The sequence below is a fragment of the Tindallia texcoconensis genome, assembly GCF_055383815.1.
Genome location: NZ_AP042431.1, coordinates 2545172 through 2602842 on the forward strand (window position 1 = coordinate 2545172; position 57671 = coordinate 2602842).

Annotated in this window: 50 protein-coding genes, 1 pseudogene and 1 riboswitch (2 of these 52 running past the window's edge); of the genes and pseudogenes, 38 read left to right on the forward strand and 13 right to left on the reverse strand. The window is 39.1% G+C overall.

The genetic code is table 11. The annotated features are described in order from the left end of the window. Positions 1-72, forward strand: partial view of a hypothetical protein gene (locus tag ACZ47N_RS11550; RefSeq protein WP_464886694.1) — the end only. 84 nt of this gene lie to the left of the window's left edge; the window shows 72 of its 156 coding nt (coding positions 85-156); the start codon falls outside the window, past its left edge; the stop codon is at positions 70-72. Between the two features lie 47 nt (positions 73-119). After that, entirely contained in the window at positions 120-779 is a 660-nt protein-coding gene (locus tag ACZ47N_RS11555) for a hypothetical protein (RefSeq protein ID WP_464886695.1), read from the forward strand. An 88-nt stretch (positions 780-867) separates the two neighbouring features. On the opposite strand, the gene ACZ47N_RS11560 is transcribed toward ACZ47N_RS11555, so the two are convergent. After that, complete coding sequence (locus tag ACZ47N_RS11560; protein ID WP_464888439.1) at positions 868-1413, reverse strand: methyl-accepting chemotaxis protein; 546 nt, start codon at positions 1411-1413, stop codon at positions 868-870. A gap of 300 nt (positions 1414-1713) precedes the next feature. Continuing rightward, positions 1714-2058, reverse strand: a pseudogene (locus tag ACZ47N_RS11565) (PAS domain S-box protein); the annotation flags it as partial. A gap of 449 nt (positions 2059-2507) precedes the next feature. On the opposite strand from ACZ47N_RS11565, the gene ACZ47N_RS11570 reads away from it, so the two are divergent. Next, positions 2508-3677, forward strand: a complete 1170-nt coding sequence (locus ACZ47N_RS11570; RefSeq protein ID WP_464886696.1) for a stalk domain-containing protein — start codon at positions 2508-2510, stop codon at positions 3675-3677. 62 nt (positions 3678-3739) lie between these two features. On the opposite strand, the gene ACZ47N_RS11575 is transcribed toward ACZ47N_RS11570, so the two are convergent. Next, positions 3740-4630, reverse strand: a complete 891-nt coding sequence (locus tag ACZ47N_RS11575; protein ID WP_464886697.1) for a DNA-3-methyladenine glycosylase family protein — start codon at positions 4628-4630, stop codon at positions 3740-3742. A gap of 345 nt (positions 4631-4975) precedes the next feature. On the opposite strand from ACZ47N_RS11575, the gene rnhA reads away from it, so the two are divergent. Both rnhA and ACZ47N_RS11585 read left to right on the forward strand, forming a co-directional pair. Further along, positions 4976-5443, forward strand: a complete 468-nt coding sequence (rnhA, locus tag ACZ47N_RS11580) for a ribonuclease HI (protein WP_464886698.1) — start codon at positions 4976-4978, stop codon at positions 5441-5443. Positions 5444-5534: 91 nt separating this feature from the next. Further along, a complete protein-coding gene (locus ACZ47N_RS11585) occupies positions 5535-8015 on the forward strand; it encodes an outer membrane protein assembly factor BamB family protein (protein ID WP_464886699.1) in 2481 nt (826 codons plus the stop codon). Positions 8016-8047: 32 nt separating this feature from the next. Here ACZ47N_RS11585 and htpG read toward each other — a convergent pair whose 3' ends face one another. Together htpG and ACZ47N_RS11595 are read right to left on the reverse strand one after the other, a co-directional pair. Then, complete coding sequence (gene htpG / locus ACZ47N_RS11590; protein ID WP_464886700.1) at positions 8048-9925, reverse strand: molecular chaperone HtpG; 1878 nt, start codon at positions 9923-9925, stop codon at positions 8048-8050. A 61-nt stretch (positions 9926-9986) separates the two neighbouring features. Further along, positions 9987-10292 (reverse strand): MTH1187 family thiamine-binding protein, encoded by a 306-nt coding sequence (locus tag ACZ47N_RS11595; RefSeq protein WP_464886701.1) that lies wholly within the window; start codon positions 10290-10292, stop codon positions 9987-9989. A gap of 234 nt (positions 10293-10526) precedes the next feature. Between ACZ47N_RS11595 and ACZ47N_RS11600 the strand changes: the two genes are divergently transcribed. Further along, the gene (locus ACZ47N_RS11600) at positions 10527-11369 is read left to right on the forward strand and encodes a methyl-accepting chemotaxis protein (protein WP_464886702.1); all 843 of its coding nucleotides are present in this window, start codon (positions 10527-10529) and stop codon (positions 11367-11369) included. A 47-nt stretch (positions 11370-11416) separates the two neighbouring features. On the opposite strand, the gene ACZ47N_RS11605 is transcribed toward ACZ47N_RS11600, so the two are convergent. After that, a complete protein-coding gene (locus ACZ47N_RS11605) occupies positions 11417-11917 on the reverse strand; it encodes a QueT transporter family protein (RefSeq protein WP_464886703.1) in 501 nt (166 codons plus the stop codon). Positions 11918-12114: 197 nt separating this feature from the next. On the opposite strand from ACZ47N_RS11605, the gene ACZ47N_RS11610 reads away from it, so the two are divergent. From ACZ47N_RS11610 to ACZ47N_RS11675, 14 genes are all read left to right on the forward strand, one after another. Further along, entirely contained in the window at positions 12115-12927 is an 813-nt protein-coding gene (locus tag ACZ47N_RS11610) for a phosphotransferase family protein (RefSeq protein WP_464886704.1), read from the forward strand. Then, positions 12905-13210 carry a hypothetical protein gene (locus ACZ47N_RS11615; RefSeq protein WP_464886705.1) on the forward strand — a complete coding sequence of 102 codons (306 nt, stop codon included), beginning with the start codon at positions 12905-12907 and terminating at the stop codon, positions 13208-13210. The genes ACZ47N_RS11610 and ACZ47N_RS11615 overlap by 23 nt, the downstream gene beginning before the upstream one ends. Before the next feature lie 184 nt (positions 13211-13394). Then, positions 13395-14780 carry a tryptophanase gene (locus ACZ47N_RS11620; protein ID WP_464886706.1) on the forward strand — a complete coding sequence of 462 codons (1386 nt, stop codon included), beginning with the start codon at positions 13395-13397 and terminating at the stop codon, positions 14778-14780. Positions 14781-14843: 63 nt separating this feature from the next. Beyond that, complete coding sequence (locus ACZ47N_RS11625; RefSeq protein WP_464886707.1) at positions 14844-15590, forward strand: IclR family transcriptional regulator; 747 nt, start codon at positions 14844-14846, stop codon at positions 15588-15590. A gap of 154 nt (positions 15591-15744) precedes the next feature. Continuing rightward, on the forward strand, positions 15745-18318 hold the full coding sequence (locus tag ACZ47N_RS11630; RefSeq protein WP_464886708.1) for a molybdopterin-dependent oxidoreductase: 2574 nt from the start codon (positions 15745-15747) through the stop codon (positions 18316-18318). A gap of 25 nt (positions 18319-18343) precedes the next feature. Then, positions 18344-19030, forward strand: coding sequence for a 4Fe-4S dicluster domain-containing protein (locus ACZ47N_RS11635; protein ID WP_464886709.1), 687 nt, complete (start codon positions 18344-18346; stop codon positions 19028-19030). A gap of 28 nt (positions 19031-19058) precedes the next feature. Further along, positions 19059-19730: a TorD/DmsD family molecular chaperone gene (locus ACZ47N_RS11640; protein WP_464886710.1), complete on the forward strand. Its 672-nt coding sequence runs from the start codon at positions 19059-19061 to the stop codon at positions 19728-19730. Positions 19731-19749: 19 nt separating this feature from the next. Continuing rightward, positions 19750-20856 (forward strand): 4Fe-4S binding protein, encoded by a 1107-nt coding sequence (locus ACZ47N_RS11645; RefSeq protein ID WP_464886711.1) that lies wholly within the window; start codon positions 19750-19752, stop codon positions 20854-20856. Positions 20857-20881: 25 nt separating this feature from the next. After that, entirely contained in the window at positions 20882-22117 is a 1236-nt protein-coding gene (locus ACZ47N_RS11650; protein ID WP_464886712.1) for a molybdopterin molybdotransferase MoeA, read from the forward strand. Continuing rightward, a complete protein-coding gene (mobB, locus tag ACZ47N_RS11655; RefSeq protein ID WP_093315192.1) occupies positions 22114-22602 on the forward strand; it encodes a molybdopterin-guanine dinucleotide biosynthesis protein B in 489 nt (162 codons plus the stop codon). The genes ACZ47N_RS11650 and mobB overlap by 4 nt, the downstream gene beginning before the upstream one ends. Before the next feature lie 209 nt (positions 22603-22811). Then, positions 22812-24836, forward strand: coding sequence for an alpha-amylase family glycosyl hydrolase (locus tag ACZ47N_RS11660; protein ID WP_464886713.1), 2025 nt, complete (start codon positions 22812-22814; stop codon positions 24834-24836). 160 nt (positions 24837-24996) lie between these two features. After that, a complete protein-coding gene (locus ACZ47N_RS11665; protein WP_464886714.1) occupies positions 24997-26922 on the forward strand; it encodes a DUF2207 family protein in 1926 nt (641 codons plus the stop codon). Positions 26923-26974: 52 nt separating this feature from the next. Beyond that, positions 26975-27529 carry a LemA family protein gene (locus ACZ47N_RS11670; RefSeq protein ID WP_464886715.1) on the forward strand — a complete coding sequence of 185 codons (555 nt, stop codon included), beginning with the start codon at positions 26975-26977 and terminating at the stop codon, positions 27527-27529. Positions 27530-27715: 186 nt separating this feature from the next. Further along, a complete protein-coding gene (locus ACZ47N_RS11675; RefSeq protein WP_464886716.1) occupies positions 27716-29686 on the forward strand; it encodes a BCCT family transporter in 1971 nt (656 codons plus the stop codon). Between the two features lie 9 nt (positions 29687-29695). On the opposite strand, the gene ACZ47N_RS11680 is transcribed toward ACZ47N_RS11675, so the two are convergent. From ACZ47N_RS11680 to ACZ47N_RS11690, 3 genes are all read right to left on the reverse strand, one after another. Next, entirely contained in the window at positions 29696-30394 is a 699-nt protein-coding gene (locus ACZ47N_RS11680; protein ID WP_464886717.1) for a type 1 glutamine amidotransferase, read from the reverse strand. Between the two features lie 233 nt (positions 30395-30627). Continuing rightward, positions 30628-31380, reverse strand: a complete 753-nt coding sequence (locus tag ACZ47N_RS11685) for an esterase family protein (protein WP_464886718.1) — start codon at positions 31378-31380, stop codon at positions 30628-30630. 20 nt (positions 31381-31400) lie between these two features. Beyond that, the gene (locus ACZ47N_RS11690) at positions 31401-32567 is read right to left on the reverse strand and encodes an ATP-grasp domain-containing protein (RefSeq protein ID WP_464886719.1); all 1167 of its coding nucleotides are present in this window, start codon (positions 32565-32567) and stop codon (positions 31401-31403) included. 154 nt (positions 32568-32721) lie between these two features. Here ACZ47N_RS11690 and ACZ47N_RS11695 point away from each other — a divergent pair, with 154 nt between their 5' ends. Continuing rightward, positions 32722-33900 carry an amidohydrolase gene (locus ACZ47N_RS11695; RefSeq protein ID WP_464886720.1) on the forward strand — a complete coding sequence of 393 codons (1179 nt, stop codon included), beginning with the start codon at positions 32722-32724 and terminating at the stop codon, positions 33898-33900. Here ACZ47N_RS11695 and ACZ47N_RS11700 read toward each other — a convergent pair. Then, positions 33897-34625 carry a rhomboid family intramembrane serine protease gene (locus ACZ47N_RS11700; RefSeq protein WP_464886721.1) on the reverse strand — a complete coding sequence of 243 codons (729 nt, stop codon included), beginning with the start codon at positions 34623-34625 and terminating at the stop codon, positions 33897-33899. The genes ACZ47N_RS11695 and ACZ47N_RS11700 overlap by 4 nt on opposite strands. A gap of 131 nt (positions 34626-34756) precedes the next feature. On the opposite strand from ACZ47N_RS11700, the gene ACZ47N_RS11705 reads away from it, so the two are divergent. Next, positions 34757-36136 (forward strand): aldehyde dehydrogenase, encoded by a 1380-nt coding sequence (locus ACZ47N_RS11705; RefSeq protein ID WP_464886722.1) that lies wholly within the window; start codon positions 34757-34759, stop codon positions 36134-36136. 56 nt (positions 36137-36192) lie between these two features. Here ACZ47N_RS11705 and ACZ47N_RS11710 read toward each other — a convergent pair whose 3' ends face one another. After that, positions 36193-36648, reverse strand: coding sequence for a universal stress protein (locus ACZ47N_RS11710; protein ID WP_464886723.1), 456 nt, complete (start codon positions 36646-36648; stop codon positions 36193-36195). Between the two features lie 140 nt (positions 36649-36788). On the opposite strand from ACZ47N_RS11710, the gene ACZ47N_RS11715 reads away from it, so the two are divergent. The 5 genes from ACZ47N_RS11715 to ACZ47N_RS11735 all read left to right on the forward strand — a co-directional run bounded on the left by ACZ47N_RS11715 (position 36789) and on the right by ACZ47N_RS11735 (position 43730). Then, on the forward strand, positions 36789-37745 hold the full coding sequence (locus ACZ47N_RS11715; RefSeq protein WP_464886724.1) for a nucleoside recognition family protein: 957 nt from the start codon (positions 36789-36791) through the stop codon (positions 37743-37745). Positions 37746-37986: 241 nt separating this feature from the next. Further along, a complete protein-coding gene (locus ACZ47N_RS11720; RefSeq protein WP_464886725.1) occupies positions 37987-38811 on the forward strand; it encodes a DegV family protein in 825 nt (274 codons plus the stop codon). Positions 38812-38939: 128 nt separating this feature from the next. Continuing rightward, a complete protein-coding gene (locus ACZ47N_RS11725) occupies positions 38940-40202 on the forward strand; it encodes a Glu/Leu/Phe/Val family dehydrogenase (protein WP_464886726.1) in 1263 nt (420 codons plus the stop codon). A gap of 111 nt (positions 40203-40313) precedes the next feature. Next, positions 40314-41960, forward strand: a complete 1647-nt coding sequence (locus ACZ47N_RS11730; protein WP_464886727.1) for an amidohydrolase — start codon at positions 40314-40316, stop codon at positions 41958-41960. A 69-nt stretch (positions 41961-42029) separates the two neighbouring features. Beyond that, complete coding sequence (locus ACZ47N_RS11735; protein WP_464886728.1) at positions 42030-43730, forward strand: phosphoenolpyruvate carboxykinase (ATP); 1701 nt, start codon at positions 42030-42032, stop codon at positions 43728-43730. A gap of 49 nt (positions 43731-43779) precedes the next feature. On the opposite strand, the gene ACZ47N_RS11740 is transcribed toward ACZ47N_RS11735, so the two are convergent. Then, positions 43780-45393 carry a putative manganese-dependent inorganic diphosphatase gene (locus tag ACZ47N_RS11740; RefSeq protein ID WP_464886729.1) on the reverse strand — a complete coding sequence of 538 codons (1614 nt, stop codon included), beginning with the start codon at positions 45391-45393 and terminating at the stop codon, positions 43780-43782. Between the two features lie 209 nt (positions 45394-45602). On the opposite strand from ACZ47N_RS11740, the gene ACZ47N_RS11745 reads away from it, so the two are divergent. The 7 genes from ACZ47N_RS11745 (at position 45603) to ACZ47N_RS11775 (ending at position 54051) form a co-directional block, all read left to right on the forward strand. Further along, positions 45603-46832, forward strand: coding sequence for a GGDEF domain-containing protein (locus ACZ47N_RS11745; RefSeq protein ID WP_464886730.1), 1230 nt, complete (start codon positions 45603-45605; stop codon positions 46830-46832). Positions 46833-46906: 74 nt separating this feature from the next. Next, positions 46907-49099, forward strand: coding sequence for a TIM-barrel domain-containing protein (locus tag ACZ47N_RS11750; RefSeq protein ID WP_464886731.1), 2193 nt, complete (start codon positions 46907-46909; stop codon positions 49097-49099). Positions 49100-49149: 50 nt separating this feature from the next. Beyond that, complete coding sequence (locus tag ACZ47N_RS11755) at positions 49150-50088, forward strand: diguanylate cyclase (protein ID WP_464886732.1); 939 nt, start codon at positions 49150-49152, stop codon at positions 50086-50088. A 46-nt stretch (positions 50089-50134) separates the two neighbouring features. Further along, complete coding sequence (locus tag ACZ47N_RS11760) at positions 50135-50560, forward strand: peptidylprolyl isomerase (RefSeq protein ID WP_464886733.1); 426 nt, start codon at positions 50135-50137, stop codon at positions 50558-50560. Positions 50561-50658: 98 nt separating this feature from the next. Beyond that, a complete protein-coding gene (locus ACZ47N_RS11765; protein WP_464886734.1) occupies positions 50659-51018 on the forward strand; it encodes an ArsR/SmtB family transcription factor in 360 nt (119 codons plus the stop codon). Between the two features lie 12 nt (positions 51019-51030). Further along, positions 51031-53160, forward strand: a complete 2130-nt coding sequence (locus ACZ47N_RS11770; RefSeq protein ID WP_464886735.1) for a heavy metal translocating P-type ATPase — start codon at positions 51031-51033, stop codon at positions 53158-53160. Positions 53161-53250: 90 nt separating this feature from the next. Further along, positions 53251-54051, forward strand: coding sequence for a mechanosensitive ion channel family protein (locus ACZ47N_RS11775; RefSeq protein ID WP_464886736.1), 801 nt, complete (start codon positions 53251-53253; stop codon positions 54049-54051). Positions 54052-54138: 87 nt separating this feature from the next. On the opposite strand, the gene ACZ47N_RS11780 is transcribed toward ACZ47N_RS11775, so the two are convergent. Then, positions 54139-54459 carry a hypothetical protein gene (locus tag ACZ47N_RS11780; RefSeq protein WP_464886737.1) on the reverse strand — a complete coding sequence of 107 codons (321 nt, stop codon included), beginning with the start codon at positions 54457-54459 and terminating at the stop codon, positions 54139-54141. Positions 54460-54730: 271 nt separating this feature from the next. Continuing rightward, positions 54731-54833, forward strand: a riboswitch (TPP riboswitch). Between the two features lie 85 nt (positions 54834-54918). On the opposite strand from ACZ47N_RS11780, the gene ACZ47N_RS11785 reads away from it, so the two are divergent. From ACZ47N_RS11785 to ACZ47N_RS11800, 4 genes are all read left to right on the forward strand, one after another. After that, positions 54919-55938, forward strand: a complete 1020-nt coding sequence (locus ACZ47N_RS11785) for an ABC transporter substrate-binding protein (RefSeq protein ID WP_464886738.1) — start codon at positions 54919-54921, stop codon at positions 55936-55938. A gap of 141 nt (positions 55939-56079) precedes the next feature. Continuing rightward, positions 56080-56907, forward strand: coding sequence for a peptidoglycan editing factor PgeF (gene pgeF, locus ACZ47N_RS11790; RefSeq protein ID WP_464886739.1), 828 nt, complete (start codon positions 56080-56082; stop codon positions 56905-56907). Positions 56908-56938: 31 nt separating this feature from the next. Then, complete coding sequence (locus ACZ47N_RS11795) at positions 56939-57439, forward strand: prolyl-tRNA synthetase associated domain-containing protein (protein WP_464886740.1); 501 nt, start codon at positions 56939-56941, stop codon at positions 57437-57439. 123 nt (positions 57440-57562) lie between these two features. Continuing rightward, positions 57563-57671: the 5' portion of an HDOD domain-containing protein gene (locus ACZ47N_RS11800; protein WP_464886741.1), read on the forward strand. Its footprint extends 740 nt past the window's final position; the window shows 109 of its 849 coding nt (coding positions 1-109); its start codon is at positions 57563-57565; its stop codon lies off the right edge, out of view.

Here is a 57671-nt window from a genome sequence, read left to right on the forward strand (position 1 = left end):
GCAGCGGGAATTGGTGCAATGGCGTCTCTGTTATCCGGAATCGGATTCTGGAAAGTTCATAAAGGGCTGTAGGTTTTAGTTCCGATATCTTAACAAGAATGATGGGAAGGAGTGTAGCAATGTCCAAGATCATTACCTTTTTATTGGCTCTCATGTTGTTAAGTGCTTGTGGAGCAGCGCCTGCAGAAGATGCAATCGCAACAAATTCCAAACCCCCAGCGGAATCAGTCACCACACCATCAGAAGAAACACCTGTCATAGAAGAGACGGTGGAACCAGACTCAGATTGGATTGGCAACGGAACCTATCTGGTAGGGAAGGACATTGAACCGGGTCTTTATAAAGTTGAAGTAACAGACACCATAATGAATATGGGGTATGTGGAGCGAGCCAAAGGCATCTCCATGGCTTTTGAAGACATTCTTGCCAACATCATCTTAACCGGAGACGGTTATGTAGAAATAAAAGATACTGACCTTGCAGTAAAATTCCAGGGCGTACGAGCACTGCCCATCAACCTGGCGGAAATTCAGCCAGACATAAAGGAAGTTGTGGAAGATGGCATTCACCTGGTAGGATACGATATTGCTCCTGGCACCTATCAGGTGGAGGTTACCGATACCACCATGGAGAAGGGATACGTAGAGCGAACCAGAAAGGTAGCGATGGATTTAAATGACATCATTTCAAACGAAGTATTTCAGGGTCCTGGCTACGTGGAGGTGAAAGAAAGCGACTTTGCGATTCGGGTGCAGGGAGCGGTACTAAGGTTGCAGTAAGCAAAGATAAAAATGATTAAACACTTAAGTTAATTAGAACAGTGAAAACAACAGTATATAATGAAATAGGAAGGAGAATTTTAGGGGTTTACATGTCAATTTTTTCCAGCTTCTTTATTTCTGACTGAAGTTCCTGAGCGATCCCTGCTAGTTCTTGACTGACTTTTGCCACTTCCTCCATAGATATGTTCTGCTCTTTACTGGTATAAGAAGTTGTCTCAGAGACTTTGCGAATTGAAGTTGTAACATCTGTCAGTTCTTTGGTTGACTCATCAATTTCTCGAATTAATACTAATAGCTTTTTCATAATCTCTTCACTGGAATTTGTTTTTTCCTCTGTTTCAGATATGTTTTTCACCGTAGCTTCGATTAATTTAGAGATTTCATCGACATTCTTCATGATCTCATCACTTGACTGATTACTGTTTTCTGCCAGTTTTCGAATTTCAGCTGCCACTACTGCAAAACCACGTCCTGCTTCACCTGCCCTAGCAGCCTCAATGGATGCATTTAGTGCCAGTAAATTAGTTTGATCAGAGATTTTTTTTATGGTATTTACAATTTCAACAATAGAGCCAGATTGGTTTTTTAGTTGGTTGATGATCTCTACAGATTCCCCCATGGATAAACTCATATGATCAATATGTGTTTGGACTTCCGTAGCAAAAGCATTACAGTTAGTTGCTTTTTCGGCAACCTCATTGCTTAATAGAACTCCGTTGTTGGCTCCATCTAGTGATGTGGAAGATTGCTCGTAAAGGTTGGTTGATAACGCACTGACTTGTTCGGAAGTGGCGGCTAATTCTTCTGAGACGGAGCTTAGTTGCTCGGATTCGACGCCTAGTTTTTTTAAAAGACTATCATAGACGGTATGGTCTTTTACAACTTCTACAGCGCCAATAGGTTCATTGTTTTCGTCGTAAACACCAGCATTAGAAACAAGGGCAATAATTTCTTCTCCTTTTTTGTTCCATACACTAACCTTTGCATCTTTAAGAAAGTTTCGACTCTGGATGCATTTTTGCGTCGGACAATCTTCGCATACTTCAGCTTTGAAGATGTCATAGCATTTCATTTTTTTCGCTTCTTCTTCAGAATATCCTGATATTTTTTGAATGGCTTCTGGCCACAACACAATGTTATACTCCATGTCGCGAACATAGTATGGATCTGGCATTGCACTTTGAATGCCCTTCAGTATTGAATTTTCATTTTTAAGTTGGATATTTTCATTTTTTAGTGATTCATCTTGTTGATTTGATTTGTTAGATGGGAACATTGCACTAACCTCCTTTTTTCACCTGTACATGTAATTTGCATATTTTCTGTATAGGAAAGGCACACACAATACTTAATACATAGCTTGTGTTAATAATAACATCAATTAATTCAATTTTCAATCAAATACCCAAATGCCGAAGAAAATAAGTGACTATGCTTTTCTTGGACTTCACGGAAAATCAATCCATAATGTTATGAGTCCTTTTATGGGGAGATCTACAAAGCTTGTTACTGCTGGTTTGCAGAACTATATTCGGCTGAAAATGGAGGGTTCAATAAAAGGGTACAGGATAAAAGTTTAAGAATCCAGCATGTGAACCTGACAAGGCACATCTCGGAAGTTTATTGTTTTGTACCTATTGGCTAAGAGGGATACATTTGATAGTATAAGGTGAGAAAAAACATCGGGGAGTTGGATGTTATACTACATAAAAATGAGGTGTTCCAATGAATGGAAATGGAAAAGAAAGATTAAGAGGGTATAAAGCAAAGATTACTGTCCTGGGAATGAGCACGATTATGGCATTATTCATGTGGACGGCTACAGCAGCCGGATCAGTATCTGAAAGCATCCACAGTGAAACGCGAGAAGTATTGGGGAAATCCGTACAGGTGGTCACTGTAGATTTTACAAATCCAAACCTTCGTTTTGACGTTGTGAAAGGCAATGATCAGCGAACTGGATGGGAAGATTTCCAGAGTATGCTTGACAGAACACAGCCAGCAGCAGCCATCAACGGGAACTATTTTAATGCGTATGCTCATAGTGAATCCGATATGATTCCCTGGGGATATATCATCAAAGACGGGGAAATAATAAACAGTGGTGCGGCTATAAATCGTGGTTCCTTTGCCGTAAGCTTCGATCGAGAAATGATTATCCATCGAGGAGAAGCCTTCTCCAAGGAAAACATAGAAACCATGGTGGAAGCTGGACCTCTGCTTATGAAAAACGGTTCAGTAGTGTATAATCCCCATAGTGGCGGCTTTACAGAAGATAAGATCAATCGGGATCCAGCTCAACGATCTGCCATTGGGATTCGACCTAACGGTCAAGCGATCTTAGTAACTGGATCAAGGCTTCGAATGGTAGAATTGGCAGAAATTATGGAAGCCCTAGGAAGCTATGCGGCAACGAATTTAGATGGCGGGGCTTCTTCGGCTCTATATGCCAACGGAAATATGATCACCCAGCCGGGACGAAAATTGAATACGGTTTTAGTAGTCTACGATGATAGCACTTTGAGCAATTCATTACCTGTTGAAAATATTCAAGTGTTTATTAATAAGGAGCCTCTTGTTATGGAAGTTCCACCGACTGTAATAAACGGACGTACGATGGTGCCATTAAGAGCCATTTTTGAGGGTTTTGGTGTAGAACCGGAATGGAATGCTGAAACCAGAACCGTCGTAGCCAGTGCAGAAGAGACGGAGGTCATTCTTCCTCTAGGGCAACAGGAAGCAACGGTGAATGGTGAGACTATCGAATTGGATGCGCCGGGAACCATCTTAGAAGGACGAACGATGGTGCCAGCACGTTTTATTGCAGAGAGTCTAGGAGCTGAAGTTGAGTGGAATGCTGAAACCAGAACGGTTATTATTGAAACGAAAGAATAAAAAAGCATTCTGTTTTGAATGCGAATAGTACTATTGATATTGGATTAGGGCTCAAGATTTTGCTATTTGATTAAATGAGTACGTGCGTGATAAAAAAGAAATTGTTGCGCAAAACCAGCATCGTTTCCGAATAATGCGAGGGCATCTCCTTGTATGCTTTCATCTCTGATGTTGATAGTTGGTGGATAGTAAAAATGGAGCATGGCTCGTCGAACCCATACATCGATAGGAAAAACATTTCTTTGATTTGTTCCGAAAAGTTGAATGCAAGAAGCTACTTTGGGTCCAATCCCAGAAATTTTCTGAAGAGAGCAGGAAGTGAGAGATGCAGCCTGCTCTTTTTCGTTATGAAGAATTTCCTGTATTTCCTTTTGGCAACAACTCCATGACTGGATAGCGTCAACTAAAAAAGCAGCACGGTAGCCTAGGTTGAGATTGCGCCAATCCTGTTGGCTTAAAGGTTCTAGTGCTTCGGGCTTTGGAAAGCTGTACCATTCACCTGATAGGGAGGAAGAAATTTTTTCGCCAAAAAGTTGGCTGATGGTTTCGATAATGCTGCTAATGCGGGAAATATTATTGTTGGAGGAAATGATAAAAGAGATGTATACTTCCCACAAGTCTTGATGAAAAATATGAATGCCCTTTCCGGTGGTGATGGCTGGCTGTATCCAAGGAGCTACTCTTAATAACCTGTTCTGAATTGCGTCATAATCTGTTTCAAGGTCAAAGTAGTGTTTCCAGAAAGAATAGAATTCTTGTGCTGATGTTCCAAACAAAAAAATAGTCTTGTCTTTGATGCGAAGATTCAGGACTTTTCCGGAAGCAATTCCAGTATAGGATCCATCATCCTGGCGGTGCCATCGAAAGCATTGTCCGCATTCAAAGGATTTAATTGGATCAAAATGGGCCGCATGATGTACCACCTGATTCGTTTCTGTAATACGGATTTCCACGATGTATTCACAACCCTTTCTAGTTAAAATAATCAAAACAATGTTTGATTATTATTTTGTTTGAGGAGCACTTTCTATTATTATAGCATAGGGTCTTCTTGATGACACGTTTAATGGAGCACAGAAGCCATTAAGAGGGTTGGAAAATGAAAAATAATTAGGTACTAGAGTGTAGCGTATGTTCTTGATTTTGTTTAACAAAGGCTGTTCAAATAAATTGATTTATAATAGAATGACAGCGTGACAAGTAGATAACCACGATTCTCTTGAATAAAAGGGGTGGGAGGATATGTCTTATATAGGAGATCGAAAAGAGATTGGTAATAGAGATGGGAGCGTTTATGAATGAAAAAAATAACAATCTATACAGATGGTGGAGCTTTAGGAAATCCTGGTAAAGGTGGTTATGGAGCTATCTTAATTTATGGAGAGTATCGGAAAGAAATATCTGGTGGATATCGGCATACTACCAATAATCGAATGGAAATGATGGCGTGTATCAAAGCCATTGAAATGTTAAAAGAGCCATGCCAAGTCACTGTATATAGTGATTCCAAGTATTTGGTAGATAGCATCGAAAAAGGGTGGGCTAGGAGGTGGAGAGCCAATAGTTGGAAAAGAAATAAAAAAGATAAGGCTGAGAATGTGGATTTATGGGAAGTGCTACTAGCCCAGCTAGATAAACACGAAACTAGTTTTCGGTGGGTAAAAGGCCATAGTGGCCATCCTGAAAATGAACGATGCGATGAAATGGTTAAGGAAGCGGCGGCACAATCGGATTTACCAGAAGATAGTGGATATAAAAGTGTTTAGAAAGAAAGAGATGAGGTAAAAAGAAAACAAACATACTTGAAGTAGCAGTTGAAATGGCCTTATAACGAATCTGCCAGAAGGGGAGATTGCCATGAAGAATAGCAAGGAGATGGCTACGGGTAAGTGGGAATTATGGCGACGTTTATTCTTGCTGTTTTGTTGTGGGCTGGCTGCCTGGTTTTACATGTATGTTTCTACTTCTCCGCTTTTGAGGATACAGGATGAGGATCTTGCTGGCCGGCAAGAAAGAGAAACCGCTGGACATTTTGTGACATCGCGGCAAAGACGCTTATCCACCTTGTCACTAGAAGATTATGCAAAAGCAATAGCTGGCAATAATTTTCTTGTTGTTGAAGGGGAAGAGTGGGACTCATTTCTTCAAAAGTGGTTGGATGCAGAAGGTGAGGAGTATCCTGAAAAATGGAGAAAAAACATAGAAAAAGAACCGCTAAAAACCGTATTGAATCAGGCTGAAAATCCATTAGCACCAATTTATCTTAAATATGTGGACTCTGCTGGTGAAACCCACTATTTTCAATTGATGCTGTTGACCTTTGCCTACGATGATTTTAGTATTGGGGGACTAAGTGGCTCTCACAGAGTTCCTCCAGATAGTCTCCTTTATCCAGCAAGGCCTTTGGCCTACATATTTATCCTAATAGGCTTACTTATGTATGTTAAATTACCAAAGCCTCGCCATAAAAGAGACTCTTTGGTATATTCCTCTTGGAAGAATACACTTATTGATTTCTTAAGCGTTTTTCTGTTTACGATGTTCTTTTTCTTGCCTTTTATGATTGTGGGGGGATCTGTTCAATCTATCATGATTATGGCGCCTCTGGTGATAGCTTTCTGGGGAATGGCCTTGATATCAAGTCTTTTGATGTATATTGCTGCCTGGAATGCTAGCTTTTCCATGGAAGTGGATGGAGAAAGCTTAAAGGTCTCTAGTTATCGTGGCGGATACAAACTTTTGTATAAGGATATTGAATCTTATCAGCCAGCAGAAAAACGATATCCGAAATGGTTTAAGTTCCTAATGTTTTTAGCCATGTTGAGTTCTAGTGGTTCAATGAAGCCTGTGATGGCTGCTCAGTGGCTAAATGCGGGAGGGGTTCAAAGCCAAGGACTTCGACTGTGCATGAAAAACGGTGAAAAAGTAGATTTCTGGTTAGTAGATCAGATGGGGAACCAAGTTTTTTCTGGAGTGGAAACATTGCTTAATTCATTATCGGCGTCGAAAATTCCATGGAAAGAGGATCTAGCCATGGATCAAAGCCTTACCCATTCACCAGGAGGTTCAGGTTTTTGGGAGAAAAAACCTGTATTGATTCCATATTTTGTATTTAGTTTTATATTTTTATTTGTAATGTTGAGTAGTATTCTAATAAGTGAATCTCAAATAACTGCTGGAATCCCAGAAGTCAGCAGGGTTAGGACCATGGAAACAGCTATTCAGTATCCGCATTTTGCAGGAGTACCGCTGAGCACTACCAAACCAGAATGGGTTCGTTATTTTGGAGGGGATGGGGTAGATAGAGGTGTCGCTATCCGTCGAGTTCCTGATAAGGGATTTGCCATTTCTGGTGTCAGTAATTCCGATAATATTACCAGACCAGCCCAGTATATGATAATGACAGATTATGAGGGGAACTTGATGTGGGAGAATCGCTATTCTTCCCCAGGAAAAGAGTGTTTTAATGAAGGCATGATATGGACTCAAGAAGGAGACTTTCTACTTACTGGAACAGAAGGGAATTATTTAGGGCGGAATGCGTTTCTAACAAAAATTAGTGCTACTGGGGAAAAAATTTGGCACAGGGAATATGAAATGAAGGAGAACAGTACAGGGGTTGATCTATGGCAGCATACGGAAGGAGATATTCTAATGCTTCTAAACAGTGGATCACATGATGCACTGTTAAGAGTAGATTCTCAGGGAAATAAAATTTGGGAAAAGCCTCTTGGAGAACCAACAGAATCTAGAAGTGCTAGTAGCATGGAGGTATTGGAGGATGAAAAAATACTGGTGGCTGGGTCCCTAGTTGAAAAGGAAAGCGATGATTGGCGAGCCTCCTTAACAATGCTGGATAGTAATGGAAATCTCCTGTGGCAACGTGAATATGGAGAAGAAGGAGATCAAAAAATCTTCGCTTCCACCTTATTGGAAGATGGTACTATGGCCTTTACTGGAATGACCTATGTTGGTTCGGCCCTTTATCGATCTGCCTTTTTATTGATTACAGATTTAGAAGGAAGTATATTGCTAGAAAAATCATACAGTTTTCCAGAAAGCCATGGAGCTGGTATTGGAATTACAGAGGTAGGAAATGGGAACATAGCTATCTTGGTTAATGCGAACTCAGACAGTACAAACCATGATTTTTCTCTGGTAAGCGTTGTCAATAGACAAGGGGAAATACTCGTTGCGAACAGACTGGAGGCTGGAGGCGAAGTAAGGGGAAGCGACATCATCCTAACCCCTGATCAGAGGTTGCTGATTACAGGTATGGCCGGAGGGCAGGATGGTTTTGGAATTAACAGCACATTTTTATTAAAAACCTCGTATTAAAAAAGGGCACCTATCCATAGGCGCCCTTTTCATTATTTCATTATTTTACAGATTTTATTAGAGAGGTCTACTGGATCTTCTACGGATAGTCCTTCTATCATACGAGCCTGCTGATAAAGTAGCTCTGTAAAGAGTTGGAATTTTTCTTTGTCTTCTTGATAGGCAGATTTTAAGGACTGGAAGACTTCGTGATGCGTGTTAACTTCCAGTATTTTATCTGCTTTTACTTCTTGATCGCTTGGCATGGTGTTGAGAACTTTCTCCATCTCAATAGAAATATCCCCTTCGTTGACCAAGCATACTGGGTGTTGCTTTAAGCGTTTGGAAGCCTTAACACCTTTAATTTGTTCTGAAAGCATTTCTTTCATATCATCAAAAAGACTTTTGTTTTCTTTTTCTGCTTCTTCTGATGCTTCATCCTTCTCATCTTCTAGGTCTAGATCGCCGCTGGCTACAGATTTGAAGGGTTTTTCTTGGTACTCAGCCAGCATTTTGATGGCAAATTCATCCACATCATCGGTGAAATAAAGTATTTCAAAGCCTTTATCTTGAACCTGTTCTGTCTGAGGCATTTTTTCTATACGAGAGATGCTATCACCAGCTGCATAATAGATTTCTTTCTGTTCTTCTGGCATCCTAGAAACATAGTCTGCTAGGGAAACTAGCTTGTTTTCTTTGGATGAATGGAACATTAGTAGGTCTTGCAAATCATCTTTATGGGTACCAAAATCACTGTAAACTCCATATTTTAGTTGGCGTCCAAAGGACTCGTAGAATTTTTCATAGGATTCTCGATTTTTTTCCATCAGTTCTAGGAGTTCCTTTTTGATCTTGCCTTTTAAACTCTTAGCAATGACTTTTAGTTGTCGGTCATGTTGCAGCATTTCACGGGAAATATTAAGGGAAAGATCTTCTGAATCCACAACACCTTTCACAAAGCTGAAATAATCTGGTAGCAGTTCGGAACATTTTTCCATAATTAAAACACCACTGGAATAAAGTTCCAGGCCTTTTTCATATTCCCGAGTATAAAAATCAAAGGGAGCTTTCTCTGGGATGAAAAGCACTGCTCTGTAGGAAACAGTTCCTTCTGTGTTGATATGCATATGTCGAAGAGGCTTGTCAAAGCCAAATCGTTTTTCAAAATAGAATTGTTCGTAATCTTCGTCGGACAACTCATTTTTGTTTTTTTTCCAGATAGGCACCATGCTGTTTAGTGTTTCCTCTTCTGTTACATCTTCATATTCATCTTCTGTATCTTCTTTTTTCTGTGAACGAGTCACATCCATTTTGATAGGGTATCGAATGAAATCCGAATATTTTTTGATAAGAGATCGGAGTGTATGTTCTTCTAAATACTGATCATACTCTTCATCCTCTGTATTTGGTTTAAGGGTTAGGATGACATCGGTTCCGTAGGAATCTTTTTCGCAGGATTCAATGCGATAACCATCAGTTCCTTTAGAAACCCATCGGTAAGCTTCATCGCTGCCAAAGGATTTACTGATAACAGTAATCTCCTCAGCAACCATAAAGGCTGCATAAAAGCCAACGCCAAATTGCCCGATAATATCATAGCCATCTTTCAAATCGTTTTCTTGTTTAAAGGCTAGAGAACCACTTTTAGCAATGACGCCAATATTATCTTCTAGCTCTTGTTGACTCATCCCAATACCAGTATCTTTGATAATCAACTGGCGCTTTTCCTTATCGCTGAAGAGTTTGATGTAAAAATCTTCTTGATTAAAGGTGATAGTTTCGTCTGTGAGTGCCTTGTAATATACTTTGTCGATGGCATCGCTAGCATTGGAGATCAGTTCTCGTAAAAATATGTCCTTATTTGTGTAAATGGAGTTGATAACAATATCTAATAATCGTTTTGTTTCTGCTTGAAACTCTTTCTTATGCAATGGCTTCGCCTCCTAGTTTTGATAGTGTTTTGGTTCCAAATATTTATATACCAGAATATGATCAGCTTGTCAATTTTTCTTGGACAGATTCTACTTTTTTATCCATGGTAGCGATCTGATCCCTTCGGTCATCAATCTTAATTGAAGTGGATACCCGCAGAGCTCCTTTGGCAAATGGAACTTCGTGCATTTTTTTTATGATTTCTAGTAGAACTGGTAGGTCTCCTTGAAAAATTGTTCCCATAGGCGTTAGCTGGTATTTGATTTCTGGATAATCTTTTAGGACTTCGTGACAGGCAGCGACGTATTGGCTGACACTGGTAGTTGCAGTTCCTAATGGTGTTATGGTTGCTTCGACAATGGCCATGCTAAACCCCTCCTTAAATTTGATGATACAGACAGTGTATCATGACTAGGGATAGAGATAAAGAAGTTATCTGTTAGGTAGGATTTCAAGAAATAAATTTAGTGGAAAGGAATCCATAGAAATGAAAGGGATATGGGATAAAAGCAATGCTATGAATAGGCAGAAATATTTGATAGAATACAAAGCAAAAGAGTGGATTACAGTAGAAAATATTGAACATAAGGGGGCGTTGGAATGAAGAAAATTGTAGGGAAAGACGCGTTGGATGCCTATCAAAAGGTTTCTACATTTTTAAGAGAATTGTATCCTCAGGACGTAGCTGTATTTGCTTGTGACCTTGAAGAATATAGGATCTTTCAAGAGGCAGAAACCTTTCGTTTGGGAATAAAAGCTGGTGACTCGGTAAAAAAAGGAAGCTCCGCTGAGCAGGCCATGTTCAAAGGAGAAAAAGTATCTGTGTTTGTTCCAGAGGAAGTATTTGGTACCCCTTATCATGCTATGGCTATGCCAGTTTGCAATGAATCAGGGCGTGTGATTGGTGCTGTGGGAATTTGTCTTAACGTAAAGCATCATGTCAGTTACCGAGAAATATCAAGTAAATTTGAAAAAGCTTTTAATGAAGTAAGCGATGGAGTAAAGGAAATAAGTACCAGTGCAGAAAACTTAGCACAGATTGGCGAAAAATTGATGTGGTTATCACAGAATGCAGCAGAGGCTGTGAAAAAGACGGATGAAATCATGAAAATTATTGGAGGTATTTCGAATAAAACCAAAATGCTAGGATTGAATGCTTCTATTGAAGCATCACGAGCAGGACAAGAAGGCAAAGGGTTTGCTGTAGTGGCGCAGGAGATTCAAAAGTTGTCTAATAATACGCAACAAGCTGCAGCAGATGTGGATAAAATTATTAAAGACATGGCTAAAACGATTGAATCTGTTAGTAAAGAAACTCAGCAAACGGGTACTATCAGCAAAGAACAAAGTGCTTTTGCGGAAGAGGTTTCTGCAACAATGGAAGAGTTGAAAGGGCAACTACAGTCCTTAGGACAGGTTTTTGACGAAACCATAGGAGGCTAATTATTGGAAAGCAGAAAGTAGAAAGTAGAAAGTAGAAAAGCTCTGTCCTAGGACAGAGCTTTTTCTTGTGGGGTTGTTTGGCTGTGAAAAATCCGACTCCCGTATTTTTCCATGGCTATTAAAAACGGATAGCCTAAGCCATAGCATGCTACCAGTTGACCCATTCCTACATAGATCATGGTAGGGACCAAAGGCAGCTGGAAGAGATAGGTCAGCATTGCACCTATGATCACTGCATTCACCAGTACTGGGGGCAACGGGGCTAAAATTTTTCGTTTCATGTAGAAGGTGAGCAATGCAGCAATAAGGGTTGCAGAACTACCAACCACAACATCAATGATGCCTAGGCCACCATAAGCATTTGCCATCAAGGCTCCGATAAAGAGACCAGGAATAGCCGCTGGCGTAAGGAAAGGAAGTACTGTAAGCATTTCAGAGATCCTCACCTGCACTGGTCCATAACTGATGGGTGCAAAAGCAATGGTTATAACCACATAAATCGCAGCAATTAAAGCTGCCTGAACCATAAATCTTGTTTTACTATTCATTTGTATGACCTCCGTAGTTTTGTTTAGAGTCGGGATGGTTTCGAACCGACTTTATGCTTTTCAGCGATCATATTATATCATTGATAAATGTAGTTTGCAAATGGTAGGTAGAATTTTAAAGTAGGAAGCATTCGGAAAATCAAGTGAAATAGTAAGAATATTGGGTAAGTTTTATAAAAGAGATGGGAGGAATGCCCGTGAATGAATGCACAGAAACACAAGCTTTGAGAAATTTAGCGAAAATTCTCGGAACAACCAATTTTAGCATGCATCCTATCGGCAACCATCATTTGGGGAGACATTTAGTATATCGTGTAGAATCTCCTTGGAGGAAAGCATTTATTTACAAACAGTATTGTAAGAAAAATAGAAGAGCAAGAGAAATGACGGCTTTAGAAAAGTTGGAATATTCCGATGTGCCATGCCCTAAAATTGAAGCTTATGGAATGACGGAGAAGGGTGTGGAATGGATGATGCTTAGTGTGCTTCAAGGAAGGATGCTAGATAATTGCTGGGATCAGCTAACGAGTTTGCAGAAAGAAAAGATATTTTTTCAAATGGGCAGCATATTATCTGCTATGCATACCGTTGAACAATACGATTCTTTCGGCTATTGGAATGAGAAGGGGGAGTGTTTGCTGGAAATTGGGGATTATTATACAGAGTTTTGTCGACGAAATACCATTGTTTTTCAACAGATAGTACATCAGGTATTGCCGGATAGGGTACTGCTGGAAAAGGCGGTTCATATGGTAAAGCAAAATGCATTTAGAGTCAAAGAAATAAAAGAGTCCCGTTTGACGCATCAAGACTATGATGGAAGAAATATTCTAGTAGCAACTAAAGACGGTGACGCTAGGATCACAGGGGTTTTAGATTTTGAGCAGAGTAGTGCTGGGAATAGTGAAACTGACTTATCGGATGTGTACACCAGATATTTTTTAAATTCCAATGAATTTAAATCCGTCTTTAAAAAACGGTATGATCATGTTAAGCAGAAAACAAAATGAAGAAAGTAGAGATAAGCATAGAAACAAAGAGAATAGTTCTGGAGAGGCAGGTATGTGTGCTACTTGTGTTTTGGTAAAAGACTGTGTGTTATCCCATCAAGAGAACAATTTATACGCCTGTGATGAATATCAACAAGCCAATAGCCAATCGAAACAAGGAGATTATCAAAAAGAATTACAATCCGTTGAGCGTTTAGGCCTTTGTGCAACATGCAGTGAAAAAAAACACTGTTATCACAAAAGCATTCCTGGGGGAGTATGGCATTGTGAAGAATATCAGTAGATAATCCCATCTAAGCAGTCAATATTTCTCCTTGTAAAGGCAGAGGTTTTCGTATAAACTAAAGGTGTCGGAATTGAATGAATAGATTCCGACATCAATCAAACCGAAATACGGGACGATATCCCGAAATGCGGGATATTTATTTTCTTTGATTATCTAACAACAATGAAATTGGATGGGAGAGATGAATGTGACCAAGTATTATGCAGAGCCTTTTAAAATTAAGATGGTAGAGCCGATTAAAATGTTAACGAGAGAAGAACGGATTGAAAAAATCAAAGAAGCAGCGTACAATGTTTTTGCACTAAACTCGGATGATGTCTATATTGATCTTTTGACAGATAGTGGAACGGGTGCGATGAGTGATCAGCAGTGGAGTGGCGTTATGGTAGGTGATGAAGCATACTCTGGATCCAGAAGTTTTAGGCATCTGATAAAATCGGCAAAAGATATTTTTGGCCATCAATTTTTTCAACCGGTTCATCAAGGTAGAGCAGCGGAAAAAGTGGTGATGCCAATGTACCTACAGAAAGGGAAAGTGGCGATTTCCAACATGCATTTTGATACCACAAGAGCTCATGTTGAAATGGCTGGTGCCCGAGCTGTAGATTGTGTGATTAAAGAGGCACAGGAAACCGAATCTTATCATCCTTTTAAAGGAAATATGGATAACAATCGACTCATTTCTTTGATTGAAGAACATGGTCCAGAAAAAGTTGGGTTAATTATTATAACAGTAACGAATAATAGCGCTGGGGGACAGCCGGTTTCTATGGCTAATATTCGCGAAACTAGTGCCATAGCCAATCAATACAATATCCCAGTTTGTATAGATGCGGCACGTTATGCAGAAAATGCATACTTTATTAAACAAAGAGAAGAAGGCTATGGGGACAAATCCATCAAGGAAATAGCCAGAGAAATGTTTAGTTATGGGGAAGTATTTACCATGAGTGCTAAAAAAGATGCTATTATTAATATGGGTGGCCTTATTGGCGTGAGAGATAGTGAAGCCTTATATGAAACCATTAAGGCCAGAACGATTCCATTGGAAGGATTTATTTCTTATGGAGGACTGGCTGGTCGAGATCTGGAAGCGATGGCAATTGGACTTCAAGAGGGAACGGATTTTGATTACTTGCAGTATCGTGTGGGTCAAATCGAATACTTGGCAGGGAAACTAGATGAAGCAGGCATTGCATATCAATCTCCTGCTGGTGGACATGCGTTGTTTATTGATGCCAAAAAGCTATTGCCCCATATACCATATCACCAGTTTCCAGCACAAACTCTGGCATTGGAGCTCTATAAAGAAGCAGGTATACGTTCTTGCGATATTGGTTCTTATATGATGGGAAATAATCCAGATACTGGCGAGCAGATTGAATCCTCTTTTGAGTTTACACGTCTTGCCGTACCAAGAAGGGTATATACCCAATCTCACTTGGATATTATAGTAGAGGCACTTAAAGCCATCAGAGAAAAATCAGACCGTTTAAAAGGATATGAAATAACTTGGGAACCGCCTATTCTAAGGCATTTTACTGCGAAGTTAAAACCAATTGAATAGAGAAGTTTATGTTAAAAAGCCAGAGGATTTTTCTCTGGCTTTTTTCGAAGGAGGAGTAGATGCATGAATAAAGGAAGTATTCAATCCGTTGGAAAAGCTCTGGCTATTTTGGAACTTTTTACGTTGAAACCGGCTTGGGGCATTACGGAAATAAGTGATGAGATGAAGTATCCTACCAGCACAACCCATCGAATTATGATAACGCTGGAAGAAGCCGGATATGTTTATCAAGAAAATACAACCAAAAAGTATTATCTGACCATAAAACCATATTTAATCGGGAGTAAAACAGAAATAGTTAGTCAGCTTGAAAATAGAGGACAAAGTGTCATACAGTTGTTAGCACAAGAAATAAATGAAAGTGTTAATATTTCCATTGCTCAGGGAATTTATGCAGTGACTGTTCTGAAAGCCAATCCAGAAAGACAGTTTTCTGCCGTACCTAATATCGGCGATAAAAGACAGGTTCACGCAACTTCTGTAGGAAAATGCCTGTTGGCTCATAATAGCAATGGGTGTTTTGATCAGCTGATGAACAGCAAGGAAAGCTTAAAGGCATATACGGCAAAAACCATAATCAATAGATCTCTTTTAGTAGAAGCACTTCAGGAAATAAAAGAACAGGGTTATGCCGTGGATCGTGAAGAAGTAGAAGAAGGACTCACTTGCTTTGGGGCCCCTATTTTTGACGAAATGAATCATTGTATGGCGGCAATCAGCATTTCGGTTCCAACCTTTAGAATCAAGAACGAAGAAAGGTTTGTAGGAAAAGTGGTGGAAACAGCAAGTGAAATTGCATCGAAATTCTAAAAAATACTTAGGGACAAAAGTCACTTAATACATTAGCGTTTATCGATTTAATGTTTAAATATGATATAATTGCGTAATAGATAAAGTAGTTGTTCAATACATTTAAATGTGAATTCCTTAACGAAAAAACAGAAGAGTAAGAGGAGGATGGAGAATGAATCTGTCAAGAAGAAGATTTGTACAAGGGGCAGTTGCAGCAGGGGTTGCAGCAGGCTTTTGGCAAGCGGGACGAAGCAAACGAATGGAAAGTCTTGAAGAAAAAGGTACGACGGTTGAAAGGCCAAGCGAAGTTCAACCTTTAACGGCAGGAGAATGGAAACCTAGTGGTTGTTTGGGATGTACTTCCTGGTGTGCCAAAGAAGTATTTGTGGTAGATGGACGAGCCATTAAAGTAAGGGCAAACGCTGCTTCAAGGGTTCATGGTGGAAATGATTGCCCACGAGCACACCTTGCTATTCAGCAGGTATATGATCCAGATCGCATCAAACAGCCTATGAAAAGAACCAATCCCAATAAAGGATTAAAGGAAGACCCTCAATTTGTTCCTGTTTCTTGGGACGAAGCAATGGAAATGTTGGCGGATCGAGTGATAGATTTGAGAGACCACAATGAAACCCATAAATTTGTTCTATTTAGAGGGAGGTATACCAATATAAATGGGTTGCTTTATGGAACAATGCCTAAAATTATTGGATCTCCCAACAACATTTCCCATAGTTCAATTTGTGCGGAAGCTGAAAAATTTGGACCTTATTATACCCAAGGATATTGGAATTACAGGGACTACGATGTAGCTAATACTAAATACATGATTTGCTGGGGTGTAGATCCGCTCTGTTCCAATCGGCAAGTTTCCCATTACTTAAATGCTTTTGGAGGAATGTTAAAAAAGGGCGTTCGAATTGCCACCGTCGATCCTAAGTATTCTAATACAGCAGCAAAATCTGAGACATGGCTACCAGTAAAGCCAGGGCAGGATGGGGCTTTAGCTACGGCTATGGCTCATGTAATTCTAACAGAAGGATTGTGGTCAAGGGAATTTGTTGGAGATTTCAATAATGGACAAGATTATTTTAAATCCGGGGAAACCGTTGAAAATGACAATTTTGACGAAATTCATACCAATGGAATTGTTAAATGGTGGAATTTGGAGTTGAAAGATCGAACACCAGAATGGGCTGAGTCCATCTGCGGAGTGGAAGCAGAAAAAATTCGTAAAGTGGCAGTGGATTTTGCCAAGGAAGCACCTCATGTCATGGTGTTCATGGGCGGAGGATCTAACATGCAAGTACGTGGCGCTTATAATTCAATGGCAGTTCATGCATTGAATGGGTTGGTGGGTGCTGCTGAGAATCTAGGCGGTACCATTACGGGTAGAAGTCCAAAACTTGGATCCTTCCCTGCGGCAGATGATTTTATGGATGAAATGGCACAAACAAATAGTAAAATGCAAAAAATTGATCAGCGTGGCTATGTAGAATTTCCTGCACTTAAAGAAGGGAAGTCAGGTGGAGGTGTTGTGACCAACCGAGTGGCAGACGCAATTTTAACGGAAGACCCATATCTGCCAAAGGTAGGGATAGGTTATTTTTGTAATTTTAATTACTCTTGTCCTGAAACAAGTCGGTGGCATGAAGCTATGTCAAAGATGGAGTTTTTTGCTCATTGCGTAACCCATTATTCAGAAATGAGTCACTTTGCAGATCTTTTGCTTCCTTCCACCCATCATATGTTCGAGCAAATGAGTTCAGCAGCACAAAAAGGCAATGGATACACACATTTATGGATTGGAGATCGAAGCATTGATCCTGTTTACGATGTTAAAAATCCTGAGGCTGAGATTCCATGGATGCTGGCTGAAAAACTAGCAGATCGTGGGTTTACGAATCTCTTGGACTATCTAAAGACCTTTAAAGATCCAGAAACAGGTCGTGAACCTACAAATGGCCTTGAGTTGGAAAAATATGCCTTTAAAATTCGAACACAACCAGTGTGGGATTCGGCTGCCTATGCGGAGTCTGGAAACCATGGAGACGCGTTTAATAGCTGGGAAGCCTTTATGGAAAAGGGCATTTGGAACTCAGATGAATATGAGTTCAAAAAATTGTGGAGCAATATGCCCACAACAACGGGTAAGTTTGAGTTTTATAGCGAGACGTTAAAAGAAGCATTAGAGCAGCATGCTGAAAAACACAATATGTCCGTGGACGATGTGTTAGAAGCTTGTAAATACACATACACCAAAGGAGAGTTAGCATATATTCCTCACTATACGGAACCTTTTATGCATGGAAGTAAGGAAGAGTATCCCTTTTCTTTTGTAGACTGTAAGTCTCATATGGCTAGAGAAGGAAGATCTTCGAACTGTTCCTGGTTCCAAGAGTTTAAAGACGTAGATGCTGGAGATGTAAAATGGGGAGATTGCATTAAGATAAATCCTAAGGATGCACAAGCGTTAGGCCTTGAAGATGGAGATCAGGTTCGTGTTATCTCACCAACAGCAGAAGTAGTGACAACCCTTAAGACATGGAATGCCCTTAGACCTGGAACGGCTTCAAAAACCTTTGGGCAGGGTCATTGGGCCATGGGTCATGTAGCAGCGGAAGATTATGAAGATAAAATAGCGAGAGGAGCAAACAATAATGACTTTATGGCGGCGGACTACGAGCGTTTAAGTGGTTCGACGGCGTTTTACGGAAGTTTTAGAGTTAGGATTGAAAGAGTATAAATAGCTTATGTGGAGGTGTATATAAATGGCAAAATATGGAATGATCATTGATCAACAAAAATGTGCTGGTTGTGCTGCTTGTTCTATTGCATGCAAAAATGAGAATAATGTTCCAGATGGAATCTTCTGGTCTCATTATATAACAGAAACAAGAGGTGAATTCCCGAATATCACCTATGACTATATCTCAACACTATGCAATCACTGCGATATTGCTCCTTGTGTGGAAGTGTGTCCAACAGATCCAAAATCTATGTATAAACGAGACGACGGGATCACCATGCATGATGAGGAACAGTGTATTGGATGTCGAGCTTGTGAGCATGCATGTCCCTATGGAGTGATTTACTATAATGAGTCTGGTGTGGAACCTTTTGAACGTTGGCAAAGCGGCGAAGCCAAGGAGTTGAACGACAGAATTGGAGGGGAAGTAATTCCTTATTACAATCCAGATCGAGCGCTGACCTATGCGGGCATCCGAAGAAGTAATAAAGTAGAAAAATGTACTTTTTGCGATCATCGTGTGGCGAATGAGGAAGAACCATATTGTGTAAAAGCCTGTCCAGCAAATGCCCGAATTTTTGGAGATTTAGAAGATCCAGACAGTGAAATCAGCAAGGTGTTGGCAGAAAATGAATCCACCGTACTTCTTCCAGAAGAGGGGACACAGCCAAATGTATATTATATCAAGCGTTTTGATATGAAAGAATAATTTACGAGTGGAAGGATGACTTAAAAGAATGGAGAATTTTCTAGAACAGGAAAAAGTTCGTGCGGCTATATATCATCTTTTGGCATCCTGCTATCGAATGCCGGAGGATAAGAGGATCAATGAATCATCATTGATGCAGCTACGTACATTGTTACTGGAGCATCATCCAGAAGCAGCAGCTCATGTCGAGAAAATGATCACAGAAATTGAAACAACAAAACCCAGTGAGGAAATTCGAGGGGATTACCTTGCTTTGTTTGTAGGGCCTAAAGCATTGTTGGCACCACCCTATGGTTCCCTTTATCTTGAAAACAAACATCAGATTATGGGGGATTCCACTAGGGAAGCAATGAAGTTTTATGAAGCAGCTGGATTGAAAAAAACAGATGGAATGAATGAGCCAGATGATCATATCTGTATTGAGCTGGAGTTCGTTTACTATTTAATTTCACGTGTTGTGGAGTCTTGTGAAGCCGCAAACTATGAAGCCGCAGAGGAGTTTGGTAAGTTGCAGCAGGAATTTCTGAAGCGGCATATTGGAAACTGGGTAAGACCCTTTACACAGAATGTAAATCGGCAAGCAAAGACACATTTTTACAAGCATCTAGGGTTGGCAACAGAATTATTTGTTCGCAAGGAAGCAACAGAAGATAGTCATCAGATGATGCTGGAATTAAAGGAGTTAGCTGCATTGAACTAAATGATAAGTGGTGGGTTGAATGAATTGGATAACAGGATTATTAGTTCGACTAGCAACTGAAGTTCAGGAGCCGGAATGGATACCAAACAAATGTTTAAGACAGTGCAAGCTAAGCAAAGATTGCTTAGCTTGCCAAGGTGGATGCCAGTATAAAGCCATTGAAATAGTAGGGGAGAAGGTATTTATTGATGGAGACAGGTGTCGACAATGTGGCACCTGTATTTATCTGTGCCCTGCTCATGCTATTATATATCCTTCGAAGATATTAGAAAAGAGCTTTAAAGGACTTAAAGAGAATAATGAGCCAGTGATCACCTGTAGTCTTCATAAAAATACTGGTGATGCGGTTTTTTTCTGTTTTCATAAGATGCCTGAAGCTTTGTTGTTGATTCTATTGTTGGAGCATTGGGATAAAACAGTATACTTTAATGCGTTGCATTGTAGTGATTGTGTTCTTGTAAGGCCTAACCTGGCGGATTTTGAACTTGCATTAAGCCGAGCCATCCATTTTTGCAAGCATTTTGATTTGGAGATAAAGGCAGAAATCCTAATAGAAAACCAAAGGGTCCCCAGGCAAGAAATGCATTCCCTATCCCGAAGGGATATGTTAAGGGATGCAAAAATCAAATCAAAGGAAGCCGTTTTAGATGCCAGTCAGGAACTAATAAAAAAGAAAAACACTCGCTGGTTTCCCTTGAGAGAAAGATTAATTAGTGGGTTGAAATATCATTGGGCCGAAAAGAAGAAAGCATTACCATCTTATGCTGGTGTGATAGCTTCCCTTGACGTTACAAAAGACTGTACAGGGTGTGGTGCCTGCATCAAAGCTTGTCCATGGTCTGCATGGACATTAGAAACAGATGAAAAAGCCGCAAGACTGAGTCATGATACAAAAAAATGTTGTTTCTGCGGTAGATGTCAGGAAGTATGTCGTGTGGAGGCTATTCTAGAAAAAAAGATTAATTTTCATACCTTAGATCAATCGGTTGACAGAAAAGAATGGCATTATAGAAGTTGCAAACAGTGTCGCCGAACCTTTCTGCAAATTGATGAACAAGAGAAACGATGTGACTCTTGCCTAAAACAGTCCAACATAAAACAACGAATTTTTGGAAAAAAACCTTAAGAAATCCTTAGAAAGGAGGATATCCATGAGAACAAATGTAACCTTGGAAGAGGCGCTGGCTCTACTTTTAGATGAATGTCCTCAAACCCAGTCGATTCATGTGCCAATACTAGACAGCTTAGGTGGGGTTTTAGCAGAGGATATCGTGTCTGACATCAATATTCCCCCCTTTGATCGGTCACCCTTGGATGGGTACGCACTTCGCTCGGTTGATAGTCAAGGGGCATCGCCAGATCAACCAATAGAGCTGGATGTGATTGACTATGTACCAGCAGGAAGCGTTTCCGAAAAATGTGTTAAAGATTATCAGGCTGTTCGCATTATGACTGGTGCTAAAATTCCATTGGGAGCCGATGTAGTGATTCGGCAAGAAGAGGTAGAAAACGTCGGAGAAAAAATTCTGATCAAAGCTCCGATGTCAACCATGGAGAATATTAGTAGGGTAGGAGAAGATATTCACGTAAATCAGATGGTGATTAAAGCAGGGACTGTGATTGAGCCAGCGGAAATTGGGCTGATGGCAACTTTGGGTAAGAGCTACGTATCAGTTTACATGAAACCACGTGTAGCGATTCTTTCCACAGGAGATGAATTGCTGGAGATTCAACAACCTCTTCAGGATGGAAAAATCAGAAACAGCAACTCTTATACGATTGCAGCTCAGGTGAAAAAGACAGGCGGAAAAGCTTTAATGCTGGGTGTGTGTGGCGATGATATTGAATCTATATCAGAAAAGCTACAAGCTGGGTTAGGAATTGCGGATATTGTGATTACTACTGGAGGGGTTTCTGTTGGTGATAAAGACTTGGTAAAAGAATCTTTTATGAATGCTGGTGCAGAAATGCTTTTTTGGAAAGTACGTATGAAACCAGGAACTCCTATTGCTGTAGCACGTTTGGGGAAAAAGCTGCTGATAGGATTATCGGGAAATCCAGCTGCCGCTTTTATTACCTTTGAGCAATTTGTAAGACCCTTGGTGTTGAAAATGATGGGGCGTGAAAAGCATCGATTGATGAATGTAGAAACAATTCTTGAGAATGACTTTTCTAAAGTAAGCAACCAAAATCGATTTGTCAGAGGAACTACTGTATATCGGGATGGTAGTTTTTATACAAAATTTCCTGGAAAACATAGTTCTGGAGTTTTGTCTAGTTTATCTGGGAACAATTCCTTGTTTTATGTGCCGGCAGGTACAGGCCCTTATGAGAAAGGTCAGAAAGTCAGTATTCAGCTTTTGGATCAACCTGAGGTGAAGTCATGATTCCGGTATTTTCTATTGTTGGAAAAAACTCCAACACAGGTAAAACAACGGTGATGTGTCATATAATAAAAGCCTTAAAGAAAAAAGGATATCGCATTGCGACGATTAAGCACGACGTTCATGGCTTTGAAATGGACAAACCAGGAAAAGATACATGGAAGCATGCTCAAGCTGGTTCTGATATTGTAATGATTTCTTCTCCTACTAAATATGCAATGATTCAAAGAGTAGAAGAAGAAAAGAAGTTGGAAGATTTGATATCGACACTTTCTAATGTCGATTTAGTGATTACGGAAGGATATAAAAAAGAAAACTATCCTAAATTAGAGGTTTTTAGAGAAGAGGCTGCAGATGAATTACTTTGTAAGGAAGTAGAAATCTTTGCCTTGGTTACAGATAAAAAATTTAATATAGATAAACCACAATACCATCCCAATGAAATAGACGAACTAGTAGAATACATCGAAAAAAAATTTCTGCAATAAGAGTGACCCTGCATCCGTGTAGGGTTTTTTAGGATAAGGAAATTGGATGTACAATGAACTTAGGCGTTATTGTTTGAGATTTTATTCTGGGGAAAAATGTTTGAAAAATTGCGTAGTAAAATGAAACAAGCTATAATGGACTCATTAATGATTGAGAAAGTAAAGGTCTTTTATTAATCCCTATGAGCTCTTGTAATGGAGGAATGCTGATGACGGATAAAAAGGAAATAATGGGAAAGCAATTGAAAATTTTAGAAATAGATCCATGGGTCGCTCCCTTTGAAGGCGATTTGAGGTTGAGACAGCAACGATATGAATCTGAAAAAAAAGAATTGCTAAAAGAAGCGAAAGACTTTTATCATTTTTCCAACGGTCATCATTTTTTTGGTTTCCATCCTTCTGAAAATGGGTGGATCTACAGAGAATGGGCTCCAGGAGCAGATGCTTTGTTCCTTATCGGCGATTTTAACCAGTGGAATCGCCTTAGTCATCCATTGAAAAAGAAGGAGCATGGAGTATGGGAATTATGGCTGCCTGGAAGGGAAGCACTTACTCATCAATCTTTGGTAAAAGTACATGTGGTAAGCCAAGGTATTGGCAAAGATAGAATCCCTCTTTATATTCGACGAGTAGTTCAGAATGAAAAAAACCATGATTTTACAGGACAGATCTGGGATCCTAAAGAATCTTTTCGGTGGACGGATCAGTCTTTTCAAGTTGATTGGAAGCAAGCTCCTTTTATTTATGAGACGCATATTGGGATGGCTCAGGAAAAACAAGGTATTGGGACTTATCGGGAGTTTGAAGAAAATATCCTCCCAAGAATTAAAGAGCAAGGATATAATACGATTCAGATTATGGCGATTATGCAGCATCCTTACTACGCTTCTTTTGGATACCATGTTTCCAATTATTTTGCTGCTTCCTCATGGTTTGGTAATCCAGAAGAATTAAAATCACTTATTAATACAGCCCATGAAATGGGAATGGCAGTTCTGATGGATGTGGTACAGTCTCATGCGGTTAAAAACACATTAGAGGGCATTAATGAATTTGACGGCACGGTGCATCAATTTTTTCACTCTGGTAGTCGTGGTACACATAGTGCTTGGGATTCCAAATTATTCAACTATGGTAAGCAGGAAGTGATTCATTTTTTGTTATCCAGTCTTAAGTTTTGGATGGAAGAATATCACTTTGATGGTTTTCGTTTTGATGGAGTTACGTCTATGATTTATCATGATCATGGGCTGGGGACAGCTTTTGATCGGTATGAGAAATACTTTAGTTCCAATACAGATGTGGAGGCTTTAAATTATCTACAATTTGCTAATGAATTGATCAAGGAAATACGGGAAGATGGGGTTTCGATTGCAGAAGATATGAGTGGTATGCCAGGTATGTGTCTTCCTATAAAGGATGGGGGCATAGGTTTTGATTACCGATTGGCCATGGGAATGCCCGATTTTTGGGTAAAAACCTTGAAGAAGAGAGATGAAGAGTGGGATATGCATGCGATGTTTCATGAATTGTCTACCAGCCGCCCTAAGGAAAAACGAATAGGATATGTTGAATCTCATGATCAGGCGTTGGTTGGCGATAAAACCTTTATATTTCATTTAGCCGATAAAGCGATGTATGAATATATGAATAAAGAGAGTCAAAGTCTTGTTATTGATAGGGCCATGGCATTGCACAAAATGGCTCGTCTTATCACCATATCCATGGGTTCCGACGGATATCTTAATTTCATGGGAAATGAGTTCGGACATCCGGAGTGGATTGATTTTCCTAGGGAAGGGAATGGATGGAGTTTTGCGTTTTGTCGTAGACAATGGTCTCTGGTGGAAAATCCATTTCTTCGATATGAAGAGTTGAATGCCTTTGATCAAGCGATGTTGAAGCTGATGCAAAATGAAAACCTAATGGGTGGAGAAAATCCAAAATGCTTACTCATTGATACCAAAAGAAAAGTGATTGCCTATAAGAAGAAAGGATTTCTATTTCTTTACAATTTTCATCCTCTAGAGTCCTTGGAAGCTTTTGAAATTCCAACTTATGAAGATGGAAGATTTCAGGTAGTGATGGATACGGATGAAAAAAAGTTTGGTGGTCACCAAAGAATTCAATCTGAAATGATTTATAGAGCACAGGAATTGAAAGCGTATCCCAAAGACCGTGGCATAACCATTTATTTACCCAACAGGACTGGAATGGTTCTGAAAGCCCTATAAACCAGATCCCCTACCCAAAAAGGGTAGGGGATCTTTTGTATATAAAACAAAATAAGAAAGCAAACTACCCTTAATGGGTGGTGAAAACAAAAGGAGAGCGTGCTAGGATTTTATCAAGAAACCTTTTTGTGACAGCCATCGAATAGAGGGGGGATTAAGAATGGGCAAAGTAAAAAAAGTGACCGTGATCCTTTTGGTAGCCATGATATCCATTGGGTTTTGGGGCGTATCTTCTGTGCATGCTAGATCAGTAGAGATAGAGTATGTCAGAGTGGTGGCCAAAGTAAATACGGATGGTTCTATGGACGTGACAGAGTACTATGACGTTAATTTTGAGGGCCAGTGGAATGGGATGTCTCGTTGGATTAATTTATTTGATCATATGCAGGCATCAAATATTTCTGTCTATGAAAACGGGGAACCATTGGTGCAACATTCAGGAGATTTAGATTCATCCGTAGAAGAAATAACCAGCTATCGCAACAATCAGCAATTTCGTTACGGAGTAGGACCAGTTGGAACGTTTGTTGCTGTGGAGCGTGGCAATAGTATTTTGTTGGATTGGAGCATTAATGTCAATAATACCAAGAAAACCTATGCATTCCAGTATCGTGTGCATAATGCAGTAACGGTTCATGAGGATATTGCAGAACTATACTACCAGTTTATGGGTGCAGATTCTCCACGTCCTTTTGGTCACTTTATCGTTGAGTTAGAATTACCCCCAGGAGCCCAAATTGAGGATATGATGGCTTGGGGACATGGACCATTAGATGGCGAAGTAGATATCCTTACTGGCAACTCCATTAGATGGAGTGCATCGCCTTTGTCAGCAGAAACAATGTTTGAAGGCAGAGTAGCTTTTCCGACTTTTTTAGTGCCGGATGCCTCATATTATTCTGGCGAAGCAGGTCTATCAAATATATTAGAAGAAGAAAAGCGTTGGGCAGATGAAGCGAATCGACAACGAAGGCATGTCAGAACAGACATATATGGTGCTCCTTTAGCTTTTATAGTAGGAGTAATTTTTTTTATGGGGAAGCGATTTAGGTTTTTGAAGCATCATAAGGCTGATTTTATCGGAGATTATTATCGAGAATTACCAGGCGATTATTCGCCTGCTATCTTAGGACAGATTTGGAATAAGAACAACCATAAACCAGAAATGATTATGGCTACGATCATGGATTTAGGCAGACGAGGTTATTTAATCATTCATGAATTTATGCCCGAAAAGAAAGGAATCTTTAAAAAAAGCCGGAAAACAGACTATATGTTGATTCGTCAAGAGAAACCCTTAGATGAATTGTCATTTTATGAACAAAAGTTACTACGATTGCTTTTTTGGGATATTGGAAAAACAGATGAGCATCAACCAAATGCACAAGTTTCCTTAGGACAAATTGAAGACTTTACAAAGCAAAAATCCAATAGAAAGGTATTTCATGATAAATATCTAGGTTTATGTGAGGCCATCAAGGAAAAAACAAATAAACAAGGCTTTTTTGAATATTTTACGACGCGAGATCAAATCATACACATCGTCCTTGCGTTGCTTTATGCTGGGGTTGGGATTGGAGTAATAGGAATTTTTGACCTTAATTATCTAGGAGTAGGGTTTGTTTTGGCAGGAGTGGTAGGGTTGTTTACGTTGAAAGGAATGATAAGGCATTCAAAAAAAGGACTAGAAGATTATATGAGGTGGAAGGCTTTTAGAAAATTTCTGCAGGATTTTTCGGCTATGGATCAGCATCAAATCCCTTCACTGGTCATATGGGAGCAATATTTGGTGTATGCAATCCCTTTGGGAGTCGCTAAAGAAGTAATAAAACAGCTACAAATAGTGTTTCCTAATATGGAACAAGATGGACGACAGTTTGGATACGGATGGTATGTCAGTGCTGGCATGATGAATTTTCATGGATTCAATCAAATGATCATAGACTCTGAGAAATCTATTAATAGATCTGTTAAAGAGAGTTATAAGGTTGCACAAAGTAGAGACTCCGACGGTAGTGGAGGTGGAGGTGGATTCTCCAGTGGCGGTGGTGGTGGCGCAGGAGGAGGAGGTGTAGATTTTCGTTAGTGCTGGACAGGATAATTAAGCAATCTCATAGAAGAAAGAGAGGAGAATTTCCATGCAATATTTATTGGTTATTTTAGCCCCAACGGTATTGTTGTTTATAGTATTGGTGATTTTTTACAACAACACAGTGAAACTACGTAACTTTGTTCAAAATGCTTGGGCACAGATTGATGTTCAATTGAAGCGGCGTTCGGATCTAATTCCTAATTTGGTAGAGACAGTAAAAGCATATGCAGCACATGAAAAAGAAACCTTTGAACAGGTGACCAGAGCAAGGGCAGAAGCCTTACAGGCTCAATCGGTTGAGCAGAGACAACAGGCGGAGAACCAACTCTCGGGAGCCTTAAAGTCTTTATTTGCCGTAGCGGAAGCTTATCCAGAGCTAAAAGCTAGCGATAATTTTGCTAAGCTGCAACAGGATTTATCGGATACAGAAAACAAAATTGCATACAGCAGACAGTTTTATAATGATACGGCTATGAAGTACAACACAAAAATCCAAACTTTTCCAGGAAATGTATTGGCAGGCTTGATGGGATTTCAGTTTATTCCATATTTTGAAGCCATTGAAGCTTCTGAAAGGGAAGCTGTTCAAGTTCGATTCTAAATCTAAGTGTTATTGATGGATAGGACAAGATAGCATAAAAAAGTGTAACTTTTGGTTACACTTTTTTCATAGGTAAAAATAAGAGATTGGCTGTTTGAACATTGGATTTTTGGTTATATAAATGGTACAATCTAGAATTAAATTCGGCGAATGTTCTTACTTAAAAAATCTGGAGGGTTGTTATGCATGGCAGAAGATCAAAAAAAGTTTAAAGAGGAAGAAAAGAAACTCAGAGAGGAAGAAAGAAAACTCAGAGAAGAAGAAAAGGCTTTAAAAAAAGGTTTTGAAGAAAAAAAGAAAGAACTGGAAAGACAAAAAAGAGAAGAAGAAAGAAAAATTAATGAGGAAGAAAGACGGCTTAAAGAAGAAAAACGACAAGAAATTATGTCTAAGAGGATTTTGGCAAAAAAACTAAAAAAAGCAGAGGCAGAAGCTAGAAAAAAAGCAATTAAAGAAAGACCACAGTTCAAAGGGCTACAAATAAGACCTACAGCATCTTTATTTGATGAATCAAGAATGGAAGAACCTGGCGAGAATAATTGGGCTGGATTTGGATTTGATATTCATCCCTATGTCACCTTGATTTCTTCTTTTGTATTGGTGATTTTTATAGCCGGCACTCTAAGATACACCAAAGAGGCGGAAATATTTTTTCAAAATTCATTAGGATTTATTACCACAAACTTTGGATGGTTTTTTGTTATGGTGGCTAATATTTTTATTGTGGCCTCTTTGTTTTTTGCTTTTGGGAGGTTCGGGAATATTAGAATTGGTGGACATGATGCGCAACCAGAATTTACAAAAGTTGGTTGGTATGCCATGCTCATGAGTGCTGGGATGGGTATAGGACTGATGTTTTGGAGTGTGGGTGAACCTATTTTACATTTAAATACACCTTCCCCTATGTTTGGTGGATTGGAACCCAACTCAGCAAGTGCAGCTCAAGCTTCCATGGTCACTACATTTTTTCATTGGGGCGTTCATCCTTGGGCTATTTATTCAGTCGTAGGCTTGGGTTTAGCTTTTTTTGCTTTTAACAGAGGTCTTCCGCTAACGATTCGATCCATTTTTTATCCTCTGATTGGCAATAAAATATATGGATTTTGGGGGAATTTGATTGATGTTTTATCAGTGTTGGCAACTCTAACGGGACTGGCAACTTCTTTGGGACTAGGAGTTACTCAAATTAATGGTGGATTGAATTATCTGTTTGGAGTAGGGATTAATACAACCACTCAGGTTATATTAATCGCAGTGATTACAGGATTTGCTACGATTTCCGTTGTCCTTGGTCTTGACGGAGGCGTCAAGCGATTAAGTGAGATTAACATGGGTCTAGCAGGTGTGTTTATGCTGATGGTGCTTATTCTTGGACCAACGGTGTATATTCTAAATGGGTTTTCTCAGTATATTGGGTACTATCTTGCTACATTTCCAGAATTAAGTATGTGGACAGAAACCTTTCGAGATACGAACTGGCAGGGTGGATGGACGATTTTTTATTGGGCTTGGTGGATTTCCTGGTCTCCATTTGTAGGGATGTTTATTGCACGTGTTTCCAAAGGGAGAACCGTTCGAGAGTTCGTTCTTGGTGTTATGCTGTTTCCCACACTGGTGTCCTTCTTGTGGATGGCTGTCTTCGGAAGTACAGCGATCAATATTCAATTGACAGGAGTTGCAGATATCGTTTCAGCAGTTGAAATAGATGCTTCTATTGCCCTTTTTGCAATGCTGGAAAATCTGCCACTGTCTAATATGTTGTCCATTATTGGGATTTTATTGGTGACTGTATTTTTTGTCACATCCTCCGACTCAGGATCTTTAGTGGTAGATCATTTGACTTCTGGCGGAAAGTTAGATTCACCAGTACCTCAGCGTGTTTTTTGGGCCTGTATGGAAGGGGTAGTGGCAGCTACGTTGCTTATTGGAGGTGGTCTTGTAGCTTTGCAAACAGCCACTGTCATTACAGGACTACCGTTTGCAGCCATTCTTTTGCTAATTATCTATTCCCTGTATGCTGGGTTTAGTCAAGAATATGATGTGGAGGAAGCGGTACAGGAAAAACTCAAACAAGTGGAAGAAAAGCATGTCTTAACCGAAGCCATTTCTGAAGTAGTGGTTGACGAAGCCTTGGAAGAAAATATAAAAGATGTTTAACCGTGAACTCTATACTTCTTTTATGTTGATGAAATTAGTAAAAAACCTTTTGTTTTGCTCTAGTTGATGTGGATGATTAAGTGCATTTTCAAAATGTTCATGGTAGCGAGTATCATTAGATTGTAGGTTTTCAAAAATCTCCTGACCGCTTTCAAGGTCGTATTCTGGGTGAAATTGGACGCCCCATACCGGAAGATCTTTATACTGGAAACCGTGAATGGCACATTTTTCTGAAGAACCCAGGAGTTGGAAGTTTTCTGGTAGTTCTACGGCTTCATCATAGTGAGCCAACAGGCAAACGGGATTCTGTATACCCTCAAGCAAAGGGTTTTCTTTTAAGCGTATTTTACCCCAACCTATTTCAGGTTTGGGTGCTTTTCGAAGATAGTCTTTACCTGCTAAGCATCGAATTAGAAATTGATGACCATAACAAATTCCGAGGATAGGTTTTTGATTGTTTATAAAAGAAAGAACGACTTTTTTCATTTCATTTTCCCATCCCATGTCATCTAAGGTAGAAGCTTCGGAGCCGGATAAGATTAAATGAGTAGATGACTGGCTTTTTAAGAGGATTTCTTCAGCCTTAGTAGTAGAGGTAACACGAATGCATAGACAGGGATCCGGGAGTTCTTTAAAATGGTTTTTGATTACTTGATCAAAGGTAGCGGCAAAGGAATCTTTCAGAAAAAAATTTAGTACTAAAATCATAATCTCAACCTCCTATTTATAGATAAATTTATTATAGCATAGGAAAAAGTGGCTTCCAATTCTTAGAAAAGATTCAGTTGCAGGAGGTTAATAAAAACACCGGCTCCCATAAAAAGGCACCGGTGTTTTTTTCTGTGTTCTCTTGTTGAAGGATATTAGAGCTTTTTATTAAGAGGATCATCTGAATTAAAAGGTCCATTTTCAATGATTAAATAGGATAGGTGTCTTTGTTGCTACAATTTATTGTGTTGCTTTAGTTGATCTAAGAAATATGCGATTTGGATACGCCACCAAGGCCAGTCGTGATCCACATCTTTTCCCCAAAAATCAATCCAAGCGGGTACATTCAATTCTTCAAGAATGCTTTTCAGACGTTTGGTGTGGTCAATAGAGTCTTCTTCCCAGTCTCCTGTTCCAGAACAAATGATTATATCGCTTTTTTGGTATTGATGAATATACCAGGAATCTGTTAGGTTGGCAAGATAATCTATAGGTGAATTGATATAAACATCATGGATATGCAAAAAGTCGCCAACAAAGAAGCGGACATCATAAATACCACTAAGTCCTATTAATGTGTCGAAAACATCTGGATGTCGAAAGAAAAAATTGGCAGCGTGGTAAGCACCCATGCTACAACCAGTAGTAATGAATTTGTTTCGATAACCAGTTTTACTTTGGATGTAGGGAATCAGTTCTTCCATAATGTAACTATCGTAGAGATTATGCCTATAGCCACGATCACCAGGCCATACATCCTCTTCAAGCCAGCTTTCTTGGTCAATGCTATCGGGAGTAAATATCTGTATAAGCCCTTTTTCGATAAAAGGGTGGCAGGCATCAATCATTTTAAAATCTTCATACTCATAAAAGCGTCCACCAGATGATGGAAAGACGATCATTGGTTTGCCCACCTCTCCATAATGCTTGAATTCCATCCCTCGATTTAAATAGTTACTGTGAAAAGATTCATACTTGATTTGCATGCTACCTTCCTCCCTTTAGCTTATTTTCGTTCAAGGATGAACATTGCTGCCTCTTTTAAGGGGCCTAACTCTCTTGAGCGCAGCACATAAGCATAATCTCCAATGGCTGCTGAAAAAACAGAAGCAATGGACCCATGGTATATTAAGAGGTCTTCATATTTTTCCAGGATTTCCTGTTGGTTATGACGATGCTCAAAATGATCCCTTGTTTTTCTACCGGCATAAGCTACATAATGGTGGTGATCTATGGTTTTGGGCACATCCATTCCCAAAACAACTTGAGCATAAAGATCATAATAGTTGAAATCATCTGCATAATTAAAAATATCCATGGAAAGACCGCCGGGTGGCCTAACATTAACCTCAAGGGCAATTAATTGTTGCTCAGGAGTTCTGAAAAATTCAATATGAAAGAATCGCTCCTTTAGTTCAAAAGACTTTACTACGTTACTCCCTAATTCTATCAGATCTTCAGGGATTTGTCGTAAATTGTGGTAAAACATGTCCAAATCTTCATTGACCGTTTCCATAACCCCTTTATCAAAAATAAAAGTAGAAGCAAATACGATGTTTCCGTTTTGGTCTGTCAGTCCGTCGAAGGTGTGAATTTCACCTGTGATAAATTCTTCCATAATATAGGGGACGGAGAGCTTTTTTGAAAAGAAAAGTTCTAGTTCTTTCATGGAATGAATTTTATAAGTATGACTGGCACCGACACCACAATCTGGCTTAAGGCACAGAGGAAAACCTATTTCCGCTGTTAACTGACAAGCCTCTTCAAAAGTACCGACAGGTTTACCTTCGGCGACAGGAATACCATTTTTTTGGAAGATTTTTTTCATTTTCGACTTATATTTAATAAGAGGCATATCTTGGCGTTTTAAACCTGTCACGTTGAAATCACTTCGAAGGCATGCATCCTGTTCTAGCCAATGTTCATTATGAGATTCTATGCGTTGGATCTTGCCGTACCTGTGAGTAAAATAACCACAAGCTCGAAGCATTTCGTTATAGTTCTCTAAATCCTTCACCAAGTAGTACTCGGTTAAAGATTCCTTTAAGCTTAAGCTTAGTGAATCATAAGGCTCCGATCCAATTCCAAGGACGGAGCAACCTCTTTGGCGAAGTGCTTCGACAAAGTATTGGTAGTTAGAAGGGAAAGAAGGGGAGATAAAGACATAGTTCATAACAATCACTCCTCATCTAGTATATTGGTGATTAGACTATTGTATCATAATTCTGAAATAATTTAAATGAGGAAGTCTTCAAATTAAGGGTGGCTTTCTGATATAATAGAAAAAACAAAGAGGAGAAAGTAAAATAGCAGGGAGGCATTGAAAAATGAAGCTAACAATAGATCAAGTCATAAGAGAATCAATAAAATCCATAGAAAAAAATAGAGCGCTTTTAATAGACTTAAGTAGATATATTCATCAGCATCCAGAGACGGCATTTCAAGAATTTAAAGCATCAGAGAGAATAGCGAGGATATTAAAGCAAGTGGGTTTTCAAGTAGATCGGAATATTTCAGGCATTTCTACAGCATTCAAAGCTACTTATCGTAGCAAAAAAGATGGTCCAAGGATTGCTTTTTTGGCTGAATATGATGCATTGCCTGAGATAGGACACGCCTGCGGACACAATTTAATTGCTGCCAGCTCAGTGGGTGCTGCCATAGGGCTTAAAGAGTTGGTGGAAGAAACAGGTGGATCTGTAATACTTCTGGGAACACCAGCAGAGGAGAATGGAGGTGGTAAAATTCTGCTGCTTCATGGTGGTGCTTTTGAAGATATTGACTTTTCGCTGATGATGCATCCATCCAATCGATCTCTTATTGGTAGAAATAGCACGGCTTGTTGTGAGTTGATTTTAGAGTTTTATGGTCATTCTGCACATTCATCCAAGCCAGAGGAAGGTATTGATGCCCTTTATCCTTTAATACAAGTATTTAATCGAATTAAGCATCTACAGTCAACACATCCGCCTCAAGTAAAAATTAATGGAATTATTACGGCGGGAGGCACAGCTTCTAATGTGATTGTAGATAAATCTTGTGGTAAATTCTTAATCCGAGGGGCTAAAAGAGACGAGGTGCAAATGGTTATAGATCAGCTTACCGGCTTTGCGGCCCAAGAAGCCAAAAAAACAGGCGCTAGATTTGCTTTTGATCATGATGAAATTTATGCTGAACGATATCCAAATCAAGTATTGGAAGAACGATTCAAAGCATATATGGAAAAACAGGGAGAGAAAATGGAAGTGGCAGATCCCAAAGAAGCTGCTGGATCTTCTGATATAGGAAATATATCAATAGAGATGCCTGTTATTCACCCCTATGTAGCGATTACAGAACCTGATGTGGCTCAGCATACAAGAGAATATGCAGAAGCCAGCGCCTCCAAAAGAGCAGAAGATATGATGCTAAAAAGTGCGATAGCGTTAATGGCCGTTGGCTATGAATTATTACTGGATGAAAAACTGCAACAAGCAACTTTGGAAACATTCAGAAAATCTGATTAATCGACGTGACAATCGTATCGATCATCGTAAGAAGAACATTGATAGCGCCTGGTTGGTTTTCGGATGAAGCTGATTATAAAGAGGCCAAAAACAAATCCACCAATATGGGCCCACCAGGCAATGCCACCACCCAAGTCACTTTGTCCCAGTGCAGATAGTCCGGACATTATTTGAGAGATAAACCAAATTCCCATGAAAAACAAAGCGGGAACCTTGATAAATAAAGGGATCCATAGTAAAGGAACTAAGGTTGTGATGCGAGCCAAGGGAAATAAGACCACGTAAGCTCCCATTACAGCAGCGATGGCTCCTGAGGCACCGATAACAGGAATAGGAGAAAGCATATTGAAGACAAAATGGATTAGTGATGCAAAGATACCTGCAAAAATATAGAAAAACAGGTATTTAAAATGTCCTACGCTGTCTTCTACATTGTCACCAAAAAGCCAGAGACTCCACATATTGCTAATCAAGTGAAACCAACTTCCGTGCATAAAAAGACTGCTAAAAATCGGGAAAACCCATTCAATGGGTAGTGACTGAAGACCGTCACGAAGGATAGCGGAAAATCGGACGGGGATAAAGCCAAACTGGATAACGAAAAAATGGGCTTGTTGAGGATGGAGGGTTTGCATATAGAGGAAGACCCCGATATTTGCGGCAATAAGAAGGTACGTGATATAGGGAGTGGTACGGCTGGGAACGCTGTCACGTATTGGAATCATTAAATATCATCCTCCAAGTTTGAAATACGGATCAATAGGATGGATTTTGGGTTTAACACAAAACATCCAAGATCACTTTATGAATGGATACCCATGATGGAAGACATCGAAACTAAGAGAGGAGATAAGAAATGGAAATGTTGGTAAGGGAAGCATTTGAGAGTCAGCGACAGTTTTTTGATGAAGGAAATACAAAAAAATTGCTTTTTCGTATCAGAAGCCTGAGGGCACTGAAAAAATCTGTTCAGAGGAAGGAAAAGGAAATAATTCAAGCTTTAGCCAAAGATTTATCAAAACCTGATTTCGAAAGCTTTTCTGCAGAACTTGCAATGTTTTATGAAGAAGTAAACCATGCCATCCACAAGGTGCGATCCTGGTCAAAACCAGAGAAGAAAAAAACTCCTTGGGTGATGGAGCCAGGGAAATCGTGGATACGTCCAGAACCGAAAGGAGTTGTTTTAATTATAAGTCCTTGGAACTATCCTTTTCAGCTATTGATGGTTCCACTTGTTGGAGCCATAGCTGCTGGTAATTGTGCAATGGTAAAACCATCGGATAAAACACCTCATACGTCAAAGGTGGCTACAGAAATTATTCAACAAACCTTTGATCCAGCGTATATTACTTCGATACAGGGGTCAGGATCAGAGGTGGGGAATATGTTGGTAGAACAATTCTCTTTTGATCATATTTTTTTCACAGGTAGCACTGAAGTTGGTAAAAAAATTATGGCGAGGGCAGCTACGCATCTGACGCCTGTGACCCTTGAACTGGGAGGTAAAAGTCCAGCTATTGTCATGGAAGATGCTAAACTGGATGTAACAGCCAGACGTATTGTATGGGGTAAGTTTATGAATGCTGGTCAGACCTGCGTTGCACCAGATTATGTACTGGTTCAGGAAGCCATAAAAGAAAAGCTTATGGTGGAGTTGGTTGGTGTTATAAAAGAGTTTTATGGTGAAGAGCCACAAAAATCCAAAGATTATGCACGTATTGTAAATCAACAACGATTTGATAAGCTTTTAAGCTTTTTAAAAGAGGGCAATATTAGAAGCGGAGGCAGATACGATAGAGAACACTTGTATATGGAACCTAGTATTTTAGATGAGGTAACATTGGAGAGCATAGTGATGAAAGAAGAAATTTTCGGTCCTATCTTACCAATATTATCTTTTCGAGAAAACAAAGAAATTATTTCCATGGTGAGAAAAAATAGGAATCCTTTAGCTTTGTATCTGTTTACGGAAAATAGAAAAAACGAAGAAATTATTTTTAATCAATTGGAGTTCGGTGGTGGGTGCATCAACAATTGCATCATTCATGTGGCTAGTCAGCATCTACCTTTTGGTGGGGTGAAAACCAGCGGGATGGGTAGGTATCATGGGAAAGATAGTTTTGATACCTTTTCAAACTATAAGTCTGTGGTTCGTTCAAACACGTTAATAGACCCAAGTATTAAGTATCCTCCATATCATAAAAAAAGCATATCATGGTTGAAAAAGTTGTTATAAACATAGTAAGAGGACGCACTTTAGTGCGCCCTCCATGCATCAAGCAGATGAATAGACTATTTCACCACCAGAACGCTGGCCTTTGTTTCCTGAATAACCGCATTACTAACGCTTCCTAGGAATATTTTTTTAAGCCCACCGATTCCCCGATTACCAATGATAACCATATCATAGTTTTCTTCATCGGCTATTCTTGATATTGTGTGGGAGGGGTGGCCTTCTTCTAAGATAATAGTGGGTCGAATCCCTTTTTCATAAAATTTTGATGCATAATCGTCTAGCATTTTTTTGTGTTTGTCGACCATGTTTTGTTGAAGTTCTTTTAATCTTTGAAAATCATCTTCGCTGGGGTAATACCCTTCACCCGTTGCAATCCAGTAATTTTTTTCCACATTTTCATAGACGTGAATCAGACTAATCTCGTTGAGACCACAACCAGATGCAATTTCTAGGGCTTTGTTCATTGCTTTTATGCTTTGTTTTGACCCATCAACGCATACCAATAATTTCATTCAAAACACTTCCTTTCCAGTTGAAAAGATGACTAAAGGATAGAATAATATATTCATATGTAGTAAAATCAATACCCAGCAAAAGGGGGGTTCACTCAAAGATAGAGAGGATTAGGAAATTATCAACAGGAGGCATGAATATGCAACATATCGTTCACATTATTATTGAAGCTGGAAAAACAGGAGTAGAATTATCACTTTATATTATTTTGCCAATCATGGTTGTTATGATGGCCGTTATGAAAGTGTTGGATGAAAAGGGATTTTTACAGAAAACCGCTACTTTAATGGCACCAGCTCTTTCGAAGGTAGGGCTGCCAGGGATGGGGGTTTTTGCCATCATACAAATGCTGTTTATAAGTTTTGCAGCTCCAGTATCCACACTAAAGCTGATGGAGGAAGATAGAGAAATCAGCGATGCTAAAATTGGAGCTACGATAGCGGCGGTTTTGGTGATGGCACAAGCCAATGCAGCATTTCCCTTGGCTGTAGTTGGACTTAATATTCCAATTGGCATAATAACTTCGTTAATAAGTGGTTTTGCAGCGAGCTTAATGGCGTATAAGATGATCGATACTACGTGTTCTGGTGATCAGGACAAGAGGATGATTAGTAAAGAGCAGGTAAAGTCACAAGAACAACTAGTTAAAGGGAAAAAGGGAATTATTTCCATCTTATTTCAAGGTGGAGAAGAAGGAATGATTATTGCGGTAAAGTCAATGCCTCCTCTCATTCTGGCTGTATTTTTGGTGAATATAATGCGAGACATAGGTGCCATAGGATGGTTAGAGATATGGGCGGCTCCTTTGATGGAAGCTATAGGAATACCAGGAATTGCTGTCCTTCCAATTGTCACTAAGTTTATTGCAGGTGGAACCGCCATGATGGCTATTGTGATTGAATTAATGAACGATGGAGCCATGTCTGTAGCTGAACTGAATAGAATTGCTGGCTTTACATTGAATCCACTGGATCCAGTAGGCGTTGCTATTTTAATGGCGGCTGGACAGCGGGTTACTCGTGTGGCAAGACCTGCGATGATGGCTGCGGCAATGGGGATTGTCCTGCGTGGAATTCTACATCTCATCATATTTTAAAGAATAGAAGGATCGAAAATCCAGCTTCTCACCTCAGTAATTATGGTGAAATCTAGGGATCGGTATTGATTGAAGATAATTGATAGAAAGCTTTGTTTTCAATCCGCTTGCAGTCCTGAATTCAGAACTATATAATGGAGGTAGGATAATTAGATGAATTTGACCATAATGATACATAGAAAGAAGAAATAAAGTCCCAAGGTTATAGGATTGAATATTTGAGCATAAGGAGGAAAATCAAGTGCAAATTATTACAGACAGTTCATGCGACTTACCGAAAGAAATAATTGAAAAATATAATGTTTTGGTGGCTCCTCTTCGCATTGAAATTGATGGAAAAGATTATGTGGATGGTGTTGACTTGAGCCATCAAGATTTTTACAGAAAAATGAAAGACTCCCCTACAATTCCTAAAACATCACAGCCATCTCCTCAAACATTGATGGATCGCTTTAAAGAAGGACTGAAAAACAGTGAGGAAGTTCTTAGTATTCACCTATCTTCTCGATTAAGTGGCACCATAGAAGGGGCCCATCAAGCTCGACAAGAAACAGGAGGAAACATAGAAATATTTGATACGCTTACAGGTTCCATAGGGGTGGGAATGCAAGTTTTAAAAGCGTGTCAGTTAGCAAAAGAAGGGCTGGAAACATCTGAAATTATTGAAAAGATTAAAGCTTATCGAGATCAAATGAGAGTAGTTGTTTATTTAGAAACTTTGGAGAATTCAGTGAAAGGTGGACGAGTGAGCAAACCAAAAGAATTTGTAGCCAACTTACTGAATTTAAAGCCTGTGGTTCATGTAGAAGATGGATATGTACGGGTACTAAAAACACTTCGTGGAAAAAAGAAAGCAATTCGAGTATTATTGGATGAAATGGAAAAAAAGAAAAAGGATTACAGCGATCAAGTTGTAGCCATCACCCATTGTGATTGCTTAGAAGAGGCGGAAGCATTGAAAGATGAAATTATACAGCGTTTTAATCCATCAGAGGTAATGTTAACGACGATGGGACCAGTAATTGGAACTCATGCCGGTATTGGTGGGTTGTTAGTTTGTTTTTAAGGTAGCGGCTATCTTTCTTAGGGAAATGCCTACCACTTTTTTAAGAGGTATGTTATAATTCAAAATGAGTGAAGATACAAATGCAATCCTTAACTCAAAATATCACCAATGAAAAAGGAGGCAGTTTAATGTCAGAGAAAGGTGCTAACAATCCGTTTGTAATTGCACAGCAGCAGGTTAAATCAGCATGTGACAAGCTGGGTACACCGCAGGAAGTATACGAAATCCTTAAAAATCCAATTCGTGTTCTGGAAGTTGCCATTCCAGTAAAAATGGATAATGGAAGTATTAAAACCTTTGTAGGTTATCGGTCTCAGCATAACGATGCAGTAGGTCCCTTTAAAGGTGGCGTACGTTTTCATCAAGATGTGAATGAAGACGAGGTGAAAGCCTTATCTACTTGGATGACTTTTAAATGCGGTGTTGTTGGAGTTCCTTATGGCGGAGGCAAAGGCGGTGTTATTGCTGATCCTTTCGAGTTGTCAGAAGGTGAACTGGAACGATTGGCAAGAGGATATGCCCGAGCAATTGCTCCTATCATTGGAGAGAAAGTTGATATACCAGCTCCAGATGTAGGAACTAATGGTCAAGTAATGGCTTGGATGGTGGATGAATACGAAAAAACTACTGGAAGATTTGAGCCAGGCGTATTTACAGGAAAACCTGTTAGTTATTATGGTTCTTTAGCTCGTACGGAAGCAACTGGATTTGGTGTGGCTATTATGGCACGTGCTGCAGCTGAAAAACTGAATTTGAACCTAGATGGAATTCGTGTAGCGGTTCAAGGTTTTGGGAATGTTGGAACCTATGCGGCTATGTATATGGAAGAAATGGGTGCAAAAGTGGTTGCTGTATCTGACGTTTCTTGCACGCTAGTGAACAATAATGGGTTAAACATTAAAGAATTAATGGACTATGCGAAAGACAATAAAAATAGAATGATCACTGGTTTCTCTGGTGCAGAAGAAGAGATTGATCGAAATGCAATTATTGGTATGGATGTAGACGTCTTGATGCCATGCGCCCTTGAGAATGTATTTACATCTGAAACAGCGGACCAAGTAAAAGCAAAAATTGTGTGCGAAGGTGCCAATGGTCCAACAACACCAGAAGGCGATAAAATCATGAATGACAAGGGGATCTTAGTGATTCCAGACATTCTAGCCAACGCTGGTGGCGTAACAGTGTCCTATTTCGAATGGGTACAGAATTTAATGCGCTACAACTGGACTTTTGAAGAAGTTCAAGAAAAGCAAGAAAAAGCTATGAATAAGGCTTTTGATGACATTTGGAAATTGATGGATGACCATAAAGTTGAGATGAGAACAGCAGCTTATATGATGTCCATTAAACGTGTTGCAGATGCGATGAAACTTCGTGGTTGGTACTAGGTTTTAATGATTCTAAACCGTCTCTTTAATAAAGAGGCGGTTTTCTTGTACTTGATCTTTTTTTAGGATAATCTTATCATGAAGAGAATCATTGAATAAGGAGATGAAGATATGCTGGCAGCGACCAAGGTGTTTATAAATGGACATATACATACAATGGATGGTGAGAGTTGCGAAGCCGTAGCTTTTCAGGGAGATAGAATCTTAAAAGTAGGAGATAAAAAAGAGGTGATGAAAACCATAGGCGAAAACACAGAGGTGATAGACATGGGTGGTAAAACCATGTTACCTGGTTTTATTGATACCCATACCCATTTAGTAGGATATGGTATTTCATTACAGACAGTAGATTTAAGCAATGTAAAATCGATTGATGAATTGATTAACCTATGTCAACGTTATCTTGAAAAGAACCCTTTACCGAAAGGACATTGGCTTATTGGACGAGGCTGGAATCAGAATAACTTTATTTCAAAGCCTAAATTTCCGGATCGTCATGACTTAGATCAGATTAGCATCAAGCATCCTATTTTGTTGTTGCGGGTATGTGGTCATATAGGATCTACTAATACCATGGCATTAAAGGAAGTTGGGGTGACGGAAGATACATTCATAGCTGGCGGATCCTTTGACCATGATTTGTCTGGAGAGCCAAATGGAGTTATTCGTGAAGCTTCTCTTGAATGGTTTAAAAAGAATCGATGTTTTACCGACGGACATTCATATATTCGAAAAGGCATCGAGAAAGGATCGGCTGAGTTGCTTAAATATGGGGTTACATCTGTCCATACAGAAGATTCTTATGACCTTGGGTATAGTGGCAGTTTCGAAGCTATAGCAGAAACGTATCAAAAAATGGCATCTGATGGAGAACTGCCAATACGAGTCTATCAAAAAATATCCCTTCCTAAAAAAGAAGATATTCAAGAATTTCTTAAACAGAGTTTGAGAACAGGGCAGGGAGATGATTCCTATAGAATTGGACCAATGAAGCAATGGTGCGATGGAACCATTGGAGCTAGAACAGCAGCACTTAGGGAAGGATATTCAGATGATTCCACAAACAAGGGGATTCTAGTTTATGAAAAAGAAGAGTTGTTGAAAAATGTACGAATGGCTCACCAGGCAGATATGCAAGTTTGTCTCCATGCCATTGGTGACGCAGCTCTTGAAATGGTAATTGAAATCTATGAACAAGTTCAGTTTGAGTCGCCTAAAGAGTTGCGACATAGGATTGTTCATTGTCAGGTAGGGGATCAAGGGTTATATGAAAGGCTTAAGTCGCTAGATGTCTGTTTAAACATACAAACAGCTCAAACAGCAACGGATTGGCCAATGATGAACAGTCGTCTAGGAAGCAAAAGGGAGAGGGATTGTCATAATTGGAGAACCTTAACGGATATGGGGATATGCTTGACAGGAGGGTCGGATATTCCTGTGGAGGATCCAGATGTTTTCTATGGCATATACGCAGCCGTTAACCGAAAAGATAAAGATGGAAAACCGGAGAATGGTTGGTTGTCAGAACAAAGCCTAACAGTGGAGGAAGCCATTAAAACCTATACCGTTAATGCAGCTTATTCTTCCTTCGAAGAAGCGTTAAAAGGCAGCATTTCCCCTGGGAAATTAGCGGATGTTATTGTGGTAGATAAGGATCCATTTGCGATAGCACCCATGGATATAAAAGATGTAAAAGTAGAAATGACAATTGTTGGCGGAGAAATTAAATGGAAAAAAGAATCGCTTCACGTTTTTTGATCCTCATGTTACAATGATAAACAGTTGCTATTTCGGCAGTAAATTAACTGAAAATCCAGGAGGTAAAGTATGAGTACCATTAATCGATTTAAGGGAAAAGAAGAGTTTGATGCAATTAAATCTCAGATTAGGACTACTATTCAAACTGCATTTTATCAGAACAATGTTCAATCTGTTAAGACCGTAGCTCAAGCCTATCAACTTGCAAAAAAAAGCCCTGGCACCATATCCTTAACAGGAATCCCTATTTATGAACCAGAAAAACAAGGATTACCAGAAGATGCACATGCACTACTCTTTAATGATGGGAACACCTTTGGAAGAGCCGCAGCAGCTAGGCGCATCGCTGGAGATCCAGATGTAGACTTAACTTACTATTCAGCCTTGATTCGTGATGCGATTTATGATACACGGAAAAAATCTTTATATCATGGAGACGTGATTATTGGTTTGCATCGAAATTTCATGGTGAAAGCTCATTTGTTGATCCCAGAAAATCACGAAAATATATTTTATAGTTGGTTGCTAAATTTTCAGTACGTAAACGAAGTTTACTCAGAGATGTATAAGTACTCGAAAAAAATTCCAGAAGGCGATATTATCATTTTTAGTGATCCAGACTGGTCCCATCCAAACCACCCTATGGGCCTTACGTTTTTTGATCCAACGCATAACTGTGCGGCTATTCTTGGAATGAAGTATTTTGGTGAATACAAAAAAGGGACCTTAACATTAGCGTGGGGAACAGCAGCTAGAAATGGTTATGCGGCCTGTCATGGTGGATTAAAGTGCTACAATTTACCTGGAAAAAAGAATACTATTGCAGTTTTTGGACTCTCTGGATCTGGAAAATCTACGATTACCCATGCAAAGCATGAAAACAAATACAATGTAACAGTTCTCCATGACGATGCCTTTATTATTAATATAGAAGACAAGACTTCCATTGCCTTGGAGCCGACCTACTTTGACAAAACCCAGGATTATCCTATGAATTGCGAGGATAATAAATATATTTTAACGATACAAAATAATGGTGCTATTATGTATGAGGACGGAAAAATTTATCCAGTTACTGAAGATTTAAGAAACGGAAATGGACGGGCTATTAAGTCCAAGCTATGGGCGGCAGATCGGGTAGATAGAATAGATGACCCAATTAACTCTATCTTCTGGATTATGAAAGACCCAACCATGCCGCCAATAATCAAGTTAAAAGGAGCAGCGCTTGGGTCTGTGATGGGAGCGACGCTAGCAACCAAGAGAAGTTCAGCGGAAAAACTTCCTGAAGGTGTAAATCCAGATCAATTAGTGGTAGAACCCTATGCAAATCCATTTCGAACATATCCCTTAAGCGTGGATTACAAATTGTTTAAAAGTTTGTTTGAGGCAGGTGTTGACTGCTATGTGATTAACACAGGTCATTTTATGGGGAAAAAAGTAAAACCAGAACACACCTTAAGTATTATTGAATCTATTATAGAAGATAAAGCTGAATTTGTTAAATGGGAGCCTTTTGAAGAGATGGAAATCATGAAAATTGAAGGCTTTGAAGCAGATCTTGAAGACCCTGAATATCGTAAAGCGTTTATGATTCATTTTGTACAGCGGATTCAATATGTAGAATCAAGAAGGACTGTTAAAAATGGAGTGGATGCGTTGCCCGCCGAAGCGGTGAAATCGTTGTATGCCGTTATGTCAGAGCTTCATGGTGATGAAGACAAGAAATTACAGGAACAACTTTTGAATGGGGACCATGAAATAAAATAAGACAAAGAAAAGAAGCTGGCTATGCGTTGATTTGGCCAGCTTCTTTTCTTTATTGTTGGGATAAAATTGCTTCTGCGATTCTAGGAATCACTTGTTTTTTTCTAGAAATCACTCCAGGAACAAAGGTTCCTTGATCTATATGGAAAGAAAAAGCAGTGGATAATAAGTTTCTAGCTTTAGTGACATAATATACATAAGAACCTTCTTTTAAAATATCCGTAACCAGTAATAAAACCATGTAGTAACGTCCATCATCCTTGACCTTTTCCATTAAAGCTTGTAAGCTTTTTCTTTGATTACTTATCTCCTGTAAGTCCAGGGTGAACACTTGGCTAATGCCGATTTTTTCTCCCTCCAGATAAAATGATTTGAAATCTTCAAAGAAAACGTCCTCGGTGCTTTGTCCTTCTAGAGAGGTGCCAGCTTGAAACATTTCCATTGCATAGCTTTCTAGGTTAAGATTTAATAGCTTATTTAGGAATAAAACGGTATCTCGATCCTGAGAAGTAGTGGTAGGAGACTTGAAATAAAGGGTATCAGATAAAATACCAGAAATCAATATGCCTGCTATTTTATAGGGGATCGAAATGCAGGCTTCCTGGTACATTTCTGCAATAATAGTGCAAGTGCTGCCAACAGGCTTGTTTCGAAAGTTGATTGGTGTACTGGTAGAAATATCCCCTATTTTATGATGATCGATGACTTCTAAAATTTGTGCTTCCTCAAGTCCTTCTGCGCTCTGATTGGATTCATTATGATCAACAAGAATCACTTTTTTTCGCTCAGGAGCCATTAAATGTTTCCGGTTAATAAATCCAACAAACCGATTGCAGGCATCTACCACAGGGTAGTTTCTGAAATGTGTAGAGGCCAGCTCATCTTTTAACTCTTCTAAATACTGGGTATCAATAAATTTAATGATATTACCGGAACGCATAATGGTGGAGACGTAATTACATTGGTCGATGATTTTAGCCGTATAGAAGGTATCCTGCGGAACGGATAAAATGGATACATGATTATCATTGGCCATTTCAAGCAGCTCTTGAGGAAGAGTATTGCTTCCTGTAAGAATGATGAGTTGTACACCGGATTCGATAGCATGTTGAATCACATCATATCGATCTCCTACAATAATAATACTGTTAGCCCCTAAGGTGCCTTGAATTGTTTTATAATAAAAAGCAATAACAGAAATATAACCATTGATTTGTGTACATTGTTCTGTTAACAATGTCCCCCCCAAAGTAGTAGCTAGATTTCGAAGTGAAGTGTTTAGTTGATAAAAATTGCCTTTAATCAAGCCCATGGCAATATCTTTCATGCTTAAGATTCCTAGAAGTTTTTGAGATTCATCCAAAACCGCCAGTGTTTCAAAGTTGTTATGTACCATGGTTTGATAGGCTGTTAAAATAGAGCATTCTGGGGTGATTCCTTGTGTAAAGTCATATTGGATATCCCGCACTTGTATTTTAACATTATCAATTTTTCTCGGAATCGGTAGGTGGAAATAATCTAAAACAAATTGGGTTTCTTTGTTTACAGAATCTAAGCGACAGGGACATGCATCCAATCCTTGTTGTTTCTTTAAATAGGCCAGAGCAATGGCAGCAGCAATGGAATCTGTATCTGGATGCTGGTGCCCAAAAACATAAATAGACATAAAGCGCCTCCTAAAATAGAGTGACTCAAATAAGCAGTCACCGTATTATAACAAAAAACAAAGAAAAAACCCACCTTAGGGACGCGGTAGTGATGAAACAAAATAAACTTAGGAATTTTTAGAGGAATCTAATAATTCTTGTCGAATAGTAAACCTATAAAGATTGTTATAAAGTCGTGGGGAAATAATCAAATGGATGTGATGGCATAATGAGGAAAACTAGAACAAGGGTCATCAAATTTGGGTATGTTCTGGTGATTGTTTTTATTTTTACAGCTTTCGCCAGTTCTATCTATTATGCCATGAATCTTCAAAAGACACATCAAGGCTTGGCGGAAAAGAATATTAATATGATCCTTATGATTAGTGATTTAAAGGGGAGAATCACATCACAGCAGTATCACTTAGCAAATTTTTATGAGCGAAACGATCCACATAGTTTATACTTTATTGAACAAAATAATAAGCATATTACAAAAATATTAAGAGAACTCTTTGATTTTGACCTTACACAAGAGGAATACCATTGGTTAAATGTTATCAATAAAAGCTATGAATCTTCTAAAATCAACGTGATTTCTCTGACTGCTTACTATAGTGGAGACAAAGAGACACTTCGAAATGCGTACACGACATCTATTAATACCATGAGTGTGGCTATAAATTTTTCGGATCAATTAACTGGAATTTTACATAATGATTATGAGCGTAAAAGGATTGAGAATGATCAAAAATTTACACACTCTATTGCCATTACTTCGATAGGGGCTTTGGTAGCACTTGTTTCTTCATTCTATTTTTTTGGATTTTTAAGTCAACGTCTAGAGGAATTGGAAATCCAGGGAACCAAGGATGGATTAACAGGAATATACAATAAAAAAACCATCACAACCATTATGGAACTACTGATTAAAAATAATAGGAATGAGCAAAATGGTCTTTCAGCAGCATTCCTTGATATCGATCATTTCAAAACCGTTAATGATCGATATGGGCATTTAGCAGGAGATATGATTCTGAGGGATTTGGCATTGATTATTCAGAAATCCATTAGAAGCAAGGATTTTTGTGGCCGTTTTGGAGGAGAAGAATTTTTAATTCTACTAACCAATACGAACGCTAAAGAATCATGGCTTGCCTGTGAGCGAATTCGAAGGGCCATAGAGTCGACAGATTTTTTGATCGACGATAACTGCATTAAAATATCCGTAACCATAGGGCTTGCGTTTGCCAAGACTAGAGATAGTACAGATGGATTGATACGAAGAGCGGATCAACAATTATATCAGGGGAAAAAGAATGGCCGTAATCGGACGGAAAGCGAGAGCTTTTTTGAAGAAGATCAGAACAATACGGGTGGACCCACTGGAAAAACAAGGTGTTTTACTTTTTTTGATCACACTGAATTTAAGGCTGTAAATCCTATTATAAAAGAATAAAATAGGAGAATAAATAAGACAATTAGTGGTAGAAATGAATAGGACGAAATTCTTTTACGCGAAAGGATGAGAGCATGAAGGCCTATACGCTTGGTAGAAACGTTCAACTATTTCGGTTTGGTGATCCCTTTGAAACAGAAAGTCTGTGTTATTCTAAAGAGGAACTGACATTTCAAGAGGAGATGGAACTATTAGAGTGTGATGTATTGAGAAATAATAAAAATACAGTGCTTACGTATTTATTGGAGAAAGAAGATAGGGTAGTAGGGTTTGGAGAATCCATGGGTGGCATTAACAAAAGGGGACGAGTGATAGAATCCTATGCAACGGATGATCCAAATCATACGCCTGATAAAAAGGCGTTATATGGAGCCCATAATTACTTGTTTGTAGTGGGGAATAAAACCCTTGGGATGTATTTGGATTTTCCAGGTAAAATACGATATGATATTGGATTTACGCATCCAGATAAGATGATGATTACTATTGATAGCCCAGATTTTGATCTCTATATATTCAGACATAAAGATAGTCAGGAGGCAGTTCGCTCTTTTCGTAAACTACAAGGAAAGGGCTATGCTCCTCCTAAGTGGGCTTTTGGGAATCAGCAGTCAAGATGGAGTTATGCTTCAGCGGATGAAGTGAAACAAATAGCAGATAACATGAGGAAAAAGTGGCTTCCATGTGATGCGATTTACTTGGATATTGACTACATGGAAAACTATAAAGATTTTACAATTGACGATAGTAGATTTCCGAATTTCAAGAAATTTGTAGATGAAATGAAAGGAAAAGGATTTCGCTTGATTCCTATCATTGACGCTGGCGTGAAAATAGAATCAGGCTATGGGGTGTATGAGGAAGGCGTGGCCAAGCAATATTATTGCATGGATGATAAAAATAATCCTTTTGTGGCTGCAGTATGGCCTGGATGGGTACATTTTCCAGATTTTCAACAACCAGAAGTGCGACAATGGTTTGGAAAACAGTATAAAGCCTTGACAGACTGTGGTATTGAAGGGTTTTGGAATGATATGAATGAGCCCGCTATTTTCTATACCGAAGAGAGTATGAAAACATTTATAGAAAAAGCAAAAGAATGTGAAGGGAAAAATATAGATTTAGAAGATTTTTTAGATTTAAAGGATCGTTTTGATAAATTGTCTGCAAATCCAGAAGCGTATCAACAAATGTATCAAATGAGTGAATCTAAAAAGATTGAGCATCACAAAATACACAATCTATATGGATTTAACATGACAAGATCAGCTGCAGAAGGGCTTGAAGGAATCGACCCTAATAAACGATACCTCTTGTTTTCTAGATCTTCTTATACGGGAATGGGACGATATGCAGGATTATGGACAGGAGATAATTGCTCTTGGTGGGAGCATATATTGATGATGATTAAAATGCTTCCAGCCTTAAATATGGGAGGGTTTCTCTATATAGGAGCCGATATAGGCGGATTTGGAGCTGATGCAAGTGGAAACTTATTGATCCGATGGACCCAAGCAAGTCTGTTAACGCCGCTCTTTCGAAATCATGCTGCAATGGGAACCAGGAATCAAGAACCATATGCTTTTGATCACTGGACGACTGAAACGATGAGAAAAATGCTAGAATTACGATATGCCTTAATTCCATATATTTACTCTGAGTACATGAAAGCGATATTCCATCAGGATCTTTACTTCAAGATTCTTTCTTTTGAATATAAGGATGAACAATCTTTAGGAGTAGAAGATCAACTCCTTGTTGGTGAATCTGTTATGATGGCACCTATTTACCAGGAAAATGCACGGGGTCGTTATGTATGGGTGCCAGAGGAAATGCTTCTCTGGAAAACGGTTACGAACCATCAAGATGAGTTCCAAGTTGTCAGAAAAGGACATCACTACATGAATCTGGAACTGGACGAAACAGCACTTTTCATCAGGAAAAATAAAATGATTGTATTGGCTGAACCCGCACAAAATGTAGGCGATATGGATTTTAGCCGCTTGACAGTACTCGGTTTTGTGGATGGAGAAGCCACATACTCTTATTATGACGATGACGGCGAAACCATGAAATACAAAAAAGAGCAGGATAAAGAAATGAAGATTCGAGTATGTCAACATCAAAAAGACTTTTCGATTCATGTGGAGGCAAAAGGTTCTGTTGCTGTTACGAGAATTCATTTTATGCTAGTGAATTTGGACGGTGAATGTACGGAAATCCAGTATGATGTAAGTAGTGGAGGCGTAGATGAAGGATCGAAGTAAACTGTTTGAACATTAGGAAGTTACGTCAGCAAACAGAGGAGATTTTGATTATGGAAATTATTAAAAAGCAGCAAACGGTTTTGATTGTGGATGACAGTCCTGTGAATATACAAATGCTAGGACAACTCTTAAAAGACGAATGGAATGTAAAAATAGCTACGCATGGAAAAGCAGCCTTAAATATAGCTACTTCTGAAGAACCGCCAGATCTCATATTGCTGGATGTGATGATGCCAGAAATAGATGGATATAAAATATGTCAAATTCTTAAAGCTTCCGAGGCGACGAAAGATATTCCAGTCATTTTTGTAACGGCTATGTCACAGCAGGAAGATGAAGAAAAAGGCTTGGCCTTAGGCGCCATTGATTATATTACGAAACCCTATAGTGCGTCTATTGTTAAAGCCCGAGTACGCAATCACCTTGAATTAAAACATTATAGAGACCTATTAAAAGATGCTAGTTTAATAGATGGGCTGACGGGTATTCCTAATCGAAGAAGATTTGATGAAGCTCTGAAATCAGAGTGGAAAAGAGCCTTTAGAGATGGACAACCTATTTCAGTGTTAATGGCAGATATTGATTTTTTTAAACGATATAATGATCATTATGGACATCTAGAAGGAGATGACTGTTTAAAAAAAGTGGCTGAATGCCTTCAAAGCACGCTTAAAAGACCTGCAGATTTGGCAGCGAGATATGGTGGAGAAGAATTTGTAGGCATTATGCCAGCTACAACAGTTGAAGGAGTTCAGAAAATTGCCGAGAATTATCGCCAAGCAGTGGAAGCTCTCCAAGTAGAACATCAAGAATCACCTATAAACGAGTTTGTGACGGTGAGTGTCGGTTTTGCCACTATGATGCCTTCGGAAGAAGAAGGAGAAGAAAAACTGGTTCAGCGGGCAGATGAAGCTTTGTATCATGCCAAGAAATCTGGTAGGAATCAAGTAAAAGGGAATATGGCATCCGTAGACCAAAGGGAAAAATAATGGTAAAATAAAATGTCAATATAAAATAGCAAGGAGTGTGGAATTAGTGGAAAAAGTGGTCATTGAAACTGAAAAAGGGTCAATTCTAGTGGAGTTGTTTAAACAAGAGGCTCCAAAAACAGTGGAGAATTTCGCAAAGTTAATTCAAGAAGGTTTTTACGATGGACTATCCTTTCATCGAGTCATTGATGATTTTGTTATCCAAGGTGGATGTCCGAAAGGTAACGGTACGGGAGGACCTGGCTACACCATTAAGTGTGAACTTGAAAACAATCCAAAGAAACATGAAAGAGGAAGTTTATCAATGGCTCATGCAGGAAGAGATACTGGAGGCAGTCAATTTTTTATCTGTCACAGCCCGCAACCTCACTTGGATGGGAACCATACAGTTTTTGGAAAGGTAACAGAAGGGTTAGAGGTGGTTGATCAAATTGTAGCTGGTGATAAAATGATAAAAGTGACGGTAGAATAATAGTATAAAATAAAAACCTGGTCCTTGACGGAATCAGGTTTTTATTTTATACTATAACTGAACATATGAACAGATATTCATACGAAAGGGAGATGAGAATGAGTGAAGCTAATCGATGTGCGGTAACCATTATTCACCATGAATTGGTTAAGCAAGTTAAAGACCGTATGATTTCTCAAGAGGACGCAGGAGAGTTGGCGAACTTCTACAAAGTATTTGCAGACCCCACTAGAGTTAAACTTTTATTTGCCTTAGGGATTCAAGAAATGTGTGTGTGTGATTTGTCTTATCTTATGAATATGAGCCAGTCAGCAGTATCCCATCAGCTTAAGGTATTACGTCAGGCAAGGGTTGTTAAAAATCGTAGGGATGGAAAAGTGATGTACTATTCCTTGGATGATGATCATATACAGCATGTTTTTTCTCAAGGATTAGAACATATAAAAGAGACAAAATAGGAGTTGAGACATATGAAAAAAAGCATAAAAAAAGAATATCAGTTATGGAACTTAGGATGCGCAGATTGTGCGGCCAAAATTGAGAATGAAATTGGAAGGCTTGATGAAATAATTAGCGTTCACTTGGATTTTGTATTACAAAAGCTAAAAATTGAAGTTGAAACATCGACGAATACAGATAGATTAAAGAATCATATTGATAGAATTACGAGAGAGATTGAAGAGGATGTAAAAATTGTTGAAGTAGAAGAATCTGTGAATTTGAATCATAATGAGGTGGTGGATGAACACGATCATGCACTAGATGAAAATAAATCTATCAGAGTGATTCTTCTTAGCGGAGTCTTGTTAATAGTACCCTGGGTCTTAGAAATGCCTCCTTTTATGGATTTTGGAGTATACTTGATGGCCTATTTGGCAGCTGGGTCTGCTGTATTGAAAAAAGCCGGTAAAAATCTATTGAAAGGCAAAGTGTTTGACGAAAATTTTTTAATGAGCATAGCAACCTTAGGAGCCTTCGCCATTGGAGAATATCCTGAGGGGGTTGCTGTGATGCTTTTCTATCAAGTGGGAGAGTACTTTCAGGGTAAAGCCATTAATCAATCGCGGAAATCCATTGCCTCTCTAATGAACATAAAGCCAGAATATGCTAGCGTAGTGTCTGAACAAGGCATTCATACAGTAAACCCAGGGGAAGTAGAAGTAGGTCAGCAGATTATAGTGAAGCCAGGCGAAAAAATACCGTTGGATGGACATGTGGTATTAGGCAACAGCATGGTGGACACTTCTGCTTTAACAGGAGAATCTATGCCTAGAGAGGTTATGGTTGAAAGTCTTGTAATGAGTGGTTCCATTAATCAAACTGGTTTATTAACTATAGAAGTGGATAAAAAATATAGTGACTCCACAGTATCTAAAATTTTGGAATTAGTTGAGAATGCCAGTGCTAAAAAAGCGAAAACAGAACAGTTTATCACTCGCTTTGCCCGTTATTATACACCCGTTGTAGTGGGGATTGCTGCTTTTATTGCTTTGGTTCCACCGGTTCTGATTCAAGAAGCCAATTTTCATGAGTGGATTTATAGGGCGCTCATTTTTCTAGTGATCTCTTGTCCTTGTGCTTTAGTGATTTCTATTCCCTTGGGATTCTTTGGTGGAATAGGTGGTGCATCTAGGAAAGGCATACTAGTGAAAGGTGGAAACTACCTAGAAGCATTGAATGATGTAAAGACGGTTATTTTTGATAAAACAGGTACCCTGACAGAAGGTGCTTTTCAAGTAGATGAAATCTATGTGGCTGATGGATTTGATGAAAAAGAAGTTCTTAAAAAAATGGCCCTTGCAGAGTTTTACTCGAATCATCCGATTGCAGAATCAATTCGAAGATACTATGGGGAGAATATGGACGAAAAGATCATTGAAGACCATAAAGAAATACCTGGTGGAGGTATTATGGCTAGGATTTCAGGAGAAAAAATAATACTCGGGAAAAGTGGATTTTTGAAACAACACCATATTTCTGTAAAGGAGTACACGCAACCAGGAACTGTGATTCACATTGCGATCAATAGTAGGTATGCAGGGTATGTTGTCATTCGAGATCAAGTGAAATCAGATGCGGAAGAAACGATTCGTGGGCTAAAAGAAGCGGGTATAAAACGCTTGATCATGCTAACCGGCGATCAAAAAGCCATAGCGGATCAAATAGCACATTCCATAGGCATCGAGGAAGTATATGCTGATTTATTACCAGATGACAAAATGAAAATAACAGAAAGAATAATGAGCGAGTCAACGGGTAAAGGAAAAGTTATGGTGGTAGGAGATGGAGTGAACGATGCACCGGTATTAGCCAGAGCGGATATTGGGGTTTCTATGGGTGGTTTAGGGTCAGATGCAGCGATAGAGGCTTCGGATATCGTGATTATGAAAGACACTCCTTCTAGTATTCTGGATGCCCTTCAAATTGCTGGTAAGACACATGCCATTGTATGGCAGAACATTATGGCAGCATTAGGTATCAAAGCTATTGTTATGGTAATGGGAGCCTTAGGAATGGCCACCATTTGGGAAGCTGTCTTTGCAGATGTAGGCGTAGCCTTATTAGCTATTTTTAACGCAATGCGAGTCATGCGTTCCTAAAAGTTTATGAGATGCAAATTTGGGTATGTTTATTGCATACTAATTGGATACTATGAAAAAATCCATCATAAGAGTAAAGGGAGTGAGAAAATGAATTATGCAATAGAAATGGTATCTGCTTTTGCAGGAAGACTTGTGTTGGCCAGTATATTTTTGATCGTAGGACTAAGGCTGATTAAAAAAATAACAACGATAATCTTATTGAAATTGGAAAAGTCTGAAATGGATCAATCTCTTAAATCTTTTCTGATTCCAATGATTCGAATCGTTTTACAAATATTGTTGGTAATCAGTATCGCTTCTATGATAGGTGCGGAAATGACTTCTTTTATAGCGGTTCTGGGTGCTATGAGTTTTGCTGTGGGTCTGGCCTTACAAGGAAGTCTTGCTAACTTTGCGGGTGGTGTGCTGATACTGATTCTACGACCATTTAAGGTTGGTGATTATATAGAAGCCGCTGGTTTTGGTGGGACTGTTAAGGAAATTCAGGTTTTTTATACCATATTGAATACACCAGATAACCGAAGAATTATTATTCCTAACGCGAATTTGTCCAACAGTAGCGCTATTAATTATTCCTCTTACGACACTAGAAGAGTAGATTTTAAGTTTGGTGTTGGTTACGGAGATGATGTTCAAAAAGTGAAGAAAGTCCTAGGAAGGATTGCAGAAGAACACCCTCTAGTGATGAAAGATCCAGAACCTATGATTGTTTTAGGAGAACATGGAGACAGTGCTATTGTGTTTTATTTTCGAGTCTGGTGTCAGGCACAAGATTATTGGACCATATATTTTGATATGATGGAACAAGTAAAAGTGTCTTTTGACGCAGAAGGTATCAATATTCCTTATCCTCAAATGGATGTGCATATGCAGCATAGAGAAGAGTGAGGAAACAATAGATCCACACTAGATTTGTTGAAATCATAAAAGACCTTTCGAGTTAGTGAAAGGTCTTTTATGGTTTGGTGAATAAGTTTAGCCTAGTTTTGATTGAATATAAAGTTGTCGTGAATCCCATTCAGCAAAGTAACGACGATTCCCTTCGTCATCAACCAAAATGTATGCTCTGCTTTCTTCAATTGGTTCTTTGGTAACTTCGTCCTCCACCATTTTAGGTGGATCTGGTTTCTTCTCTGAAGCTTCTGAGCTCTCGGCTGAAGATGGGGAAGTGGACTGTGGCTTAGGCTTTTTAAAAGAACGAGTTGCAAAACCACCTCCGCCCATTAGACGTATGACGCCTCTGAAGATTAAAACCATCAGCGTTATTCGAATGAGAGAATATATAAATGTATCCATTGATTACACCTCCTGTACCAAAATTCCATGGACTGGTATATAGTAAAAGCCTTGGTTCAAAAGTATGCCAAAGCTTGATACCTTCTATTGTTTTGATACCCTATTTTATTCGCATTATAGTTAAATCATATCTGATTTCTTTAAAATAATCAAGAGAATAATCCTGATGTTAAAACCAATTGTGATATCTATGGATTCGTTATTTTATTCGGTAGCAAGTTAAACCACTGGTATGCTTGACAGACATAATGGAGAAGAATATAATGAAGACGTTAAATCAACGGGGAGCTAGATTATTCTGGCTGAGAGGGAAGTATTTCCGACCCGAAACCTGATCTGGATAATGCCAGCGGAGGGATCATCGTCGTTTTAAACAATGGTCTGTCATCCCCTAGGTGGCAGGCTATTTTATTTCCGTGGTAAGATCAGGCCTCGAAAAATCTTAGGAGGAGAGGTCAGATGATAAAAAGAAGAGCATTAGCAGTAGTAGGGTTTGTATGTTTGACATTATTAGTTACCGCCTGCGGAAACAATGGAGCAGAGGTCGATGAAGTACAGGATGTAAAGGAAATGGAGAACGTAACCGTGGTCTTAGATTGGGTTCCAAACACTAATCATACAGGCATTTATACAGCTTTAGAGCTGGGACTCTTTGCTGAAGAAGGAATCCAGGTCGACATCATCCAACCTAGTCAAGGTGGCACGGTAGACTTGATAGGAGCTGGACAGGGTGAGTTTGGAATCAGTTATCAAGAAGAAATAACCTATGCAAGAACGGCGGAAATTCCCTTGCCTGTTAAGGCCATAGCAGCTATTATTCAAAACAATACTTCTGGGTTTGCTTCACCAGCAGAAAAAGGGATTGAGCGACCTCGTGATTTCGAAGGAAGAGATTACGGTGGCTGGGGCTCTCCAGTGGAGGAATCAATGATTAGAGCCTTAATGGACAAAGATGGTGGAGATATTGAACAGGTGGGCTTTGTAAATATAGGGACTTCCGATTTTTTTGATGGGGTAGAGAATCATGTTGATTTTAGTTGGATTTATTATGGATGGGATGGCGTTGCAGCGGAACAGAGAGGGTATGAGATTAATTTTATTCGCTTACAGGATTACGAGCCGGCTCTGAATTTTTACACACCGGTGATTGTATCCAATGAAGATTTATTGGAAGAAAACCCAGAATTGGTACGACGTTTCCTGAGAGCTGTTTCTAAAGGCTATGAATTTGCGATTGAAAACCCCGAGGAAGCAGCACAGCACTTATTGGTGCAGGTACCTGAAATGGATGAAAAAATGGTCGTAGCAAGTCAAATTTTTTTGGCGTCGGAATATCAGGCGGATGCTAGTAGGTGGGGGGAAATGAAACCAGAAATCTGGAAGAATTATGCGGACTGGATGTATGAACAAGAGCTGCTAAATCAGCACCTGGAGATAGAAAATGCGTTTACCAATGAGTTTCTGCCTACAGAAGAATAGTGGTGCGACCACTATTCATATATTTTGGATAAAACATCCGGGAATACAAACTCGGATGTTTTTTTTATTTTGTTGGGAAAAATATGGTAGAATGTGTATAGGTGTTCATGCCATAATCATATAAATGATAGGGTGAAAAAAATGAAGCATACCAAAAACAAGTTTCACTGGTTTCAAAATGGAAAAGTGGAATATGGAGGATTTGCTGGATGGGATAAAGAGTATGGTGTGATTCACGGTTTCAGTACAAGAAACGGTGGTGTAAGCCAAGGTTGTTATCAGAGTATGAACTTAGGATTTGTCAGTGGAGATGAAGAAAAACGTGTAAGGAAAAATTTTGAGTTGTTTGGTGAAGCGATTGGGATTAATTGGAAAGACCTTGTTCTTTCTGACCAAACCCATCAAACTAAAATACGAGTGATATCAGAGCAAGATCGTGGGGCAGGAATTATGGCTCCTAAAAAATATAAAGGGGTCGATGGGCTTATTACCAATGTACCAGAAATTCCATTGATGACATTTCATGCAGATTGTACACCTTTATATTTTGTGGATCCGATAAAAAGAGTCGTTGGCATGGCTCATGCTGGTTGGCGAGGAGCTTTTTCAGGAATGGCTTCTAAAATGATCGAAGAAATGAGAAGGGTATATGGAAGTGAAGCTGCTACGATACAAGTTGGAATTGGACCTGCAATAGGAGAATGCTGTTTTTTTATTCGAGAAGATGTGTACCGTCAAGTAAAAGTCTTTCCTAACTATGTAACAAAGCTAAAAAAAGTGAAGGAAGAACAATGGAGTGTCTCCTTGGAGTCGGTACATGAACACTTTCTTCAAATCGAAGGAGTGCTTGCTAACAATATTTGGAAATCTAAGGTGTGCACCTTTTGTGAATCTGAACGTCTCTTTTCTCATCGGAGAATGGGTGAAAAGAGAGGGAATCTAGCAGCTGTGATTCAATTGGCACCATGACATTAATGAAAACAGAAAGGATGGACAAACAATGCCAAAGAATAATCCAGAAGTACAAAAAGTGATGGAAACATTAGAAAAATTAAAAATCCAGTACACCTATCATGAGCACCCACCTGCCTATACCGTAGAAGATGCGAAAAAGCATGCAGAAGGCATTGAAGGGCTGCATTGCAAAAATTTATTCTTAAGAAATTATAAAGGAAATAAACACTATCTAATGATTACAGAAAATGAAAAACCGCTTAAAATTAAGGAAATAGGAAAGAGGCTAGGTTATGGAAACCTGAGCTTTGCATCGCCTGAAAGATTGAAAAAACACTTGGGAGTAGAGCCTGGCTCTGTGAGTCCTTTTGGTCTAATGAATGACTTGAACAACGAAACTTTAGTACTTATTGATGAAGAAGCGGAGCAGTTTGAATATATAACATTTCACCCTAATGACAATCGAGCAACACTATCCATTAAATATGTAGATCTCATTAACTATTTGGAATGGGTAGGGAATCAATATCGGAGAGTGAAGTTGTAGTTAACCCTACTAAAGTAATACCACTTCACTATTTAATCTATTGGCCTAAGGGTATACAATAAAAGTAGAGTAAATCAAGAATGAAGAATTGGTTAACAATACTTTAGGGATGGAGCGATCCTAATGAAAAAAATTACCATGCAAGAAGTTGTCAACCGTGTAGAGGATATTCCTGCCTTTCCACTTACGGTGACTCGAATTATTAAGTTAACAGAGGATCCTGAATCTACGG

What these genes read in the sequence shown, in the direction of transcription:
- ACZ47N_RS11595 (WP_464886701.1), bottom strand. Translation starts at nt 10,292, where the DNA reads ATGGCCATTGTCGAAGCAACCATAACACCATTAGGAACTGCAACTACC.
- ACZ47N_RS11690 (WP_464886719.1), bottom strand. Translation starts at nt 32,567, where the DNA reads ATGAACTATGTCTTTATCTCCCCTTCTTTCCCTTCTAACTACCAATAC.
- ACZ47N_RS11620 (WP_464886706.1), top strand. Translation starts at nt 13,395, where the DNA reads ATGAATGTGACCAAGTATTATGCAGAGCCTTTTAAAATTAAGATGGTA.
- ACZ47N_RS11630 (WP_464886708.1), top strand. Translation starts at nt 15,745, where the DNA reads ATGAATCTGTCAAGAAGAAGATTTGTACAAGGGGCAGTTGCAGCAGGG.
- ACZ47N_RS11555 (WP_464886695.1), top strand. Translation starts at nt 120, where the DNA reads ATGTCCAAGATCATTACCTTTTTATTGGCTCTCATGTTGTTAAGTGCT.
- ACZ47N_RS11710 (WP_464886723.1), bottom strand. Translation starts at nt 36,648, where the DNA reads ATGAAATTATTGGTATGCGTTGATGGGTCAAAACAAAGCATAAAAGCA.
- ACZ47N_RS11600 (WP_464886702.1), top strand. Translation starts at nt 10,527, where the DNA reads ATGAAGAAAATTGTAGGGAAAGACGCGTTGGATGCCTATCAAAAGGTT.
- ACZ47N_RS11685 (WP_464886718.1), bottom strand. Translation starts at nt 31,380, where the DNA reads ATGCAAATCAAGTATGAATCTTTTCACAGTAACTATTTAAATCGAGGG.
- ACZ47N_RS11665 (WP_464886714.1), top strand. Translation starts at nt 24,997, where the DNA reads ATGGGCAAAGTAAAAAAAGTGACCGTGATCCTTTTGGTAGCCATGATA.
- ACZ47N_RS11755 (WP_464886732.1), top strand. Translation starts at nt 49,150, where the DNA reads ATGGAAATTATTAAAAAGCAGCAAACGGTTTTGATTGTGGATGACAGT.
- ACZ47N_RS11605 (WP_464886703.1), bottom strand. Translation starts at nt 11,917, where the DNA reads ATGAATAGTAAAACAAGATTTATGGTTCAGGCAGCTTTAATTGCTGCG.
- ACZ47N_RS11715 (WP_464886724.1), top strand. Translation starts at nt 36,789, where the DNA reads ATGCAACATATCGTTCACATTATTATTGAAGCTGGAAAAACAGGAGTA.
- ACZ47N_RS11750 (WP_464886731.1), top strand. Translation starts at nt 46,907, where the DNA reads ATGAAGGCCTATACGCTTGGTAGAAACGTTCAACTATTTCGGTTTGGT.
- ACZ47N_RS11795 (WP_464886740.1), top strand. Translation starts at nt 56,939, where the DNA reads ATGCCAAAGAATAATCCAGAAGTACAAAAAGTGATGGAAACATTAGAA.
- ACZ47N_RS11700 (WP_464886721.1), bottom strand. Translation starts at nt 34,625, where the DNA reads ATGATTCCAATACGTGACAGCGTTCCCAGCCGTACCACTCCCTATATC.
- ACZ47N_RS11705 (WP_464886722.1), top strand. Translation starts at nt 34,757, where the DNA reads ATGGAAATGTTGGTAAGGGAAGCATTTGAGAGTCAGCGACAGTTTTTT.
- ACZ47N_RS11785 (WP_464886738.1), top strand. Translation starts at nt 54,919, where the DNA reads ATGATAAAAAGAAGAGCATTAGCAGTAGTAGGGTTTGTATGTTTGACA.
- ACZ47N_RS11560 (WP_464888439.1), bottom strand. Translation starts at nt 1,413, where the DNA reads ATGAGTTTATCCATGGGGGAATCTGTAGAGATCATCAACCAACTAAAA.
- ACZ47N_RS11725 (WP_464886726.1), top strand. Translation starts at nt 38,940, where the DNA reads ATGTCAGAGAAAGGTGCTAACAATCCGTTTGTAATTGCACAGCAGCAG.
- ACZ47N_RS11585 (WP_464886699.1), top strand. Translation starts at nt 5,535, where the DNA reads ATGAAGAATAGCAAGGAGATGGCTACGGGTAAGTGGGAATTATGGCGA.
- mobB (WP_093315192.1), top strand. Translation starts at nt 22,114, where the DNA reads ATGATTCCGGTATTTTCTATTGTTGGAAAAAACTCCAACACAGGTAAA.
- ACZ47N_RS11695 (WP_464886720.1), top strand. Translation starts at nt 32,722, where the DNA reads ATGAAGCTAACAATAGATCAAGTCATAAGAGAATCAATAAAATCCATA.
- ACZ47N_RS11670 (WP_464886715.1), top strand. Translation starts at nt 26,975, where the DNA reads ATGCAATATTTATTGGTTATTTTAGCCCCAACGGTATTGTTGTTTATA.
- ACZ47N_RS11650 (WP_464886712.1), top strand. Translation starts at nt 20,882, where the DNA reads ATGAGAACAAATGTAACCTTGGAAGAGGCGCTGGCTCTACTTTTAGAT.
- ACZ47N_RS11735 (WP_464886728.1), top strand. Translation starts at nt 42,030, where the DNA reads ATGAGTACCATTAATCGATTTAAGGGAAAAGAAGAGTTTGATGCAATT.
- ACZ47N_RS11640 (WP_464886710.1), top strand. Translation starts at nt 19,059, where the DNA reads ATGGAGAATTTTCTAGAACAGGAAAAAGTTCGTGCGGCTATATATCAT.
- ACZ47N_RS11635 (WP_464886709.1), top strand. Translation starts at nt 18,344, where the DNA reads ATGGCAAAATATGGAATGATCATTGATCAACAAAAATGTGCTGGTTGT.
- ACZ47N_RS11770 (WP_464886735.1), top strand. Translation starts at nt 51,031, where the DNA reads ATGAAAAAAAGCATAAAAAAAGAATATCAGTTATGGAACTTAGGATGC.
- ACZ47N_RS11660 (WP_464886713.1), top strand. Translation starts at nt 22,812, where the DNA reads ATGACGGATAAAAAGGAAATAATGGGAAAGCAATTGAAAATTTTAGAA.
- ACZ47N_RS11745 (WP_464886730.1), top strand. Translation starts at nt 45,603, where the DNA reads ATGAGGAAAACTAGAACAAGGGTCATCAAATTTGGGTATGTTCTGGTG.
- ACZ47N_RS11680 (WP_464886717.1), bottom strand. Translation starts at nt 30,394, where the DNA reads ATGATTTTAGTACTAAATTTTTTTCTGAAAGATTCCTTTGCCGCTACC.
- pgeF (WP_464886739.1), top strand. Translation starts at nt 56,080, where the DNA reads ATGAAGCATACCAAAAACAAGTTTCACTGGTTTCAAAATGGAAAAGTG.
- ACZ47N_RS11675 (WP_464886716.1), top strand. Translation starts at nt 27,716, where the DNA reads ATGGCAGAAGATCAAAAAAAGTTTAAAGAGGAAGAAAAGAAACTCAGA.
- ACZ47N_RS11645 (WP_464886711.1), top strand. Translation starts at nt 19,750, where the DNA reads ATGAATTGGATAACAGGATTATTAGTTCGACTAGCAACTGAAGTTCAG.
- ACZ47N_RS11625 (WP_464886707.1), top strand. Translation starts at nt 14,844, where the DNA reads ATGAATAAAGGAAGTATTCAATCCGTTGGAAAAGCTCTGGCTATTTTG.
- ACZ47N_RS11765 (WP_464886734.1), top strand. Translation starts at nt 50,659, where the DNA reads ATGAGTGAAGCTAATCGATGTGCGGTAACCATTATTCACCATGAATTG.
- rnhA (WP_464886698.1), top strand. Translation starts at nt 4,976, where the DNA reads ATGAAAAAAATAACAATCTATACAGATGGTGGAGCTTTAGGAAATCCT.
- ACZ47N_RS11730 (WP_464886727.1), top strand. Translation starts at nt 40,314, where the DNA reads ATGCTGGCAGCGACCAAGGTGTTTATAAATGGACATATACATACAATG.
- ACZ47N_RS11740 (WP_464886729.1), bottom strand. Translation starts at nt 45,393, where the DNA reads ATGTCTATTTATGTTTTTGGGCACCAGCATCCAGATACAGATTCCATT.
- ACZ47N_RS11570 (WP_464886696.1), top strand. Translation starts at nt 2,508, where the DNA reads ATGAATGGAAATGGAAAAGAAAGATTAAGAGGGTATAAAGCAAAGATT.
- ACZ47N_RS11780 (WP_464886737.1), bottom strand. Translation starts at nt 54,459, where the DNA reads ATGGATACATTTATATATTCTCTCATTCGAATAACGCTGATGGTTTTA.
- ACZ47N_RS11775 (WP_464886736.1), top strand. Translation starts at nt 53,251, where the DNA reads ATGAATTATGCAATAGAAATGGTATCTGCTTTTGCAGGAAGACTTGTG.
- ACZ47N_RS11615 (WP_464886705.1), top strand. Translation starts at nt 12,905, where the DNA reads ATGTTAAGCAGAAAACAAAATGAAGAAAGTAGAGATAAGCATAGAAAC.